The organism is Salipiger abyssi (assembly GCF_017311415.1).
In the GTDB taxonomy this organism is placed as follows: Bacteria; Pseudomonadota; Alphaproteobacteria; order Rhodobacterales; family Rhodobacteraceae; genus Salipiger; species Salipiger abyssi_A.
The window spans coordinates 1-57,671 of record NZ_JAEKIS010000015.1 but is presented as its reverse complement, the minus strand read 5'-3'; the positions used below and the strand labels follow the sequence as shown (position 1 = coordinate 57,671).

General features: G+C 65.8%; 45 protein-coding genes and 1 pseudogene (1 of these 46 running past the window's edge). 21 read left to right on the top strand and 25 right to left on the bottom strand.

Annotation, left to right across the window (positions count from 1 at the left end; genetic code table 11):
• From I6N89_RS18520 to I6N89_RS18485, 8 genes are all read right to left on the bottom strand, one after another.
• A protein-coding gene (locus I6N89_RS18520) for an aldehyde dehydrogenase family protein (protein ID WP_207020000.1) crosses the window boundary here: on the bottom strand, nucleotides 1-1,394 show its 5' portion. The gene continues 19 nt to the left of window position 1, outside the view; the window shows 1,394 of its 1,413 coding nt (coding positions 1-1,394); it begins with the start codon at nucleotides 1,392-1,394; the stop codon falls past the left edge of the window.
• Nucleotides 1,395-1,422: 28 nt separating this feature from the next.
• On the bottom strand, nucleotides 1,423-2,454 hold the full coding sequence (locus tag I6N89_RS18515; protein WP_207019999.1) for a zinc-dependent alcohol dehydrogenase family protein: 1,032 nt from the start codon (nucleotides 2,452-2,454) through the stop codon (nucleotides 1,423-1,425).
• 136 nt (nucleotides 2,455-2,590) lie between these two features.
• Nucleotides 2,591-4,093, bottom strand: coding sequence for a sugar ABC transporter ATP-binding protein (locus tag I6N89_RS18510; RefSeq protein WP_207019998.1), 1,503 nt, complete (start codon nucleotides 4,091-4,093; stop codon nucleotides 2,591-2,593).
• The gene (locus I6N89_RS18505) at nucleotides 4,093-5,193 is read right to left on the bottom strand and encodes a hypothetical protein (RefSeq protein ID WP_207019997.1); all 1,101 of its coding nucleotides are present in this window, start codon (nucleotides 5,191-5,193) and stop codon (nucleotides 4,093-4,095) included. Before I6N89_RS18505 ends, I6N89_RS18510 begins: the two co-directional genes overlap by 1 nt.
• Nucleotides 5,190-7,307 carry an ABC transporter permease gene (locus I6N89_RS18500; RefSeq protein ID WP_207019996.1) on the bottom strand — a complete coding sequence of 706 codons (2,118 nt, stop codon included), beginning with the start codon at nucleotides 7,305-7,307 and terminating at the stop codon, nucleotides 5,190-5,192. Before I6N89_RS18500 ends, I6N89_RS18505 begins: the two co-directional genes overlap by 4 nt.
• A 22-nt stretch (nucleotides 7,308-7,329) precedes the next feature.
• A complete protein-coding gene (locus tag I6N89_RS18495; protein WP_207019995.1) occupies nucleotides 7,330-8,337 on the bottom strand; it encodes a sugar ABC transporter substrate-binding protein in 1,008 nt (335 codons plus the stop codon).
• A 43-nt stretch (nucleotides 8,338-8,380) separates the two neighbouring features.
• Nucleotides 8,381-9,397 (bottom strand): ABC transporter permease, encoded by a 1,017-nt coding sequence (locus I6N89_RS18490; protein ID WP_207019994.1) that lies wholly within the window; start codon nucleotides 9,395-9,397, stop codon nucleotides 8,381-8,383.
• A gap of 42 nt (nucleotides 9,398-9,439) precedes the next feature.
• Nucleotides 9,440-10,315 carry an SDR family NAD(P)-dependent oxidoreductase gene (locus tag I6N89_RS18485; protein WP_207019993.1) on the bottom strand — a complete coding sequence of 292 codons (876 nt, stop codon included), beginning with the start codon at nucleotides 10,313-10,315 and terminating at the stop codon, nucleotides 9,440-9,442.
• Between the two features lie 291 nt (nucleotides 10,316-10,606).
• On the opposite strand from I6N89_RS18485, the gene I6N89_RS18480 reads away from it, so the two are divergent.
• Both I6N89_RS18480 and I6N89_RS18475 read left to right on the top strand, forming a co-directional pair.
• On the top strand, nucleotides 10,607-11,389 hold the full coding sequence (locus I6N89_RS18480; RefSeq protein ID WP_207019992.1) for an IclR family transcriptional regulator domain-containing protein: 783 nt from the start codon (nucleotides 10,607-10,609) through the stop codon (nucleotides 11,387-11,389).
• Nucleotides 11,390-11,574: 185 nt separating this feature from the next.
• Complete coding sequence (locus I6N89_RS18475) at nucleotides 11,575-12,312, top strand: GntR family transcriptional regulator (RefSeq protein WP_207019991.1); 738 nt, start codon at nucleotides 11,575-11,577, stop codon at nucleotides 12,310-12,312.
• A 10-nt stretch (nucleotides 12,313-12,322) separates the two neighbouring features.
• Here I6N89_RS18475 and I6N89_RS18470 read toward each other — a convergent pair whose 3' ends face one another.
• Together I6N89_RS18470 and I6N89_RS18465 are read right to left on the bottom strand one after the other, a co-directional pair.
• A complete protein-coding gene (locus I6N89_RS18470; RefSeq protein ID WP_207019990.1) occupies nucleotides 12,323-13,687 on the bottom strand; it encodes an MmgE/PrpD family protein in 1,365 nt (454 codons plus the stop codon).
• Between the two features lie 6 nt (nucleotides 13,688-13,693).
• A complete protein-coding gene (locus tag I6N89_RS18465) occupies nucleotides 13,694-14,434 on the bottom strand; it encodes a lactate utilization protein (RefSeq protein ID WP_207019989.1) in 741 nt (246 codons plus the stop codon).
• 386 nt (nucleotides 14,435-14,820) lie between these two features.
• On the opposite strand from I6N89_RS18465, the gene I6N89_RS18460 reads away from it, so the two are divergent.
• The 3 genes from I6N89_RS18460 to I6N89_RS18450 all read left to right on the top strand — a co-directional run bounded on the left by I6N89_RS18460 (nucleotide 14,821) and on the right by I6N89_RS18450 (nucleotide 17,543).
• On the top strand, nucleotides 14,821-15,819 hold the full coding sequence (locus I6N89_RS18460) for an ABC transporter substrate-binding protein (protein ID WP_207019988.1): 999 nt from the start codon (nucleotides 14,821-14,823) through the stop codon (nucleotides 15,817-15,819).
• 133 nt (nucleotides 15,820-15,952) lie between these two features.
• Entirely contained in the window at nucleotides 15,953-16,774 is an 822-nt protein-coding gene (locus I6N89_RS18455; RefSeq protein ID WP_207019987.1) for an ABC transporter ATP-binding protein, read from the top strand.
• 1 nt (nucleotide 16,775) lies between these two features.
• Complete coding sequence (locus I6N89_RS18450; protein WP_207019986.1) at nucleotides 16,776-17,543, top strand: ABC transporter permease; 768 nt, start codon at nucleotides 16,776-16,778, stop codon at nucleotides 17,541-17,543.
• Between the two features lie 594 nt (nucleotides 17,544-18,137).
• Here the strand turns inward: I6N89_RS18450 and I6N89_RS18445 are convergent.
• The 3 genes from I6N89_RS18445 to I6N89_RS18435 all read right to left on the bottom strand — a co-directional run bounded on the left by I6N89_RS18445 (nucleotide 18,138) and on the right by I6N89_RS18435 (nucleotide 20,930).
• Nucleotides 18,138-19,226, bottom strand: coding sequence for a ParB/RepB/Spo0J family partition protein (locus tag I6N89_RS18445; RefSeq protein WP_207019985.1), 1,089 nt, complete (start codon nucleotides 19,224-19,226; stop codon nucleotides 18,138-18,140).
• On the bottom strand, nucleotides 19,223-20,527 hold the full coding sequence (locus tag I6N89_RS18440; RefSeq protein WP_207019984.1) for an AAA family ATPase: 1,305 nt from the start codon (nucleotides 20,525-20,527) through the stop codon (nucleotides 19,223-19,225). Before I6N89_RS18440 ends, I6N89_RS18445 begins: the two co-directional genes overlap by 4 nt.
• Nucleotides 20,528-20,675: 148 nt before the next feature.
• Nucleotides 20,676-20,930 (bottom strand): hypothetical protein, encoded by a 255-nt coding sequence (locus I6N89_RS18435; RefSeq protein WP_207019983.1) that lies wholly within the window; start codon nucleotides 20,928-20,930, stop codon nucleotides 20,676-20,678.
• Between the two features lie 149 nt (nucleotides 20,931-21,079).
• Between I6N89_RS18435 and I6N89_RS18430 the strand changes: the two genes are divergently transcribed.
• Nucleotides 21,080-21,766, top strand: coding sequence for a hypothetical protein (locus I6N89_RS18430; protein WP_207019982.1), 687 nt, complete (start codon nucleotides 21,080-21,082; stop codon nucleotides 21,764-21,766).
• A gap of 22 nt (nucleotides 21,767-21,788) precedes the next feature.
• On the opposite strand, the gene I6N89_RS18425 is transcribed toward I6N89_RS18430, so the two are convergent.
• The 7 genes from I6N89_RS18425 to I6N89_RS18395 form a co-directional block, all read right to left on the bottom strand.
• A complete protein-coding gene (locus I6N89_RS18425; protein WP_207019981.1) occupies nucleotides 21,789-22,430 on the bottom strand; it encodes a Crp/Fnr family transcriptional regulator in 642 nt (213 codons plus the stop codon).
• A gap of 26 nt (nucleotides 22,431-22,456) precedes the next feature.
• A complete protein-coding gene (locus I6N89_RS18420) occupies nucleotides 22,457-23,470 on the bottom strand; it encodes a hypothetical protein (RefSeq protein ID WP_207019980.1) in 1,014 nt (337 codons plus the stop codon).
• Complete coding sequence (locus I6N89_RS18415) at nucleotides 23,467-23,982, bottom strand: (2Fe-2S)-binding protein (RefSeq protein WP_207019979.1); 516 nt, start codon at nucleotides 23,980-23,982, stop codon at nucleotides 23,467-23,469. The genes I6N89_RS18420 and I6N89_RS18415 overlap by 4 nt, the downstream gene beginning before the upstream one ends.
• A complete protein-coding gene (locus tag I6N89_RS18410; protein ID WP_207019978.1) occupies nucleotides 23,979-26,810 on the bottom strand; it encodes a xanthine dehydrogenase family protein molybdopterin-binding subunit in 2,832 nt (943 codons plus the stop codon). Before I6N89_RS18410 ends, I6N89_RS18415 begins: the two co-directional genes overlap by 4 nt.
• Nucleotides 26,811-26,922: 112 nt before the next feature.
• A complete protein-coding gene (locus I6N89_RS18405) occupies nucleotides 26,923-27,942 on the bottom strand; it encodes a hypothetical protein (protein WP_207019977.1) in 1,020 nt (339 codons plus the stop codon).
• A 21-nt stretch (nucleotides 27,943-27,963) separates the two neighbouring features.
• Nucleotides 27,964-28,512 carry a hypothetical protein gene (locus I6N89_RS18400; protein WP_207019976.1) on the bottom strand — a complete coding sequence of 183 codons (549 nt, stop codon included), beginning with the start codon at nucleotides 28,510-28,512 and terminating at the stop codon, nucleotides 27,964-27,966.
• Nucleotides 28,513-28,542: 30 nt separating this feature from the next.
• Entirely contained in the window at nucleotides 28,543-35,640 is a 7,098-nt protein-coding gene (locus I6N89_RS18395) for a LamG-like jellyroll fold domain-containing protein (RefSeq protein WP_207019975.1), read from the bottom strand.
• A gap of 886 nt (nucleotides 35,641-36,526) precedes the next feature.
• Here I6N89_RS18395 and dctP point away from each other — a divergent pair.
• The 7 genes from dctP (at nucleotide 36,527) to I6N89_RS18360 (ending at nucleotide 43,785) form a co-directional block, all read left to right on the top strand.
• On the top strand, nucleotides 36,527-37,669 hold the full coding sequence (dctP, locus tag I6N89_RS18390) for a TRAP transporter substrate-binding protein DctP (protein WP_207019974.1): 1,143 nt from the start codon (nucleotides 36,527-36,529) through the stop codon (nucleotides 37,667-37,669).
• A 62-nt stretch (nucleotides 37,670-37,731) separates the two neighbouring features.
• Nucleotides 37,732-38,301, top strand: coding sequence for a TRAP transporter small permease (locus tag I6N89_RS18385; protein WP_207019973.1), 570 nt, complete (start codon nucleotides 37,732-37,734; stop codon nucleotides 38,299-38,301).
• Entirely contained in the window at nucleotides 38,298-39,605 is a 1,308-nt protein-coding gene (locus I6N89_RS18380) for a TRAP transporter large permease (protein WP_207019972.1), read from the top strand. The genes I6N89_RS18385 and I6N89_RS18380 overlap by 4 nt, the downstream gene beginning before the upstream one ends.
• A gap of 44 nt (nucleotides 39,606-39,649) precedes the next feature.
• On the top strand, nucleotides 39,650-41,137 hold the full coding sequence (locus I6N89_RS18375) for an aldehyde dehydrogenase (RefSeq protein ID WP_207019971.1): 1,488 nt from the start codon (nucleotides 39,650-39,652) through the stop codon (nucleotides 41,135-41,137).
• A 60-nt stretch (nucleotides 41,138-41,197) separates the two neighbouring features.
• On the top strand, nucleotides 41,198-42,295 hold the full coding sequence (locus tag I6N89_RS18370; RefSeq protein WP_207019970.1) for an alcohol dehydrogenase catalytic domain-containing protein: 1,098 nt from the start codon (nucleotides 41,198-41,200) through the stop codon (nucleotides 42,293-42,295).
• 48 nt (nucleotides 42,296-42,343) lie between these two features.
• Nucleotides 42,344-43,312 carry a LysR substrate-binding domain-containing protein gene (locus I6N89_RS18365; RefSeq protein WP_207019969.1) on the top strand — a complete coding sequence of 323 codons (969 nt, stop codon included), beginning with the start codon at nucleotides 42,344-42,346 and terminating at the stop codon, nucleotides 43,310-43,312.
• A gap of 122 nt (nucleotides 43,313-43,434) precedes the next feature.
• Complete coding sequence (locus I6N89_RS18360) at nucleotides 43,435-43,785, top strand: H-type lectin domain-containing protein (RefSeq protein WP_207019968.1); 351 nt, start codon at nucleotides 43,435-43,437, stop codon at nucleotides 43,783-43,785.
• An 87-nt stretch (nucleotides 43,786-43,872) separates the two neighbouring features.
• On the opposite strand, the gene I6N89_RS18355 is transcribed toward I6N89_RS18360, so the two are convergent.
• The gene (locus I6N89_RS18355; protein ID WP_207019967.1) at nucleotides 43,873-44,883 is read right to left on the bottom strand and encodes a ribose-phosphate pyrophosphokinase; all 1,011 of its coding nucleotides are present in this window, start codon (nucleotides 44,881-44,883) and stop codon (nucleotides 43,873-43,875) included.
• A 102-nt stretch (nucleotides 44,884-44,985) separates the two neighbouring features.
• On the opposite strand from I6N89_RS18355, the gene I6N89_RS18350 reads away from it, so the two are divergent.
• Nucleotides 44,986-45,585 (top strand): 2-hydroxychromene-2-carboxylate isomerase, encoded by a 600-nt coding sequence (locus I6N89_RS18350; RefSeq protein WP_207019966.1) that lies wholly within the window; start codon nucleotides 44,986-44,988, stop codon nucleotides 45,583-45,585.
• Between the two features lie 19 nt (nucleotides 45,586-45,604).
• Here I6N89_RS18350 and I6N89_RS18345 read toward each other — a convergent pair whose 3' ends face one another.
• The 3 genes from I6N89_RS18345 to I6N89_RS18335 all read right to left on the bottom strand — a co-directional run bounded on the left by I6N89_RS18345 (nucleotide 45,605) and on the right by I6N89_RS18335 (nucleotide 49,526).
• Nucleotides 45,605-46,954, bottom strand: coding sequence for an MmgE/PrpD family protein (locus I6N89_RS18345; protein ID WP_207019965.1), 1,350 nt, complete (start codon nucleotides 46,952-46,954; stop codon nucleotides 45,605-45,607).
• 10 nt (nucleotides 46,955-46,964) lie between these two features.
• Nucleotides 46,965-48,347: an MmgE/PrpD family protein gene (locus tag I6N89_RS18340; RefSeq protein ID WP_207019964.1), complete on the bottom strand. Its 1,383-nt coding sequence runs from the start codon at nucleotides 48,345-48,347 to the stop codon at nucleotides 46,965-46,967.
• A gap of 132 nt (nucleotides 48,348-48,479) precedes the next feature.
• A complete protein-coding gene (locus tag I6N89_RS18335; protein WP_207019963.1) occupies nucleotides 48,480-49,526 on the bottom strand; it encodes an AbrB family transcriptional regulator in 1,047 nt (348 codons plus the stop codon).
• Nucleotides 49,527-49,846: 320 nt separating this feature from the next.
• On the opposite strand from I6N89_RS18335, the gene I6N89_RS18330 reads away from it, so the two are divergent.
• From I6N89_RS18330 to I6N89_RS18305, 6 genes are all read left to right on the top strand, one after another.
• Nucleotides 49,847-51,079 carry an acyl-CoA dehydrogenase family protein gene (locus I6N89_RS18330; RefSeq protein WP_207019962.1) on the top strand — a complete coding sequence of 411 codons (1,233 nt, stop codon included), beginning with the start codon at nucleotides 49,847-49,849 and terminating at the stop codon, nucleotides 51,077-51,079.
• Nucleotides 51,080-51,142: 63 nt separating this feature from the next.
• Nucleotides 51,143-52,756 (top strand): GMC family oxidoreductase, encoded by a 1,614-nt coding sequence (locus I6N89_RS18325; protein ID WP_328805902.1) that lies wholly within the window; start codon nucleotides 51,143-51,145, stop codon nucleotides 52,754-52,756.
• Nucleotides 52,757-52,843: 87 nt separating this feature from the next.
• Nucleotides 52,844-53,659 carry an SDR family oxidoreductase gene (locus I6N89_RS18320; protein WP_207019961.1) on the top strand — a complete coding sequence of 272 codons (816 nt, stop codon included), beginning with the start codon at nucleotides 52,844-52,846 and terminating at the stop codon, nucleotides 53,657-53,659.
• Nucleotides 53,656-54,498, top strand: a complete 843-nt coding sequence (locus I6N89_RS18315) for an enoyl-CoA hydratase/isomerase family protein (RefSeq protein WP_207019960.1) — start codon at nucleotides 53,656-53,658, stop codon at nucleotides 54,496-54,498. Before I6N89_RS18320 ends, I6N89_RS18315 begins: the two co-directional genes overlap by 4 nt.
• Nucleotides 54,499-54,512: 14 nt before the next feature.
• The gene (locus tag I6N89_RS18310; protein WP_207019959.1) at nucleotides 54,513-55,403 is read left to right on the top strand and encodes an NAD(P)-dependent oxidoreductase; all 891 of its coding nucleotides are present in this window, start codon (nucleotides 54,513-54,515) and stop codon (nucleotides 55,401-55,403) included.
• A gap of 10 nt (nucleotides 55,404-55,413) precedes the next feature.
• The gene (locus tag I6N89_RS18305) at nucleotides 55,414-56,295 is read left to right on the top strand and encodes an NAD(P)-dependent oxidoreductase (RefSeq protein ID WP_207019958.1); all 882 of its coding nucleotides are present in this window, start codon (nucleotides 55,414-55,416) and stop codon (nucleotides 56,293-56,295) included.
• A 41-nt stretch (nucleotides 56,296-56,336) separates the two neighbouring features.
• Here the strand turns inward: I6N89_RS18305 and I6N89_RS18300 are convergent, their stop codons facing one another.
• Nucleotides 56,337-57,359, bottom strand: a complete 1,023-nt coding sequence (locus I6N89_RS18300; RefSeq protein WP_207019957.1) for a cyclase family protein — start codon at nucleotides 57,357-57,359, stop codon at nucleotides 56,337-56,339.
• 181 nt (nucleotides 57,360-57,540) lie between these two features.
• Between I6N89_RS18300 and I6N89_RS18295 the strand changes: the two are divergent.
• Nucleotides 57,541-57,671: pseudogene (locus I6N89_RS18295) on the top strand (electron transfer flavoprotein subunit beta/FixA family protein); the annotation flags it as partial.

Sequence of the window (57,671 nt, the reverse complement as noted above, 5' to 3'; positions counted from 1 at the left end):
TTGACCTCGAGATATTCCTCCATCCCGTAGGCGCCCATCTCGCGGCCATTGCCGGATTTCTTGTAACCGCCCATCGGCGCCGCCGTATTCGCCGCCGCACCGTCATAGAACACCCGGCCCGCGCGGATCTTGCGGCAGACATCGAGCGCGCGCTCGCGGTCCTTGCCGAAGACATAGCCGCCCAGCCCGTAGCTGGTGTCATTGGCGATGGCGATGGCCTCTTCCACGGTCTTGTAGGTGATGACCGAGGTGACCATGCCAAAGATCTCTTCATTGGCGATGGTGTTCTCGGTGGTCACCGAAAAGATCGTCGGCTGGATATAGAACCCCTTGTCGAGCCCCTCGGGGCGGCCCGGACCGCCGCAGACCAGCCGCGCGCCCTCGTCGATGGCCGACTGGATATAGCCCTGGATGCGCTCGTATTGCGCGCGGTTCACCACCGGGCCATGGGTCGTCTCCGGGTCGTTGGGATCGCCGACCTTCAGCGTCGCCACCGCATCGGCGAGATAGCCCAGCACCTCTTCGAGATGATCCTCCTGCACCAGGATCCGCGTCGGCGAATGGCAGGACTGGCCGCTATTGGAATAGCCACGCTTGACGTTGTAATCCGCCGCCGCCTTCAGATCGGCATCGGGCAGGATGATATTGGCCGATTTGCCGCCCAGCTCCTGCGCCACGCGCTTGACCGAGGGCGCCGCCGCCGCCGCCACCAGAACGCCCGCGCGGGTCGAGCCGGTGAAGGAGACCACGTCGATATCCTCATGCGCCGAGATCGCGTTGCCGACGCCGGGCCCGTCGCCGTTCACCAGGTTGAAGGCCCCGGCGGGCACACCCGCCTCGTCCACCACCTCGGCCAGCAGCAGCGAGCTGACGGGGGTGAATTCCGAGGGTTTCAGCACCACCGGGCAACCGGCGGCAAAGGCCGAGGAGAGCTTGTTGCAGGCAAGCTGCACCGGCCAGTTCCACGGCGTGATGAGCCCGGCCACGCCGATGGGCTCGTGGCGGATGATATTGATGCCCTCCTGCACCTCGAACTCGTAATCCCTGAGCGAGGTCACCGCCTGTTTCATCGAGGCGAGCCCCGCGCCGACCTGCGCCCGGAGCGAGACCGGCGCGCCCATCTCTTCGGTGAGCGCCGCCATGATGTCGTCTTCGCGCTTCTGATAGACCGCGATGATGGTCTCCAGCAGCTCGATCCGCTCCGCCTTGGTCATCTCGCTGAAGCTCGGGAACACCCGGCGCGCGGCGGCGACCGCGCGGTCGACATCCGCCGGCGAGCCGAGCGCCACGGTGGCATAGACCTCTTCGGTCGCCGGGTTCACCAGCTCGAAGGGGCGGCTCTCGATCGGGTCGACCCAGGCGCCGTCGATATAGAATTTTCCGTAATGTCTCATGTCGTCTCCTGATCCTTCCTGGCGTGCGTCAGTCGAAGACGAACACGCCCTTGCCGATCTTTTGCTGGTCGAACAGCTCATAGGCCTCATGGGCCTGATCGAGCCGGAATTCATGGGTAAAGAGCTTTTCCAGGTCGATGCCGCGCTGCACCACCCATTGGGCGCAATCGTCCATCATATTCTTGGAGAAGGTCAGCGAGCCCAGCACGGTTTTCTGAAGCTGGATGATCTCCTGCGTGCTGAAGGAGATATCGCCATAGGCGCCGACCATGCAGGCAGTGCCCCAGCGCTTGACGCACTGAATGGCCTGCCGCCGCGCATCCGGGTTGGAGCTGCATTCGATGGATTTCGTCGCGCCCTCGCCGCGCACGGTCAGCGCGCGGATCGCCTCGACCGGGTCTTCCTTGAGCGGGTTAACCACGAAATCGGCGCCGAAACTCTTCGCCATCTGCAAGCGTTCCTCGCCGATATCCAGCGCGATCACCCGCGCGCCGAACTCCTTGGCAAAGATCGTCGCGGCAAGCCCCACCGGCCCCTGCCCGAAAATCGCAACCGTGTCGTCGCCGCAGAGATCCACGCGCTTGACCGCCCCATAGGCGGTGCCCGCCCCGCAGGAAATCGCCGCCCCGGCCTTGAAGGACAGCCCGTCCGGCATCTGGATCGCCGTATGCGCCGGCACCTTCATGAACTGCGCATGCGCGCCGTGGCCGTTCGGCCCGCCATAGATCACCTTGGCGTTGGGGCAAAGCTGGGTCCAGCCGGATCGGCAATACTGGCACACCCGGCATCCGTCGTAATGGTGGATCATCACCCGGTCGCCGACGCTCGCCTCCTGCGGATGCACCGCCTCGCCCACCGCCGAGACCACGCCGCAGGGCTCGTGCCCCTCGATAAAGATCTTGTCCTCGGTCCGCCGGCAGGGCTCGCGCAGGTGGTGCAGGTCGGTGCCGCACATGCCCGAGGCCTTCATGGTGATGACGATCTCGTCCGGCCCCGGCTCGGGATCGGGAAACTCCCGGATCTCCAGCTCGCCCTGCCCCAAAATGACAACGCCCTTCATGCGACACTCCTCCGGTCGTTGGGCCGCCCCGCGAACATGCGATTGCGGCCCTGAATTTCACCAAACCGCCCCTTTGGGGCGGGCTTGTCGGTCAAGACGCAAAATACATGCCAAAGTCATACATATCCGCAGAGGGTCAATGCACCGCCGCGTACATGATGCTTTGCTCGGTCGCCTCCGCTGCGCTCATCTCCTCCACGATCTGCCCCTGACGCGCGACAAGGATACGGTCCGACAGCGACAGGATCTCCGGCAAATAGGACGAGATCAACACCACCGCGATCCCCTCATCCGCCAGCTTGTTGATCAGGGTGTGAATCTCCACGATGGAGCCCACATCCACCCCGCGCGTCGGCTCGTCGAACACCACCAGACGCGGTTTCTGCACCAGCGATTTGGCAATCACCACCTTCTGCTGGTTGCCGCCCGACAGCTCGATCACCTTGGAGGACGGGTTGATCGCGCGAATGTCCAGCGCCTTGGTCCACTCCTCCGCCAGATCCTGCGCCTGCGACATCGACACGACCGAGGCCGGGTTCGAGCCCGCCGCCAGCTTGCCCACCATGATATTGTCGCGGATCGACATGGTTTCGAAGAACCCGTCGAGCTTGCGGTCCTCGGTGACATAGACGATGCCGTCGCGCATCGCCGGGCGCGGCACGCGGTAGCGCACGGGCTTGCCGTTCAGCCGCACCTCGCCGCCGTGAAAGACATTCCGCTTCAGCGCGCCGCAGACGATCTTCATCGTTTCGGTCCGGCCCGAGCCGATCAGCCCGAACATGCCCGTGACCTGCCCGTCATAGATCGAAAAGGACGAATTGCGCACCACCTTGCCCATCGACAGGTTGTCGACGCTGAGGATCTTGCTGCGCGAGGTGCGGATCGGCAGCTCCACCCCCTTGCGCGCGCCATACAGCTCGTCCGACAGCCCGCGCCCCACCATGGCCTGAATCACCGTGTCGCGGGTGAAGTCGGACACCGCGCCCTCGGCCACCTTCTGGCCGTCGCGCAGCACCGTCAGCCGGTCGGAATGGGTCAGCGCCTCTTCCAGCGCGTGGGTGATAAAGAGGATCGAGGCGCCCTTCTCCTTCAGCCGTTTCACCAGCCCGAAGAAATGGTGTTTCTCCTCGGGCGTCAGCGTTGCCGTGGGCTCGTCGAAGATGATGACCTTGGCGTCATGATGCGTGGCGCGCGCCACCTCGACCATCTGCCGCTGCGCCGCCCCCAGCGAACTGACCAGCGCCGTCGGCTCGACGTCGAAATTCATCGACAGCAGATAGGTCTGGGCGCGGATATTGAGCCCGCGCAGCCGGTTGAGGAATTTCTCCTCACCCAGATAGATGTTCTGCGCCACGGTCATGGAGCCCACGAGGTTGGTCTCCTGAAACACCATGGCGATGCCCTGCTTGAGCGCGTCCGAGGGCGAGGAAAACGTGACCGGCCTGCCGTCGAGATAGATCTCGCCGGCGCTGAGCTGATGCACGCCCGCGAGCGATTTCATCAGCGTCGATTTGCCCGCGCCGTTCTCGCCGAGGATCGCATGCACCTCGCCGCGACCGAGCTTCAGGTCGATGTCGCGAATGGCATAGACGCCGCGGAAATCCTTGGTGGCGCCCTTCAGCTCCAGAACCGTATCCATCAGACGACCTCCCCGGTGATCGTGACCTCGTCCATCAGCAAGAGCTCCCCCGGCCCCTTCGCCGCGACCGCCAGCCGCCCGCCATGTTCGCAGACCGAGGTGACGCCGTGGCGGGTGCCATCGGCGCGGCTGTGCCAGCTCGCCACCGGCTGGAAGTCGGCGTCGAGCCGCACCACCAGCCCGTAGGACCAGACCGGCGCCCAGGGTTTCAGGAGGCCCATCTGTTTCACCGCGCCGCCCTGCAACGGCTCGCGGTAACTGTCGCCCGAGCTGAGCGCCGGGGCGATCCAGAACTCCGGCGCCACCTGCGCGGTCATGTCCTGACGGAACCGGGTTTCGCGCAGCACGAATTCCACAAGCTGGTTGCGCGGCGCAAAGACCGCCATCCAGTAGCCGGAGCCGTGAGCGGGCGCGAGCCGCGCCGGGTAGCCAGGGAGATTGGCCAGAACCGGCGTGACCGCGCCCGCCCCGCTCTTGCCCAGCCGCACGAGGCGGTGCCGCCAGGCTTCGCTGACCACGATCCCGTCGCCATCAGCCGCCAGCCCATAGGGGAAGCCCATCCCCCAGGCCAGACAGTCTTCGGACCCGGAACCGAGATCCACGCGCCAGACACTGCCGCTCTGCCCCAGCGCCATCAGGTCGCGTTTCCATTCGGTGCAGGCATGCTGCTCTGACCCCACCGCCACGATCAGCGTATCGGGGCCGGCAAACAGCGCCGCCGTGGGGCAGATGAGCTTTGCCCCGCCCAGGGCCTCGATGCGCCGACCGTCATGCGCGCCGCCGCGCAGCACGATGCCCGCCCCGTCGAGCCCGACAGCCAGCGCCCCGGCGCCGTCGCTCGCCAGACAGGCGATATCGGCCTCGAAGCTGGCGATTTCTTCAGCGGTGCCCCCGGCGGCGCGCATCAGCCGCGCGCCGGAGGAGAAGCCAAGGGCACCGCCCAGGTCGACGAGGTTGTCCACCCCGTCGGCATTCAGAAACAGCTCGGCATGATCGAGCGCGTGGTTGGGCTGGAGCGGCCCGTCCATCACCGGCACCGAGGTGCTGTGCGCGCCGCGCCCGAGAAACGCGTCGATGCGGTTGCGAAAGGCTGCGATCATTGCTTCGCCCCCCAGTAATCCACCGGGCTCGACCAGGTCGGATCGGCGCCGGGGATCTTCCAGCGACCAACGCGGTTGTTGCTGACCCCGCCGATGACAAGATGACCCTCATGCTCCTTGCAGGAGGTGACCATCGGGTGATTGACCCCGCCCTTGTCCCAGAGCGATTCCAGCACCTCGCCGGTCGCGCTGATCTTGATGATGCAGCCGGTGTTGATGTTGGGATAGATCCAGTTCGCCGGCGCGATCCGCCGAGTCATCCGGCGGCGCAGGCCGGGCCGCGTCATCATCATGTCGAGCGCCGGGCCGCGCATGCCGACAAGGCAGACCCAGTAATTGCCGTCACTGGCGCGGTTGATATTGTCGGGATAGCCCGGCAGCCCGTCGAGCACGATCTCCACCTGACCCTTCTTCTTGCCGTCATACCAGTAGCGGCAGATGCGGCAGGCCCAGGTCTCGTTGAAGAGCAGAGACTCGCCGTCCGGCAGGCAGACGATCCCGTTGGGGAAGATGCGGTTCTTCAGCACCGTCTTTGTCGACTTGTCGCGCGGGTCGTAACAGATGATCCGCCCGTTGCCGCGGCTCTCGATCATGTCCACCGGCCAGTCATGCACCGTGTAGCGGATCGACGCCTCGGAAAAGAACACCCGCCCGTCCGGCGCGATGTCCAGATCGTCGGCCAGCCGGATCCGGCTGTCGTCGATCACCGAGGTCAGGCTGCGGCTGGTCTCATCCGTCAGCTTCACCACCTCGCGCTCGGGCGTCACCATATAGAGCCCCATGCCGCCGACGCAGACCACGAGGTTATCGTCCTTGTCGAAGTTCATCCCGAAGGTGCCGCCGCCGATATGGGCGAAAATCTCGTGCCGGGTGAAATCGGGGGCCAGCCAGCGGTGAATCTCGCCATGGCGCGAGCCGGAATAGATATTGCCGGCGCGGTCCACCGCCACATCCTCGGGGCCTTCGACCTCGCCCAGACCGATGGTCTGCACATCGCGCAGCTTGTCGTTGACCGCATATACCGGGTTCTCGGCGGCGTTCACGCTCTCGGTCAGCTTGATATAGGCAGGCGAGACATACGAGCTGTCGATGAGCTTCTGCCGGTTCTTGACCCAGCGCACATCCAGCCACACCGCAAGCAGCAGCACCACACCGAGGATCAGCGCCGAGACGGTGCCGATGACGCCCAGTTGCAGCAGCCCGTTGGTCAGGATCAGCACGATCACCGACCCGATCAGCGCCTTGGCCACCGAGCCGCGCCCGCCGCCCAGCGTCGTGCCGCCGAGGATCACCGCCGTCAGCACCGAGATCTCCATGCCCAGCCCGGTATCGGTGCCCACGCTGGTCAGCCGCGCGGCAAAGAGCGTCGCGGCGGCGGCCACCATCATGCCGCAGAACACGTAAGTCAGGCAGACCACCAGCCGCACATTGATGCCGGCGTTATGCGCCGAGCGCCGCGCCCCGCCCACGGCGGCGATGTGCCAGCCGGGCCGCGAGCGCGACAGCACCACATGCCAGATCAGCGCGATCAGCGCCGAGAGGAAGAACGCATAGGGCAGCCCGAGGAAGGAGCCGAAACCCAGCTCGTCCCAGACCACCGAGTCCGGCATGCCCAGCACGATCTGGGTGGCGAATTTCGGCAGCACCATCTCGTAGATGGAGCGGAACATGACCAGCGTCACGAGGGTGGTCAGGAAGGCCCGCAGCCGCAGATAGCCGATCAGCACGCCGTTGATCGCGCCGCAGACCGCGCCCACGCCCAGCGTGATCCCCACCGCCACCGGCAGCGGCAGGTTGTAGACGTTGAGCGCGGTCAGCACCGTCATCGCGCAGAGCGCAAAGACCGAGCCGATCGACAGGTCGATCCCGCCGGAGATCATCACCAGCGTCAGCGCGATGGCCAGCAGCCCGAACTCGGCGATCTGACCGGCTAGGTCATACATGCCGAAGGCGGTGAACATGCCGGGATTGACGCTGCCGAACACGGCCAGCGTGAGCAGCAGCGCAATGAACGGGATCGCGTTGTCGGTCCAGCGCTTCGACAGCACCTCCCCGACCACATGGTCGGGCAGGAAACGATAGCGAAGCTGAACGAGGGTGTCGGCGGCGGACATGCGGGCCTTCCTTTCGCCAGTCTTACTGGTCTTCGTCGACGGTGAAGCAGGAGGCCGGAGTCAGGCTGTCCTTGGTCACCACGTAGTTCGGGCCGTAATAGACGATCTTCTCCGAGCCGGCCTCGCGCCCGCTTTGCAGCATCGAGGCGACCAGCGTGTTCAGCGCCTGGCCCTGCATGCGCGCGTCGTATTCGATGAACATGTCAAAGCTGCCATCGGCCACCCGGTCGCAGGAGGTCTGGGCGCCGCCGCCCGAAGAGACGACAAAGACCTGTTCGGCCATGCCCGCCTCCTTCACCGCGGCGCCGATGCCCGCATCCTGCCCGTCCCAGATGCCAAAGACGGCACAAAGATCGGGGTTCTGTTGCAGCACCGACGAGGTGATCGCGCGCGCCTTGCTGGGGTCGTAGCCGGCGGATTGCTCCGAGACGATCTCGATGCCGCCGCCGGCTTCCTCCAGCGCGGCGCGGAAGCCGCTCATCTGGAAGAGGTCGACCGGCGCGGTGGGCACGCCGGTCACCACGGCCACCTTGTTCGACGATGCACCATCGGCGCTGCAACGCGCGGCAATGGCCTCGCCGGCGGTGTGGCCGACGCCATACCAGTCGGCGCCGACATAGGCGTCGGACTGGGTCAGGGATTCCATATTCAGCTGAATGATCTTGATGCCCGCCTTGGTGGCGCGCTGGATCAGCCGCGCATAGGCCTGCACATCGGGGTTTTGCAGCACGATCAGATCGGGCTTTTCACCAATCGCCTGGGTCAGCGCCCGCGCGCCGGCCTCGGCGCTCCAGTTCGGATCGCGCACATCGACCGTATAGCCCAGCTCATCCGCCTGCCGTTGCAGGAAGGCGTTCCAGGTCAACACCAGATCGGTGGTCATGCTCATCGGGATATAGACGACGCGCTTGCCCTCGACCGCGCTCAGATAGCTGTCGCGCGAGGCGTTGCTCAGCTCCTGCTGGGCGGCCACGCCGCCGGCGACGGATGCCAGCGCCAGCGCGCCGGCCATGAGATGTTTGAGTTTCATTCCTTACCTCCCGTTGAATGAAAAAACCCGCTTCCCCGCCGCGTCAGATATCGCCCTGCTGCGAGGTCTGTTCGTCGCGCGGATTGGCCACCGTGTCGGCGATGAGCGCCAGCAGCATCACCAGGCTCTTGATGAAGTTCTGCGCGGTCAGCGACAGGTTGAGGATCGTCATGCCGCTGAGCAGCGTGCCCACGAAGAGCGTGCCGACGATCACGTTGCGCACCCCGCCGCGCCCGCCGGACAGGCCGATGCCGCCCAGCACCACCACCAGCAGCACGTCATAGACCAGCGTCGTGTAGGCCAGCCGCGAGTTGATGCCCGAGTTCGAGCCGAGGATGACGATCCCCACCAGATAGGCCACCAGCGCCGTCATCATGTATTGCGCCACGGTGATCGGACGCACCGGCAGCCCGCTCAGCCGCGCCGCCGCCGGGTTGTCGCCCATGGCATAGATCGAGCGGCCGAACCGCGTGTACCGCAGGATCAGATGCATCACGAGCGCCACCGCCGCAAAGACGAGGATGGTGTTGGGAATGCCAAAGCTCGCGCCGAAACCCAGCTCGTTCAGCCAGGTCACGCCCTGCGGCGCATTGTGCGTGTCCTGCTTGAAGAGGAACGGATTGCCGATGCCGAAGATCACCGGCGCCATCGCCAGCGTGGTAAAGATCGGCGGGATCTCGGCAAAGGCGACGATCAGCCCGACGACCATCCCGAAACCCGCAACCAGCAGTCCGCCATAAAACAGCGCCTGCCCGAAGGGCATGCCGTCATTGGCCATCTTCACCGCCCAGACCACGCCGACGACCAGCGTCGAGACCATGGTCAGGTCGACCCCGCGCCCGATGACGACAAGGCTCATCCCCAGCGCCAGCATGCCCAGCACCGAAACGCTGCGCATCAGCGCGATGACATTGCCCGAGGTCAGGAAGTTCGGCAGCAGGATCGAGAACCCCACGAACATCAGCATCGTCAGCAGAAAGACGATGCCCTCCTGACTGAACCGCAGCGAAACGCCCTTTCGCTGCGATCCCCTCGCCTGCTCCCCGGCCTGCACACTCATTCCAGTCTCCTCCCTGTCAGCGCCCCCTGCCCTGCGCCCGCGTCAGAGCGGGCGATGCGTCGAAAAGGACAGCTCCTTCCAGCGCTCCAGCTCGTCGGTCACCTCCTCGATATCCTTGAGGATGGCGGCATGCGCATCGCGGCCCAGCGGCAGGCGGAAGGGCGGCTCCTCGGCATCGGCCACGGCACAGAGCGCCAGGCCGAAAAGCTCCGGATCGTTCGGCTGCTTGCCGTGACGCCGCGCGCTGTAATCGGCGACGGTCTCGGCGACGGGGGCGTAATCCTCGCCCAGCGTGTCGATGTTCTGATCCAGCGAGGCGCCGGCGAAATCGCTGCGGAAGCCGCCCGGCTCGATCACCGTCACGTTGATGCCCAGATGCTTGACCTCGCGCGAGAGCGATTCCGAGTAACCCTCGACGGCGAATTTCGTCGCCGCGTAAAAGCCGAAACCCGGCGTGCCGATGAAACCCGCATAGGAGGAGAGGTTGATCACATGGCCCGAGCGCTGCTTGCGCATGATCGGCAGCACCGCGCGGGTGATCTCGACCAGACCGAAGAAATTCACCTCGAAGAGCGGACGGTACTTGTCGGCGCCCGTGGCCTCGGCCAGCGCCACCAGCCCGTAGCCCGCGTTGTTCACCAGCACGTCGATGCGCCCGAAGGCCTCGACCGCCCGCGCCACCACCGTGCCGACCCTGGCCTGATCGCGGGCATCGAGATGAAAGGCGCGCAGCCGGTCGGGATAGTCCGCCGCCAGATCGTGGACACCGTCCGCCGCGAGGACAGTCACGACGACATTGTCCCCCCGCTCCAGCGCAGTGCGCGCCGTCTGAAAGCCCAGCCCCTTGTCGGCGCCGGTGATCAGCCAGGTTTTCTGCTTGCCTTCCGTCATCTCGCGAACGTCCTTCCCTTGTGTCATGGCCGCCTCCGGGCTTCCGGGGGCGCGCCGCTCGGGAAAAAGGATGCCGGCTCCTCCGGCGGCTCCTCTCCCAAGTTGTGAAATGCCACTTCGCAAAGCCCGTGCCAAGCGCGTCGGCTGCGGTTTCCACAGCGTCGTTTTTTCCGACGCGCGGCGCATCGCCCCCTGACACAAGGCTCTGACGCTTGCTTTATCGGCCATTCCGGGGCAGTGCAGAATTTCCGATAGCGGAGCGGCACGCCGGTTGCGGCCCCTCCGCAAGATCACACAAACCGGAACGAGGCTCTGGGAATGGCGTCTTACAGACAGGTTGTCGCCGTGGAACGCGCGCTTGCGGTGCTGCGCTCGGTCAGCCTGCGCAAGCTGGCGACAATCGCGATGATCCACGAGGATACCGGGATCGACAAGGCCACCATCGTCCGGCTGCTCGAGACGCTGATCACCGAGGGCTATGTCCACCGCACCGAGGACGGCCCGAGCTATGAGGTCACCCGCAAGGTGACCCAGCTCACCAACGGCTATGACCGCCATCGCGAGCTGGGCCGCGTCGGCGGTCTGGTGATGGAGAAATACCGCAAGACGATCACCTGGCCGATGACCTTCGCCGCCTTCGATGGCGACGCGATGGTGATCGTCGAGGCGATCCGCAAGCCGCGCGGGCTGATCGTCAACCGGGTGCCGGGCTACCGCTTCCCGATGCTGACAACCTCCTCCGGGCTCGCCTATCTCTCCGCCGTCACCGATGCCGAACGCGACACCATCCTCGACCATCTCGCAAGCCAGCCCTCCCCCAGCATCTGGGACAGGCGCGCGCAGGACCGCGACGAGGTGCTGCGGGTGCTGGAGACGGTGCGCCAGCAGGGCTATGCCATCAGCGACCGGGCCTATTACAAGGAGCAGCATGACGGTGTGCTCTGGGGCGCCAGCGTGCCGATCCGAGGCCGCGAGGAGACCTATGGCGCCTTCGGGATCATGCTGCTGACCCACGTCCTCCAGCGCGGCGAGGGGCTCGACGAATACCTCCCCGTCATGCACGAGATCGCCGCCGAGGTCGCCGAGGCCATGGACAACTGAGCGGCCCGCGCAAGGGCCCCGGTCGCCGCAGCGCGCACCGACAGGGATAAAGACCATCAATATACCATAAAACCCAACGTCGCGTCTGTCCGGAGGCCTTGACCCCGCCAGGCCGATCCGCCACCAAGGGCGCTGCTTCCGGTCCGCCGGGATCGCGGTATTGGTAGCATCGGAAAAGACACAGTTTGGCCAGATCGACACCAGCGCATCGCAGGATCGCAGAAGAGATCCGACGCAGGATCATCGCCGAGGAATACGAGGGCGACTCCCTGCCGCCGGAGGTCAGGCTGGCCGAGGAATTCGGCGTCAGCCGCCCGACGATCCGCGTGGCGCTTCAGCATCTGGTGAATGACGGGCTGCTTGTGCGCCAGGCCGGCAGCGGCACCCGCATCCTGCGCGACGGGCGCAACGCCTACTGGGCCATCGGCTCGCTCACCGATCTGACCGGCGAATTCCGGCTCGACGAGGTGGTCACCATGTCCGCCCGCCCGATCCCCGCCTCCGAACGCCCGGACATGGCCGAGCTGCTCGGCATCGGCGCGGATCGCAACCTCTATCACATCCACCGCCTGCTCTCGAAGGACGGCTTCGCCTACGGCTATTCGCACATGTATTGCGACCCGTCCCTCGAAGAGAGCATCCCGCGCGAAGAGATCGGCAAATCCTTCTTCATCGACCTGGTGCTGCGCTACAGCCGGCAAATGGCGGTGCGGGTGCAGCAACGAACCGCCGCCATACTGCCCGATGACGAGGCGCGCGCGACGCTGGGCATCGACGAATACAGCCCCGTGCTGGTGTTGCGCCGGACCTATTTCGCCATCGACGACGCGCCGCTGGTGCATATCGACCTGACCTGCCGGGGCGACAAGTTCGAGCAGGTGATCAATCTGGTGCATTCCGGCTGGACACCGCCGGCGCGCTGAGCCTCGCGGCTCAGGCGATCTCCGCCAGACCCAGCGCCTCCACCCCGGTCTCCTCCAGCCGCCAGACCGCGTCCAGCAGCCCCTGCGCCCGCGCGGCCCCGATCACCGGCGTCGCGAGCCCGAGGTATTTCTCCGTCAGCTCCGCATCGCTCAGCGGCGCCTCCGGATCGCCCCGGCGCACCGAGAGCGCGTGTTCCACCGCGCGCCCGTCCGCGAGCACGAGGCGCACCCGCGCCGGGCGCCGCGACGGGAAGGCCGCCGACATCTCCGGATCGCCGCTCAGCGCGCAGCGCGCCATCAGCGCGCGCAGCTCCGGGCTCTGCACCCTCTCCGCCTCGAACGCGTCGATCCCCACCGATCCGTAGACCAGCGCATGGGCGATGACATAGGGCATGCTGAACTTGCATTCATAGGCGCTGCGCGGCGCAAAGCGTTCCGTGGCGTCCAGCGCCGCCTGATAGGTGGTGACCTCCACCGCCGCGACCTCCTCCGCCGCGATCCCGTACTCGGCCCGCAGCGCCAGCACCGCGTCGAGCACCGGGAAGAGATGCCCGCAGCAAGCATAGAGCTTGTGCGTCGGGCTGGCGATCACATAGCGCTCCCCCAGCCCCTCCCGCGCCCGGCTCCAGTCCGCCTCCCCGCCGGCCAGCGCGGCGGCAAAGCCCACCGGCCCGTCGAGGATCGCCATGGCACCGGTGACCCCGGCGGCGGCGGCCTGCGCCGCGCGCACCCCCACGGCGGCGGCGTGGCCGGCATGGATCGGCTTGGTCATGGTCTCCGCCCGGATCGCCTCCTGTAGCCCCGAGGCAAAGCTCGCCGCCGTGGCGATGGCATGGCCGATCTCTTCCGCCCGGCCCGGGCTCAGCAGCATCGCCGCCGCCGTCGCAGCGCCGAGACAGCCCAGCGTCCCGGTGGCGTGGAACAGCTTGCTGTGCGCGGGCTGCACCGCCGCCCCGACCCGTCCCGCCACCTCGTACCCCGCCGCCACGGCGCGCAGGAAAGCGGCACCCGAGGCGCCGCGATCCTCCGCCACCGCCAGGGCTGCGGCCACCGTCGGGCTGCCCGGGTGATACACCGCCTCGCGATAGATATCGTCGAGCTCGGCGGCATGCGAGGCGGTGCCGTTGACCCAGGCCGCCGAGGCCGCAAAGGCAGTGCTGCCGATGCCCACCAGCGCGCTGCGCCCCTGCCCCCGCTCATCCCCCAGCGCCGCCACGAGCTGCGGAGAAGGCGCGTAGCGCGTGCCGGGAAAGATCGCCGCCAGCCAGTCGATCACCGCGCGTTTCGCATGATGCATGAGCGCCGGATCCTGCCAGCGCGCATCTGCCGCGACAAAGCCCGCAAGCTCGCCCAGCACCCCCTCCCCTGCCGTCATGACAGCTCAGATTCCCAGGTTGTCGCCGATCAGGATCACGTTGATCCGGTCGGCCACGCGCGGCAGAGAATTTTCCAGAATGGCGGTATAGTTGCAGATCCGGCGCGGATGATCGCAATCGCTGCACACGCCGGTCTCGGCGCAGGGCAGCCCGCCATACCAGGGCCTGTTGTGCATATCGAGATGGCGCTTGACGTTGACCGGCGCGCAGAACTGCCGGATGCGCCGGAACGCGGCATCAAGATCGTCGACCAGCTTGTTCACGCCGGCCACCAGGATCACCTTGCGCGGCCCGAAAATCATCGGCGCCACCCGGTTGCCGCCGCCATCGGTGCTCATGATCTGCCCGCCGAGCGTGATCGCATTGGCCCCGGTCACATAGACATCGGCGCTGAACACATCGCGCTGAAGCTTGAAATAGAGCTCCTTGTTCTCGTCGTAATCGCCATGGATATTGTTGCCCTGCCCGTCCTTCTCCTGCGGATACATGATCTCGTTCGTGCCCCGCGCCCGCAGCGCCGGCAGAAACCCGAGCTGGTCGAGCGTCACCGAATCCGTGCGAAAGACCGACGCCGCATCGGGGATCAGATCGAGGATCGCCTGCAACGCCGCCGCCCTGGTCGGGGCGTATTGCGCCCGGAAATGCCGCCGCTCCATCGCCGCGATGGCAACCCTCGCGCGCTGCTCGAACACCCATCCGATCGGGTGCGACAGATCGGTTTCATCCACGTTCTGTGCCAGTGCCATAGCCATTTCCTCCTCGCGTAGGGCGCGCCCGTGTCACGGCGAGTGTCCGCCGCGCAGCGCCTTTGCCGCAAGTTGGATTTCCTGCCGCCTCGGGTCAGAAAATACGACCGGACTTATCGTTCAAGTTGGATAATATGTCTCCTCAGTGGCCGCACCGGAGCCATTTCGCATTGCGACAGACCCCGGGGCGCCGCAGAGGAGGAAACAACAGCACCACACGCGCATCGCCCCAAATGGCATGACATTTGCGTAGTGCGTGGCGGAGGACCATCACGAAGATCGCGGGCGGCCAAGGAGAGGCCGGCCCGGGCGGGGAAAGACCCGCATCCGGCATGCCGGATCTCGAGTCGTGTCCTCCGCAGCTGGCAAGAGAGGAGGAGACAATCTTGCATATTTTCAAAAAAGCCATCGCCGTTCTGGCGCTGACTGCGACGGCGGGGATCGCCCAGGCGCAGGAAAAAGTGAGCATCGCCCATTCCACGGAAAGCTTTGCCTTTCTGCCGTTCTTTACCGCGGTCGCCATGGGCACTTTCGAGGAAGCCGGCGTCGATCTGGAGGTGATCCGTACCGGCTCGGGCTCCAAGACCGTCGCGGCGGTGATCGGCGGCAGTGCCGATATCGGCATCGGTTCGGCCACCGGCGTGCTCTATTCGCGCAAGCAGGGGCTCGACAACGTGATGATCGGCGCCGTGCTGACCCAGTACAGCAGCAGCATCGTCTATTCCAAGGACTGGGCGGAAGAGCACAACCTGACGGCGGACTCCTCGCATGAGGACATGCTCGCCGCGATGAAAGGCATCAAGATCGGCACCTCCGGCCCCGGCGGCGGCGATCACATCATCCGCTATTTCGCCGAAGAGGCCGGGCTCGACCCGGACCGCGACATGACCATCGTCTATCTCGGCTCGGATATCGGCGTCTATCAGGCCTCGCTGCAACAGGGCCAGATCGACGGCATCGCGCTATCGGCCCCCACCCCGCAGATAGCTATCCGCGATCAGGGCGCGATCTTTGCCTTCAACACCGGCGCCGGCAAGGTCGCCTCGCTCGACGGCTATCTCTACATCGTCGCCAGCGCCAAGCGCGACTGGATCGAGGATCACCCCGAGGCGCTCGCAAAGGTGCAGGAGGCGCTGCAAATGGCGCTCGACATCCTGCACGACCCCGAGCAAAGCGACATCGCCCGCCAGCGTGTGCACGATGCCTATTACGCGCAGACCGAAGAGAGCCTGTTCAACGCGATCTGGGCCGAGGCGGTCGCCGGGATGCCCGAAAGCACCCAGATCACGCAGGAGCAGGTCGACCGCGTGGTGGCCTTCACCAACACCTTCGAAAAGGAAAACCCGATCGACGACGCGACCGTCGAAGGCGCCTTCCTGCAATAGGCCCCTCCCGGGTCCGGAAAGCCCCGGTGCGCCTCCCGCGCCCGTCCGGACCCGGCGACTTGCAGCCCCCCGAAAAGCCGCGCCCGTCCGGCCATCCCGCCGGGCGTGCCCCAGATGTCACAGGGAGAGAGACGTGACCAGATCCCCCGCCCTCGCCGCCGTGTCCGCGGCCCCGGACCCCGCCACGCGACCGGAAATCATCCGCTACGAGAATGTTGCCAAGGCCTTCGGCGCCCTGCAAGCCGTCACGGATATCAACCTCACCGTCCATGAAGGCGAGTTCATCACCCTTGTCGGCCCCTCAGGCTGCGGCAAGTCCACCCTGCTGAACATGGCCGCCGGGATCTTTGCCCCGACCTCCGGCGCGGTCTCCTATCGCGGCGAAAAGGTCTCTGCCTTCAACCGCAAGGTCGGCTACATGACGCAGAGCGACCATCTGCTGCACTGGCGCACGGTGGCCGGCAATATCGCGGTGCCGCTGGAGATCGCCGGCCTGTCGAAAAAACAGATCCGCGACCGGATCGAGGATCTGCTGGAACTCGTCGGCCTCAAGGGGTTCGGCGACAATTACCCCAACGAGCTCTCGGGCGGCATGCGCAAGCGCTGCGCCCTCGCCCGGCTGCTGGCCTACGACCCGGAAACGCTGCTCTTCGACGAGCCCTTCGCCGCGCTCGATGCGCAGTTGCGGCTCAAGATGCAGGTCGAGGTCCGGCGCATCGCGACGCAGCTCAGGAAATCCATCCTTTTCGTCACCCACGATCTCGACGAGGCGGTGGCGCTGGCCGACCGCTGCGCGATCTTCACCAGCCGCCCCGGCACGATCCGCGAGGTGCTGGACATTCCGCTGCCGCCCGACCGCGACCTGTTCCACCTGCGCCACAACCGCGATTACGTCGATCTCACCGCGCGGCTCTGGGACGAAATGGCCCCCGCGATCTCTGCCGAGGAGCATTGACATGAAACTCATCCTGGCACGGCTCGCCATCCTCGCCGGTATTCTCGGCTTCTGGGAATTCGCCTCCGGTCGGCTGATCGAGCCCTATCTCATCAGCAAGCCCTCGCTGATCTTCACCACCTTCTGGAACTGGGTGATGGACGGGCGGATCTTCTTTCACGCCGGCATCACGGCGATGGAGGCGGTCGCGGGCTTCCTGCTCGGTGCCGCCGTGGGCATGACGCTGGGTATCCTTCTGGGGCGCGCCGAGAAACTGGCCGAGCTGCTGAACCCGTTCATCATGGGGTTCTACAGCATCCCCAAGATCGCGCTGGCGCCGCTCTTCATCATCTGGTTCGGCATCGGGCTGGAGATGAAGGTGCTGCTCACCGCGACCATCGTGTTCTTTCTGGTGTTCCTCAACACCTATACCGGCGTGCGCAGCGTGAGCCCCGAGCTGGTGAATATCCTCAAGCTGATGGGCGCCAACGAACGCCATGTGCTGCGCAAGGTGGTGGTGCCCTCGGCCATCGTCTGGGTCTTTACCGGGCTGCGGCTCTCGGTGCCCTACGCGATGATCGGCGCCATCGTCGGCGAGATGATCGCGGCGAACCGGGGTCTGGGCTATCTGCTCTCGCATTCCTCGGCGCAGTTCAACACGGCGGGGGTGTTCGCGGCGCTGGTGGCGATCATCACGCTTTCGGTGCTGATGAACACCGGCGTCGGCGTGCTGGCGAAATACGCCATGCCCTGGGAAAAGGCGCAGAAGAACCGCGAGGTTTCGATCTGAGCGCACCTCTCTCAGGTGTTCGCGAAACGGGTCCGGCCCTGCCGGGCCCGTTTTCTTTTTGCCTTCGCGAGCGGTGGGCAGATTGCCCACCCTACAGCGTATGCCTGGGTAAGCCACGCCATCCCCTGCCCAAGGTTGGCGATCTGCCTTGTGAATCTTCTACTTTATCCCTGCCAAGCCCGCACAATTTCAACACTTCGCGCTTGCGTCACCAAATCGCCGCGCCGCCCAGTGTAGGGTGGGCAATCTGCCCACCGCTGCGCGAGCCCCCTGCCCTACCCGACAGAAACGACAAAACTTGGCGCCCGAATGCGCTACAAACGGAAAAATATTGCCCTTTCAAAGCATTAAACGCCGTATCTCTCACGCAGGACGAAGAAACACATCGCATTGCACCCTCGGTCCAACGACGAACACCGCATATAGATGCCGAAACGGGCCTCCACCACAATAGGTTGCGCTTCGCTCTATATACAGCATCCACATGGAACTCCTCGTCATCCTCCGTAAATCCATCAATGCTCCCCCTGCCCCAAACGCAAAAAAGGCGCGAGCCACCCGGCCCGCGCCTCCAAAACTCCGCTCAATCAGACCTCAGCTATCCAGCGCTGCCATAAACGCCGCCACCGCCGCCTCCAGCCGGTGCCGGTCGATGCTGGAAAAATCGCGCTCCATCTGCAACTCGACCTTGCCGTCCCGCGCAGCACATCGGACTGTCCCCGCGGGGACAGTGCAGCGCAGCACCGTCTTGGCGGCACTGTCCGCATCGCCCTGCCCCGTACGCCGCTCCGGCTTGCGCTCTGGCTTGGGCTCCGGTTCCGGACCCAGCGCCGCCTGAAGCCGCGCCAGCTCCGCCTCGGCATTGCCCTCGGGCGCCGCGTCCAGCGCCGCGCGCAGCCGCTCGGCAAAGCCGTCCTCCACCCCGATCTGCCGCACCAGATCGAGCCCAAGCTTGCGCGGAATCGCCTCCGGATGCCGCAACTGATCACCAATGGCATCGAGCAGCGTTGCGAAATGCCGGATATAGCTTCGCTTCTGCCGCCCTGCCGAGGCGTAGAGCAGCGCCACCGCCTCCTCGACATCCTCAGCCGCCGTGCCCGGGTCGCGCGCGAAGTTCAGCGCCAGCTGCGCCATCTCCGCAAAGGACACACCGCGCCGCACCAGGTTCTCGTCGACCATGCGGCGATAGAGCCCCTCCAGCGCCTCGCCCGAGGCCACCAGCCCCGCAGGTATCCGCGCAAAAGCCTCGTCGCCGGTCTCCGCGTAAAGCTCGCGGAATGCGGTCAGCCGGCGAAACCCCTGCACCAGCTCGAACCCGTCGCCATCCGGCTCCACCCGGATCGGGTTCGACAAGCCGATCTCGCGGATCGAGTCCTTCAGCTCGCCGATCTCCGGATCGGGCGCGAGGCTGCGGTCGCGGGTCAGCTTGTCGGTGCGGATCGCGTCGAGCGGCACCAGATCGGTGATCAGCCCGGCGCGTTTGAGCCGCACATGCTCATGCGCCAGCCGGTCGTTTTCCTCGCGGATCGCGCGCTCGGCGGCGGCGCGTTCGCGCAGCGCCTCGGCATTCTCGTTGATCGCCGAGGCCATCGGCCCGCGCCGCGCCCCCGAGGATTGCCCGCCGGTATAGGTGCCGTCGGCAGTGCCGGGAAAGTCGATGTCGAAACCGCGTTTCTTGCTCATGCCTCATCCTCCAGCTTGTCCCAGGCCGCCAGCGCGTGGCCGCGGAACTCCTCATAGGCCCGGTCGAAGGATGTGCGCGCGCGGCGCCAGGTCTCGCGCGTCATCTCCCGGTAATCGATCTCGTAGATCGAGCTCAGGAACCGGCCCGACTGCTCCACCGCGCGAGTCATCTCGATCGGGTGCTCGGTGACCCTATCCTCCCAAACCTTCTGAAAGGCTGAACGCATCGCCCGGTGCAGATCGTTGCCCGACTCGTAGCGCGTCAGCAGGAAGCGGATGTCGTAAAACACCTTCGGCAGATGCAGTGTCCCCGCGGGGACAGCGTCCTCGAACCCGCCGAGATCGGCCAGCGCCTCGGAGAGCTGCCCGATGAACGAGGTGGTGGAATCGTACTCCCAATAGCCCGGCCCGGAGGGGATATAGAGCATGTCGGCGGCAAAGACCGCGTTCATGCTCTGATAGCCGATGGCCGGCGGGCAATCGAAGATCACCATGTCATAGGCATCGACCGGCAGCGCATCGAGATAGCGCGACACGGCCGCAAAGAACGACCATTCGGGATTGAGATGCCGGTACTGCGCGCTGGCGAATTCGACAAAGGCGGCATTGGCGCAGGAGGGCACGAGGTCGATGGTGGGCCAGCTCGTCGGCTTGATGAAATCGGCGACGCGCAGGTCGCGCAGCCCCATGCCGGTGATCGCCTCTGGCAGGCGCCGCTGGGGCAGGGCAGAGCCGCTTTCGGCGCCGCGCACGGCCGCGTTCATGCGCTCGGTCTCGCGCACCAGATCGCGCGCCATGATGCCCCAGACCGTATACTCCTCGGTCACATCGCTCAGCCCCATGGAGTGGCTCAGCGTCGCCTGCGGATCGAAATCGACGCAAAGCACGCGGTAACCGTCGAGCGCTGCAGCATGGGCGAAATGCAGCGCCACGGTCGACTTGCCGGCGCCGCCCTTGAAATTGGCGATGGCGGTTCGGAAGGCGCGCTTACCGGCAGGGCGGTGCGGCATCAGGCTCTTGCGGTTCACCTTGAGCCGGCGGCGGATCTCGTTGATCTCCTCAAGCGCATACCAGCGCTGGCGACCGTCCTCTTCCACCAGCCCCTGAGGCAAAGTGGGGTCGGCGGCCATGCGGCCGCGCAGGGTCGACTGGTTCACCTTCAGGATCAGCTCCGCCACCTCCCAGCTCGAAAACCGGCGCAGGGTCTTGGTCATCTCCGGCGAAAAGGTCTGCTGCCGGATGAACCCCTGCATCTTGAGCGACTGGGTCTGCAACCTCGACAGGTCTTCATGTGTAAACATCTTGCCTCCTGTCCCCGCGGGGACGCTTTGCCTGGACGCCCCCGGGGACGGTACTCCGCCTTTCGTTCGAGCCAAACGCCGGCTCTGCGGGACGCAAATTTCTCACGCTTCCGTTTTTACGATGGATTTACATTCCGTGCAAAACGAATTATGCAAAACGAAAGAATTTAACGCCCTGCAAAACAAAGGCCACGACGGGCGGGCATGCCTGCCGTGCAAGCACCGCCACCGATTCGATAATCTCTTGATGTCGGGCGGAAATAATGAGGGACAGCGGATCGGCGCCCACCATATATTGGGGGACATTTTCAGCCCAATAGGGGACACCCAGACTGTCACCCAATACCTTAATACCGATTTTTTCTTTCTGATTTGAAATCGAAACAGGACGCTTTTCGCTCAAAGCTTGACAGAATCGTTCTTCCGGACGCTAATAGGCGAAGATCGGGAAAGAACGCTGAGAATGCAGCGCGCCGATCCCTAGGGCCGCGCAAGAGCCCGCATATTCGAGGCAGTCCCCGCGGGGACGGACAGTTGCAGGGGGCAGCGGGCATGCTTGCCACAAAACCGGCCAGGCGCAATGCCGCGGCTCTGAAATACGACCTGCTCACGGTCATGGGCGCCTATGCGCTGGCGCAGGAGAAAGGCCGTCAGCGGCTGGTCCTGCGGCTGATGACGCTGATCACCGCGCGCTACAACTGGGGCCGCGATCAGCTTGCCGTCGGGCAGCGCGAGATTGCCCGGCTCTGGCAGGTCGACGAACGCACCGTCAAGCGCGAGATGGCCAAGCTCCGCGCCATGGGCTGGCTCGAGGTCACGCGTCAGGGCGCTCGCGGCAGGGTCAGCGAATACAGTCTCTGTATCGCCCGGATTCTCGAAGACAGCCGCGACCGCTGGGCCGATGTCGGCCCCGATCTGGAGCAGCGGCTGAGCGGGCCGGAAGCGGCGCCGGAAAGCAAGGTCGTGCCACTGCCGGTGAAGGGCAGGGGGGAGGCGCCGGATCTCACGGGCGGCACCGAATGGGCGCTGGCCAGGGGCGTGCTGCATACCGAAGATCCCTCCCGCTACGCCGCCTGGGTCGCGGGGCTGGAACGGCGGGGGCGCGATGGCGGGCGGCTCTGTCTCACCGCGCCCTCGCGCTTTCACGCCAGCTATGTCGCCACCCATCTCACCGCCTGGCTGCTCGCGGCGGCGCAGGCGGTGGATGCGGATGTGGACGAGATCACGGTGGAATGGTGACACATGGGCGGGGCAGGGGGGCTCAGTGCACCGTCTGCCCGTTCACCCGCGTCAGCGCCTCGGGGCGCAGCACCCGCACCTCGCCCTTGCGAATGTCGATGATGCCCGCGTCGCGCAGCCGGCCCAGAGACTTGTTCATGGTCTGGCGCGAGCAGCCCACCATCTCGGCCAGACGGGCCTGACTCGCCCGGATGCGGTCGCTGCCTTGCGAGAGCTGCCGCAGCCGCAGGCCGATCTTTTCGTCCACCGTCAGATGCTGGTCGGTCGCCTTGGACTGGTTGTCGCGGGCGATGCGGGTGGTGAAGACCGCGGCGAGGTTGCGGATGAAGACCGGGTGTTTCAGGAACTCATACAGCAGCGGCGTCGGGCAGAAGAGCAGCGTGGTGACCGGCAGGGCGGTGCAGGTGGCGACGCAGGGCATGCCCGAGGTCGTCTCGATCTCGCCCACCACATCGCCGGGGCCGATATGGCAGATCACCGTCTGCTCGCCATGCTCGCCGGAATGCGCCACATCCACCCGGCCATGGGCCACGAGGAACATGCCCTGCGGCCGGTCGCCCTGGATCAGGATGCGCTCGGGGTCATGCACCACACGAACCGAGCACTGGTTCAGGAAGGACATCTTCTTTTCGGTCGGCAGATCCGCGAGGATCTTTGCCTTCATCAAATGTGGGTAGCTGACCGAATTCTTCATTTTGCGGAAAGACCGTCGAGATAAGATCGGATCGGTGTGAGCGCGCAGATCTCCTGCGTCGGATCGGCGCAGCAGGTTTGCACGGTGGTGCTCGCTTGCGCATAGATCACGTTCCAGGCGTCCTCCGTGCCGCCGAATTCCGGCGGCATGGCGTGGCTGAGCGGATAGGCGGCGGCCTCTGCATCGGCGCCGGCGGGGATTGCGAGCCCGGTCATCCAGGCGGCGAGCTGGCCGCAGGAGCCGGGCTTTTCCCTGCCCTGATCGGGCGGGCTCAGCAGACCGGAGCCGATGCGGTGGCACCCGGTGCAGGTGCTGTCGCGCATGTTCATCGCCTGCGTCGGCCAGGCGGCAAAGCCGAAGCCGGGATCGACATGGCCATAAGGGCCGAACGGGTTCACCGGCACATGCGCCCAGACCTGCCCGACAAAGGGCGAATACATGAACGGGTCGTTGTCGTGGCAATTGCCGCAGCCATCGGCGACTACGCTCTCGGGCGCCTCCCAGAAGCTGGCATCGACCGCTTCGGTGGGGGACGGCACGGCGACGCCGCTCACCGTCTTGCCGGGCGCCGCCTTGGCCTGAAACCAGCAGGTGGCGCCGCTGGCGGGGTTGTGGGCGATGACGTCGATCTCGTCATACTCGGTGCTGCCCTCGGCGCGATATTTCTTCTGCCGGCACATGACAGAGATCTGCGCGGTCTCGGTCGAGAGGTTCAGGATCCGCGAAAACGGCACGCATTGCCCGTCGGAGCCCGCACCATTGTCGAGCAGGGCAGGGCGGTCGCAGGTGGCGGGGGCGCGGTCGGTGACCGCCACGCCCTCGACGGTGACCGGCACGGTGACGCCCTCGGCACAGTCGAAAGACGGGATCGCGGCGATATCGGCGGCGCAGCTCTGGCCATAGACCTGCGAGGCGCTCTGCGCGGTGGCGGGTTTCGGGGCGCTCAGAAAGGTGATGGCCAGCGGCGTGACGGCGGCGAGCGCGAGGGCGGTGACAGCGAAACGGTTCACAGCTCGGCCCCTCCGGCATTGGCGGCGAGCGCCAGCGGCTTCAGCGCTTCGAAATAGCGGACGTAGCCGGTGCAGCGGCAGATATGCGAACCGATCGCTTCCATCATGGCGCCGTCGATCTCGCCCTCGGGGATCGGCTGGGCGCGCAGCCCGTCGAGAAAGATCCGCGCCGCCATCACGAAGCCGGGGGCGCAATAGCCGCACTGGAACGAGAAATTGTCGAGAAAGGCCTGCTGCACCGGGTCGGGCACACCGTCGTTCGCGACGGATTCGATGGTCGCGATCTCCGATCCGTCGAGCGTGCCGAGCGCGGTGGAGCAGCTGATCACCGGCGAGGGCGCGGGGTTGGGCGGTTTGCTGACCTGCACGGTGCAGGCCCGGCAAACCCCTATGCCGCAACAGAATTTCGTGCCCGTGAGGTTCAGGTCGTCATGCAGGAAGTCGATGAGCCTGTCGCCCGAGCGGCTGTCGTCGAGCTGATAGGCGGTGCCGTTGACGGTGATGGCAATCATTGTCCCAAACCCTCCAGGATTTTCGCGGGCGTGATCGGCAGCGAGGTGAAGCGCTTGCCGGTGGCGTCGCGCAGGGCGTTCGAGATCGCCGGCGGCACCGAGCACATGACCGCCTCGGCGATGCCGCGCCCGGCGGGGGCGCCGCCCGGGGGCGGGGCGAGGGTGATGAGCTGCTGGCCGCGCGCGCCCGGCGTGTAATCGGTGCGCAGCGGCACGTCCTGCGCCCGGGCGAGGTGATAGCGGTTGAGGTTCCACATGCCGTTGGCGGGGCCCTCCATGCCGGGCGGCATGTCTTCGAGCAGCGTGTAGCTGATCGCCATGGCGACGCCGCCCTGGCTCTGGCCGGAGACAAGCTGAGGGACGTGGATCTGCCCGGCATTGAGAACGCTCAGAACGTTCTCGACCTGCACCGCGCCGCTGGAGGTGTCGACGGTCAGCCCGACGACATTGACGCAAGGCGCCCAGACATAGCGCGAATAGCGTTTGCTGGCACTGTCGGGGCCCACGGTGTCCTGCCGTGTGACCGGGACGGGGGCGGTGCCTGCGGGCGGGTAGAAGGCCAGCCCGTCCAGTTGCAGCGGCAGCAGGCCGCCGGGCGTGGGGAAACTGGCTTCGGCCCATGTGTTCTGGAAATAGCCATGGCCGAGCGCGCCGGCGGGCAGGTCGCTGCCATAGATGGTCTCGGCAAGCTGGGCGAGGGGCAGGGGGGTGCCGCCGCCGCCGGTGAGCACAAGCGCGCCGTCGCGCCAGGCGACCTCGGTGGGGGTAAGCGGCGGAGTGCCCCAGATCTGCGCGGCGGCGGGCAGGATTGCGGCCTGAAACAGCGCTTGTGCCGTCTGCCGCACGGTGTGGACCTGATGCAGCGCGGTGAGGCAGGCCGAGGAGGAGCCCACGGATTTCGCCGTCCAGTTCGGGTTGTCCCAGCGCCTACCCTCGGGGTCGCTGGTGGTGAGCCCGGTCATGCCGAAAAGCGTGTAGCAGCCCATATCCACCTGCGCCGCATTGGCGCCGAGGATCGGGCCGATCACGACGCCCAGCGTGGTGGCGGAGCCGTTGCCCATATCCACCGCGTCGGATTGCACGGTCAGGCTGCCGTCGCGGTTCAGCAGCACCGAGGCGACCATACCGTCGCCCGAGGTGCCATAGGCCTGCAAGGACAGCGCCAGCCCGGTGCCATAGGTCAGCCCGCGCGCCGCATAGTCCTGCCTGATCGTCTCGCGCTCGGCCCAGAGCGGATGCGTGCGGGTGATTTCCAGCATCTCGGCAAGGCTGAGCGGCTGCTCCACCGGGCCGCCGACCACGGTGGTGTCGCCCTCGGTCAGCAGGTTGGCGGCGCGCAGCTCCAGCGGATCCCAGCCCTGCGCGGCGGCGAGATCGTCGAGCGCGGTCTCGAAGGCGAAAAACGCCTGCGGCCCGCCAAAGCCACGCTGCGAGCCGCCGGAGACGTTCTGGGTGTGGACCGCCTCGGCATAGATATTCGCCATCGGGATCGTGTAGGAGCCGCCGGCACAAAGCGCGCCCAGCGAGGCGACATAGGGGCTGAGATTGCGCCGCCCGCCGCCGTCGAAGGTGAGCGTCATCTGCACCGATTGCAGCCGCATGTTTGGGTCGACGGCGAGCTCTCCGTTGAGGTCGGCGCCGTGGCGTTTCAGCCCGACGCGGAACTGGTCGAAGCGGTCATGCGCCAGCCGCACCGGGTTGCCGCCGGAATAGGCACCGGCAAGGGCCAGCATCAGCGAAAACGGCGAGCTGTCGCGCCCGCCGAACCCGCCGCCGGGATAGCAGCTTGTCAGGTTCACCGCCTTGAGCGGGAAGGGCGCGTCGGTGCTGTCATACATCGACAGGATATTGGCGATATCGCCGTCGGGCGACTGGGTGCCCAGCACCAGATGCATGGTGTCGAGCCCGCTGTCGATCCAGACGAGCCCGGCCTCGGGCTCCATGAACATCGGGTCCATGGCGCGCATCTCGGCGCTGAAGGGCTGGCGGATGAGGGCGGGGTCGCCGGCGAGCGTGTCGCTGATCCTCTCCTGCCACTGCGGCACCTGATCCATATAGGTGTCGGGATCGGCGGTGGCATAGCTGAACTGGTCGCGGTATTTCACATAGGTGGTCTTGGGCGTGAAAGCGGTGCCGAGCGGTGGGCCGTCCTGATTGCCGGCGCCGTAGCGCTGATAGGCGGCGTCGTTGAAGGCCATGGCGCGGCGCGCGGCACGGTAGCCGGCGAGGCTGTCGAAGAGCAGCAGCGCCACCGCCTGGCCGAGGAAATTGGGCACATTGCCCGGAACCACGATCAGGTCGAACAGCAACTCGTCGGGCAGGTTGAAACTGCCGACATCGCCGCCGCTGTTGCGGGCCTTGAGCCGTTGGGCGCGCTCCTCGGCGATGCGGTCGTCGATATGCAGGTCGCGGTTGAGATCGAGCTGCGGCGCGCGCATCGTCGGGCTGAGCTCGTTGCCCAGAACCACCCGCGTCGGCTGCGCCTCGGCGGGCAGGGAGGAGAGGTCGATCCCCTCGAAAGCCTGGGACGTCGTAAGGGCTGCGAGATAGAGCGCATACCATTGGGTGTCGGGCCAGCCCGGCATGTCGCGGGCGTTGAAATCGCGGGCATAGACCTTTTGGCCCGTCACCTTGGCCAGCCCGTCGATGCGCTGGCTGGCAACGCCCGGCACCGGCGAGCCGTCGGTGCCGATATCGGCTGGGCCAGGGGGTGCCGCCGGGGAGGGCAGCGGCACCCCCATCACCGTTAGCGCAACCGCGCTGCCGGTCGATGCGAGGAAGGTGCGTCGGGTGACCGCCGCGCCCACTGATCGTGATCGAAGCGTCATCTTGTCCCTCCTCGATGCAGCCGGTCGTCGGACCGGGCGCGAAATTACACAACCAAATAGAGTATTAATTCGAGTATTCACGCCTTTCAGTTGTGCGTCAAGTTCCCTGCGGTCAACTTGGCCCAACATCCGGCATGATTGTCTTTACCGAGCCGGCGGTGATGATCCTGACCGGTCCTCCGCGTGCGCTGACGCGGGCTTTGCCCGTCGCCGGATCGACGGCCTCCACCCCCAGCTCGTAGAGCGGATGGCTCTGGTCCATCACAACCTCGCTGCGGATTTCGATGGAGGGGATCGCATCCGGCGGGATACCGCTCCAGTCGCTGCCGAAGGTCATGGTGTAGTTGAACATCGTGACCCATTGCGCCGGGATGTAGAGATCGGTCCAGGCGTATTTGAAATTGTTGTCCTGGGTGTTGGAGTCGCTGTGCGACAGCGCCTTGCCGTCGAGCGGCGTGCCCGACGAGACGGTGTAGCTGCTGCCCTTGGGCATATTGGTGAACACCACCGCGAGATCGACCAGCGCGCCCTCGGCGCCCTGATCGAAGCGGGCCTTGGACACGACCTGCGGCACGTTGCCCCGGATCATCTGCACGTTGCGCTGCGCGATATTGGCGTTGGTCGAGAGCACTTCGGCCAGGCTGTTGATATTGTTGACGCCGGACACCGGGTTGCCGTGATCTGGGGTCGCCGCGACGGCGACCAGGCAATAGTGATCGGATACGTCCGGCGGCACCCAGGTGAAGGGATCGGTCGAGGCGCCGATGGCGCCGGGCTCGATCGAGAAGGGCGGGTTCATGTCGCCCAAAGAGGTGCGGAGCTGGTTCTCTTCCCAGAGATAGGGATAGAGCAGGATATTGGGCTCGGCGTAGAACAGGTTCCAGTGCCCGTCGAGCGTCGCCTCGGTGTAGTTCTTGCCGCGCACATAGAGGTAATTGGGCAACCCGATATAGAGCGAGTTGTCATAGCTGTTTCCGTAATTCGCCGGATCTTTCAGAAAGGCCGGATCCTCATAGGGCTCGGTGCCGGAAATCAGGATGTCGGGCGATTGCGACGAGGCGCTGCGCGGGGTGGTGCCGTCTTCGCCGCTGGTGCAGCGCACGACGATTCCGGGCCAGGTTTCTTGTGCCATGGGTGTGTCCTCCGTTGGATCTCAGCTGAGGGTGAGTTCGGTTTTTTCGAGCAGGGTCTTCTTGACCGGGCCGCCGCTGCCGCCCTCGATCTTCGACAGCGAGATGCTGATTTCCGAGCCGCGGCTCAGCTCGCCGGGCTTGGGGATCCAGAGCATCAGGTCGAGGGTGATGTCGGTGGGGTCGACATCGGTGGCGGCGGAGCCGATCAGGCTGTCGCCCGAGATGTCCCGGCGCGAGATCGACAGCGCCGAGAGCGAGCTGGCGACCTGGACCTGGGTCTCGACCGGGATGTCATTGTAGCGCAGTTCCAGATCGAGCTCGCCGAAGCTGACCGCGCTGGTGAAGAGCAGCGACAGCTTGACCGAGGGCGGGTCTTCGGCCTGTGGTTCGTTCACGATGGTCAGCGCGTCATAGCTCTTGCCGTCGCTGGTTTCCTTCTGCTCGATCTCGTAGCCCGAAAGGCCCGTGAGCGTGGTGTAGGAGACCACGGTTCCCACCGCGCCGCCAATGCTCATGGTCAGCCCGGAGCAGAGCCCGGTGATCACCATGCTGGTTTCATCTTTCAGCATAACATATTCCTCCTGTTGCGTTTTCTGGGGTTAACTTTCGGCGTAGGCCGCCGCCTCATAGGCCGAGAGCATGTAGTCGAGCAGGTCGACCCGAAGCTCGGCCAACTCGATGAATTCCTCCGATCCGTACTCCTGCGCCTTGGCATAGAAGCTCTCCCACCAGGGGATCAGATCCTTGAGCACGCCGGGGGTGGCGCGGCTGCCCAGCACCTGGTCGATGGCGGTGCCGATCTCGAGCGGGGTGGGGGAGGGGTTGGGGACGAACCGGTTGACGATGGCCATCAGCCAGTAATTCGACGGCACGTTCGCGGGCGGTGTGATCGTCGGGCTGGTGGTGTCGTCCCTGACCGGCTGGAACGGCGCGGGAACGCGGCTCACATAGGTGGTGCGGTAAAGGATGCGCCAGGGCTGCGTCGCATCGCCGAGCGCCTCGCGCATGGCGCTGGCCGCCGCCGTGGTGGCATTGTTGAGCCAGTTCGGATCGACCACCTGGTTCAGCGCGGTAAAGTTCTCCGCCGCCGGCGCCAGCAGGAAGGCCATGTAGCGATAGGCGTCGACCTTGCCGGGCGCGGGGGTTTTCTCATAGCCCTTGAAGAGCAATGTGCCGGTCTCGTCCGTTTCCATGATCGGGGCCGAGAGGAACTCGGTCGGCGACACGGTGCAGGCGAGGCTGAAGGCGTTGGACGCGCTGGCGGATTTGGTCGCTGTCATCGACCAGGTGTTGCCGAGCAGAACGTCGGCTTCGATATAGTAGCCGCCGAAGGGTGTGCCGATATCGGCGGAGGCCTCGATCCCGCCGGCGACGGTCAGCGAGCTGGCGCCGGTATAGGTCTCGGAATAGCTGTTGGCGACCGACTGCTCTTCCTTGCGCAGCCCGCCACCGGCGGACCACACGTAATTGTTGCACAGGCTCCGCTGGTTGGTCTGATCGCCGAAATTGAAGGCGGGGTTTTCGCCCAGCTCGTCCCTGACCCGCCCCAGCGAGCCGATGACGCGGTATTTGTCGGTGCTGAACTGATCGTAATAGGCGGCGAGCTGCTGCTCCTGCTTTTCGATCCGGCGTTTCAGCGCATAGGCTTCGACCGGCTTGAAATAGCTGCCGCGCTCGGCATTGGCATTGGGATAATCGGGGTCGTTGACCAGCCCCACCTTGCCGTCGAGCGTACCGTTCTTGACGTATTTCGGGTTGATCGGGAAGTCGATGATATTGGTGTCGACCGGGATCGTCTCGTTCGGGATGAGCTGGTAGCCCACCGGCGTCTGCGTGCCCTTGAGCGCCATCATGTAGAGATCCGCCGTGGCCGATTTCACGATCGCCGCGCCGAGGTTGTTCTGGATGTAGCGGCGCCCGACCGTGGGGTTGAGGATATTGTCCTCCGGCTCCCAGGTGCCCGAGGGCGTCAGCGAGGCGGTCAGCGCCTGGGTCTGCGAATGGCTCTGGCTGACGCCGTCGGTATGGCCGATATCGCCGCCGATCTTGAGCTTGGCGCCGATCTTGAGCTTGTTCTCCAGGGCTTCGGTCTCGGCCTCGGCGCCGACGCCGACCGAGGTGCCGGTCTTGGTGACCTGATAGAGCCCGCCCTTGATGTTGAACTCGCCCTTGAAGGTCGAGCCCTGGCTGGCGCTGAAGGACCAGGTCTTGGTTTCACTCTCGATATAGGCGACGGTGCTGGTGGTGGAGTAGAGCCGCGCCGGGCCGCCCATGTCGCCGGACCAGTAGGCCAGCGTCTGGTTCTCGCTGGGCAGCGGCGGGCCGCCCTCGATATAGCCGACGATGCTGGGCTTGCTCTGCACCTGCCCGACAAAGACCGTGTCGAGATCGCCGACCTTGTAGCCGGTCTGAAGCTCGGTATTGCCGACATCGGTGAAGTAGAAATACCCCCGCATCATCACCGAATAGACAGCGCCATAGGCATCTTTCTGGAGGCTGGCATATTCCACCACCGAGGGCTGCCCGGCGATTTGCGCGCTGTGGTAATCCACCGCGCCGCCAAGCGCGTTGACCACATATTCCGCCTCGTTCTGGATCGGCGCGGCGCCGGCGGACCAGACCGGCGGCCTGGCCTTGGGCAGCAGGCTGCCGTTATTGCCCTTGCCGGTCATGTCGTAGAGCACACCGCCCGAGCCGGCATCGACCATCCAGTAGGCGTTGAGCCCGTCTTCCTGCCCGCCGAGCGGAGTGTTGTTGCTCTCGGCGATCTGGGTGCCGGTGAGCCGGATCGAGAACAGACGGATGTCGTCGAACTGTCCGGTGAAGGGCAGGGTGAGGCTGCCCTCGGCCAGAGTGCCGCCGATGGTCATCTGGCTGTCGCCATAGCCGCCGAGATCGGCGGCGGTCTTGCGCTGCGGCAGGCTGGCGCCGCCATCGACCCAGATCTCGGCGCTGGCCACGTCCTGCCAGAGCGTCCAGAGCTGGTTGGAGCTCAGCACCATGTCGTTGTCGCCGACCGCATCCCTGGCGACGGTGCCGCTCTGTTCGTCGAAATCCCAGCTTGCGGTGAGCCCGTCGCGGCTGGCGGGCAGGGTGTGGAAGGCGTTGACCCGAGCGATCTCGGCGCTGTTGAGCGTCCGGCCCCAGACCCGCACATGCGAGACCTTGCCGATGAATTCGAAGGTCTGGGCGCCGCCGATGCCGAGATAAAAGGCGCTGTCCTCGTTCGAGATCGAGACCGGCTGGTCGAGATCCTCGACATTGTTTTCCGCCGCGAGCTGGCCGTCGACATAGATCGACGCCTTGACGAAGTATTTCTGCGCGACGAACTCGTTGCTGCCGCTGTCGTTGGGCACTGTGCCGCTGGTGAAATTCACCGCGATGTATGAGGTCTTGCCGGCCGCGATGGCCGCTCTCACCGAGTGGTCGAAATGGGTGGGGGGCTGCTGGTAGTCGCTGCTTTCCTGCGTCAGTTTCACGGTCAGCGAGACCTGCCCCAGCGTGGTCACGGCGAGCGAGTAGCTGCCGGGTTTTTCCAGGATGATCTGCTTGTTGTTGACCGTATCCGGGGCGACCCAGGCTTCGAGCGCGAAGGAGGGGCCGGGGTTGAAGGCGTCGCTATCTGCGACCTTGCCGGAATTGGCGCCGTCGAGCGCCAGCCCCCAGCCCTGTTTCGAACTGAGCGCCACATGGGTCCAGTCCTTGACGATGCGGTTGGAGACCAGCACGTAATCGTTGCGCCCGGCATAGGGCACGTCGAAGGCGCCGGCCGCGTCCCAGGAGGGGCTTGCGGGGTTGATGACCTTGGTGTCGTAATCCGGGCCGGAGGCGGCGGCGTTCATGATCTGCGTGCCCGCGCCCTCGGCGAGGTTCCAGCGGATGCCGAGCTGCGGGTCGTTGTCGGGGAAACCGTAGAGCACGCTCTCCCGCACCTCGTTGTCGGAGAGCGCGCGCTGCCAGAAGGCGACGCCGTTCAGCGTGGCCTGCATGCCGCCGCCGGTGTTCGAGCCCACCGTGAGCGCGCCCAGCGGATCGGAAAAGTCGTTCTCGGCCTCCACGGTGACCGGGGCGCCGTCGCCCACATAGAGCTTCAGCGCGACCTTGCCGCCGCCGATATCCTGGACCGAGAGTGTGATGCAGCTCCATGTCTGGGCGGGCAGGGTGCCGGTGGTGGTCACGGTGGCCTTGCCGCCGAGGAAGCTCAGCTCGGCCTTGCCGATCGGGGTCACCGAGAGGGTGAGGAAGGTGCCGCCGCCGCGCACCGCCGAGACCATGAACACCTGGCCGCTGGCCGTGTCGCTGGCCGGTTTGACATAGGTTTGCAGCGTCAGGTCGGGGCCGGTGAAGTTGAACGACGCGCCAAGATAGGTGTTGGCGTCGGTGATCAGCCCCGGCCCCTGCTGCGTGCCCATCATGTATTGCACCGGCAGGTCGGGGTGTTTCAGCGTGCCGGTCTCGTTATAGGTGAGCAGGCGCGAGGTCTCGCCCCGCGCGGAGGCGTCGGGCTTCAGCCAGCTCTCGACGGTCAGGTCGCTGTCGATGGCCAGTTGCAGCGCCGGGGGATAGCTCTTGTCGATGTCGAAGCCGACATAGCTGCCGGATCTGGCCTCGTTTTGCAGGCTGAACTGCGGCACGACGCGCATCCAGCCGCCGTTGATGCCGGGCATCAGCACCGGGGCCTTGCCATTGGTGTAGCTCGCCGTGTCCGAGAGCCGCCCGAGCCCGCCATTGGTCGGCGGATCGGCGATCACCGCGCCAAAGAGCCGCGAGCCGGTGACGCTGGTTCTGCCGCTGTCGGTGACAAGCTCGGCCTTCTGGATCGCGGCGGCCTCGGTCTTCTGCATCGGCGCGATGGTGGAGCTGTCGTAGTTCGGCCCCTGATAGAGCGCGCGCAGCAGCCCGGCATAGGCGAGCGGCGAGGTCCGCACGGCGTCGGCGTTCAGCACCGAGGCCGTCAGCCCGTTGGTCAGCGCATAGATCTGCGGGACGATCGCGTCGGTATAGCCCTCCGGATAGCTGTATTCCGGGTCGTCGCCGTTCAGCACCCGGGCAAAGGCGCTCTGGTCGCGCGGCACATCGGGCAGGGTGTAGCCCGCGATCTCGACATTGCAGCGGTCGCTTGCCGGACCGGAACTCACCGTGGCGGAGAAATCATTGAGCGCGTCGCGGACAAAGAGCAACACATGCGCCATGGCGTCGTCGGAGCGGGTCAGCGCCACCGGCAGGCCATAGGCGCGGGTGCCGGGGGTTTCCGCCGTGCTGTAATCGTAGCTGTCGGAGCGGCCCGAGAGCACATCGGTCACGCCGCGCGCGGTGCTGGGCATGTCGGGCCAGCGATGGGTGAGCGTAGCGTCCTCGGCCCATTTCGGCGGTGCCGAGGAGGTGAAGGTGAGCGTCGCGAGATCGGGTTTGCTGCCCTCTTCGACGGTGGCCGAGCCGAGGGTGAGGGGCAGCCCCGGCACCGAGGTGAAGAGGAAATAGCCGTCCTGCGCCTGGGTGGCGGCGAGCACCGAAAGCGTGGTGCCGGTGTAGTCGTAGAAGGGCCGCGACTGGTTCAGCACCGCCTGATCGTCTGGGTTGCCCGCGCCGGCGCCGTTCCAGATCCGCGAGAAGGGCTCGATGGCGCGGGGCAGGCCGGTCCAGACCTCGGTGCCGACGCCCTCGGGGCCGGTCACCGTCACGTCGCAAAGGAGCGGCGAGACCGCCGAGGCCGTCACCTCGATGGCGCTGTCGTTCATATAGGTGCCGACGCGGTGGGCGACGAAGTTCACAAAGCCGGTCTGCGAATTGTCGGGCGCGGTCAGCACAGTCGCGGAGACATGGCTCCAGTCCTCGCTGGGGATATTGCGGTATAGCGCGACATTCTCGCGGGCGAGCGCCAGCGGCGCGTTCTCGGACCAGTCGGTCGACCAGTCGGCGTAGAAGGTCGCGCGGGCGGAACGGGTGGAATATTGCGCCACCGAGAGCAGGTCGTCCTTGCCGCGGTAATAGAGATGCAGCAGCCCGTCCGAGCCGTCGATCAGGCAGGCGGGATCCTTGGGGGCGATGAAATCGGCGAGCCCCACATAGTAGCTGAGCCCCGACGCATCGACATAGAAGGCGCCATTGGTGTTGATGCTGACCGGTGCGGTGGAGGGTTCGGGCTTGGGTCCGTAGACCTCGGCGGTCAGCCCGTTGGAGATCATGTTGGGGGTGGTCGGCGGGGTGGCGCTGTAATCCACCGCATTGCTGGGCAGGTCGAGCACATCGGTGCCACCCACCGCGATGCGGATGCGGTTGAGCGCGCCCTCATAGCCGGCGCTGGCGCCGCCGATGGTGGTGACGGGCGCGCCGGTGGGCTCGGCCTCGGCGGTGCAGGCGGTGAGCGGCACCGGGTTGTCGTTGACCGTCAGGGTGAAGGGGTTGGCGCCCATGCCGGAATAGCCAACGGTGATCTCGGACCAGGTCTGCGGGAAAAGCACCTGATGCAGGCTGCGGCAGCTCACCGCGTTCGTGCCGTCGCCAAAGCCGATCTCCAGTTTGCCGCCATCGACCACTTTCACATAGGGCGCGGCGGTTTTGGGATCGGCGGCCGGATCGCCGCCAAGGATGGTGAGCCCGTCGCTCAGCATGCGGGGCGCGGCCATGAAATGCATCTCGTAGGGGCCGGCGATGGCCAGCGGGTTGTCGCCCTCGCCCGGCGTCAGATCCAGATAAGAGCCGGTGGTAAAGACCAGATCGAACTCGGCGGGCACGATCGCATCGGCGAGGATCGCGCCGTCGAGCGCCGCCATGGTCCCGGCATTGCCGATGGCGCTGTCGATGGTGACGGTCTCGGTCTCGTCGTTGAGCGTCACCGGCAGGGTCAGCATGACCCGCGAGGCGCGTTTCACACCGATGCTGGAGCCGTCCGACTGCACCACCTTTTCGTGTTTCACGAAGAGCGCGGCACGGGGCGGCCCGGCGAGGGAGAGCGGATCGGCTTCCTTTTCCGGCAGCACCGTGAAGCTGGAATCCGGCGCGATGCCGTAATTCTCACCGAGCGTCTTGCCGGTGATGTCGAAAAGCCCGTCGCTGCTGGGCGGGAAGTTGAAGAGGTTGATCGTCGCGCCGTCGGGCGCCAGTGTCCAGAATTGCCAGGCCAGGGTTTCCGAGCCGGTGACCGGCAGCAGCAGCACGTCGAAATTGCCATCGGCCACCGCATCGACCATGGACAGTTCGAGTGCCGGTTCCAGGAACGGCTTGCCGTCGGCGTCGAGATATTCCTGCGTGTCGGATTTATCGAGCGGCACGTCCTGCTTGTGGCTGCGCACAAAGCGCACCTCCCAGGCCGGGTTGAGCGTATAGCTCACCGTCTTCTGGTTCGAACCGCTGCCGGTCTTGAGCAGGCGGAAGCGGTTCACATAGAGCGTGCCGCGCGCCGATTGCTGCACGATGGAGATGTATTTCTGATCGGTCACCACCCGGAAGGGCGCGGTCGAGGGCTGCATGGTCTCGGCATCGGCCAGCACGGTGATCAGCCCCATGCCCACCTGCCGCACCTGATCGGGGAAGGTCAGTTTCGTGAACCCGGTCCAGTCGAGCGCGGCGCTGTCCGGATCGCTCCCGGGGCCGAGCACATTGAAATAGATATCCGGGCTGTCGCTGCTGGCGGCCCGGCCAAAGACGACGACGAGGCCCTGAAAATTGAGCGAAACGAGTTGATCGAATTGCAGCATGATGACCTCCCTGGGGCGACTGCATTTTTTGATTTGATGCAATCTTGGGTAGATCCGTTTTTTCGCTCAACGGCGTAGGTGCGCGGAGTGTCGGCGGTTTGACACATGCGGATTTCCGGGCGTCAGGGCGGGACGGCCTGCTGTATGTGGGCGGCTGCGCTGATAGATCAGGGGTTTCGGATGCCGTCGGGTCATCTCACGGGGCAGTGCGGCCAGCGCGCGGGGCGGAGATGGAAATCGCGGCAAGTGTCGCCAAGGCGACAGCAGGGATCGGGAGACCGGGGCAGGGGGGCAGAATCGGTCTGATATACGCCTTTGAAATAAGACCTTAACGTGCAGATATTGCTGTATAAAGGCGAAAATATGGCATTCGGATCACGGTCGGTGGGGGACGATGTGGGCGTATGGCGTGTGAAAGGAAACCCAGGCGCGTTGCGCTGTGCCGGGCACGGTGTTCCAGGCGCGGGAGGATGCGAGCGCGCGGATCCACCGATGCGCGGAGATCGAGCGGCTTGGCGCGCCTGATTGGCAAGTGGAGCCGGGCGGCAGCCCGGCGAGGTGTCGCCAGATCGAATGCCGCCTCTCCGGGGAGGGCGTCTTTCTCCATATGCAACTTTAAGGAGAATCTTTCACTGATGCTCCGCAGGACAGAGCCCCGCGCGAGCGCGGGGGCTTTGACGGCATATGGGGAGGGCATATAGGCGCAGGAAAATATGTAAAATATTTTAGTTATCCATGTCCTTACATTTGGCACGGCGATTGCATGCCGTCTGCGATACGGGCCTTCGGGCCGCGTGGCCGGCCCAAGCCCATGGACCGGCGCGGCAGAGGGCGCGATCCGCCGGAAAGAGGAGCCGGCGATCATACACAGGGAGGACAATCAAAGATGGAATTCTCGTTCAAACATGCATTGGCTGCGAGCGCGGTTGCGGCGCTGAGCGCCGCCGGCCCGGTCTCGGCCAAGGATCTCACCTATGCCATCGGGTTCCCGACCGGCAGCACACCGGTGATGACGCTGGAAAAGGTGGTGACCTATGCGCAGGAAACTCATGGGCTGAACATCAAGCTCTACCCGCTGTCGCTGCTCGATCTGCGCCAGACGCCGCAGGGCATCGCCGACCATATCGTCGATATGGGCTGGGCGACCTATCAGTACCAGCCGGCGGAATTCGCCAACAGCAACCTTGCCGCCGCGATGAACATGATGGCCACCGCCAACACCCCCGCCGATGTGGCGAGCTATGCCATGGCCGGGGCGGTGACCGAATATATCTCGCTGCACTGTCCGGAATGCACGGCGGAATTCGCCGGGCAGAACCAGGTCTATTTCGGCGGCCACTCGACCGGCGTGTATCTTACCCAATGTACGAAGCCTGTGGTGACCAAAGCGGATTTCGCCGGGATCAAGGTGCGCACCGCCGCGCCGAGCTGGGCCCGCTGGGCCGAGAATGTCGGCGCCACCAGCGTCACGATCTCTGCCAACGAGGCTTATGACGCGCTGTCGCAAGGCGTGGTGGATTGCGTGTTCTTCGCGCCGACCGAGCTGGTGAACTTCCAGCTCACCGACGTGGTGACCGACATGACCACCGGTGTGCCGGGCGGCGTGTTTCCCGGGGTGGGCGACATCAACACCAATCTCGACACCTGGCGCGGAATGACCGTCGAAGAGCGCGCGGCGCTGATCGACACCGCGTCGCATCTCGTGGCCGAGGGCACCTATGCCTATGTGCAGGCCTCCGAGGACGCAATGGGCGTGGCGCGCGAGAAGGGCATCGGCATCCATGAGGCAGCGCCGGACCTGCTTGAGGCCTCGGCGGCCTTTGTCGAGGGCGATCAGGCCACCATCGTCGAGGAGTTCGTCGACAAATACGGGCTCGACGATGCTGGCGAGAAGGCCAAGGTGATCGGCGATCTCATCACCAAGTGGAAAGAGCTGACCGCCGATGTGGAGTCGGGCGAGGCGCTTCAGGCGATCTACTGGGACGAGATCTATTCCAAGCTCGATCCCGAAACCTACGCCTTGCAGTGAGCGGACGCTGTGCCGCCCGGGGTCTCCGGGCGGTGCCTTTCCCCTGACCGAAGGAGAGCCTGATGTTAGCGCAGTTTGAGAAACTGGTCATGGGTCTGTCGCGCGCGGCGACCTTTGTCGGCGCCATCGTGATCGTGCTGATGATGGTGCATGTCACCGCCGATGTGGTGTCGAAATTCCTGTTCTCGAAACCGCTGCCCGGCACCATCGCGCTGGTTTCGAGCTATTACATGGTGGTGGTGACCTTCCTGTGTCTCTGCGTGGTCGAGGCCAAGAACGGCCATATCGACGTGGAGCTGGTGGCCGATCATCTGCCCGCGCGGATCCAGCGGGCGCTGACCGCCGTGGCGCTGGTGATCGCGCTGGTGGTGTTTTCCGCCTTCACCTGGAAGACGCTGATGGTGGCGAACGACAAATTCGCGGTCGGCGCCTTCGAGACCGAGCAGCGCGTCAAGATCATCACCTGGCCGTCCTATTACATCGTGCCCATCGGCACCGCGCTGATGGTGCTGATGGTGGCCGTCAAGCTGCTGGGACGGCGCTTCGACCTGAAACATCAAACCCTTGCCGAGACCTATGAGCGTGCCAACGCCGTCGAGGTGGAGGAAGAGCGGGAGCCGAAAGACAAATGACCCCTGCGGAAATCGGATATGCGGGCATCGCCATCCTGCTGGTGCTTATCCTGCTGCGCATCCCCATCGGGCTGTCGCTGATCCTGGTCTCGTTCTCGGGGCTGTGGATCCTTGTCGGCGAAAGCGCCGCCTGGGGCTCGCTGGGCCTCATCCCCTACAGTTTCGCCGCGCACTGGCAGCTCAGTTCGGTGCCGATGTTCGTGCTGATGGGGTTTGTCTGCTTCCATGCGGGGCTGACCAAGGGGCTGTTCGACGCGGCGCGGCTGTGGCTGGCCAAGCTGCCCGGCGGGCTGGCCATCGCCGGGGTCTTCGGCGCCACCGGCTTTGCCGCCGTCACCGGCTCGTCGCTGGCCTGTTCGGCGGCCATGGGGCGGATCGCCATCCCCGAGATGATGAAATCGCGCTACGACGCGGCGCTGGCCACCGGCTCGGTGGCGGCGGCGGGCACCATCGGGGCACTGATCCCGCCCTCGATCCTGCTGATCCTTTACGGCATCATCGCGCAGGTGCCGGTGGGCGCGCTGTTCCTCGGCGGGGTGGGCGTGGGGGTGCTGACCGCCGCCGCCTATGTCTCGGTCATCATGATCCGGGTGATCCTGAATCCCGATCTCGCGCCGCGCGCGCATGAGGATGCGGGCTGGGGCGAGCGGCTGCGCGCGCTGGCCGATATCTGGCCGGTGCTGCTCCTGATGATCGGCGTGTTCGGCGGGCTGTTCAGCGGGGTCTTTACCCCGACCGAAGCCGGCGCGGTGGGGGCCTCGCTTTCGGTGATCATCGCCTTCGTCAAGCGTACTCTGACATGGAAGCGCATGTGGGACTCGCTTTACGAGACGCTGATGGTCTCGGCCTCGATCTTCATCATCGCCATCGGGGCAAACATGCTGACGCGCTTTATCGCCTTCAGCGGCTCGGGCGATGCGCTGGCCGATCTGGTGAGCAATCTCGAAGCCAACCGCTATGTGCTGCTGCTGGGCATCACCGTGGTCTATCTGCTGCTCGGCATGTTCCTCGATCCGATCGGGGCGATGCTGCTGACGCTGCCGATCCTGCTGCCGATCCTCAAGGACACCGGCTATGATCTGCTGTGGTTCGGCGTGCTGCTGGCGAAATATCTCGAGATCGGGATGATCACCCCGCCCATCGGGCTGAACGTCTTTGTCCTGAAAGGCGTGGTCGGCGACAAGATCGCGCTCAGCACGATCTTTCGCGGCGTGCTGTGGTTCCTGCTGGCCGATCTCTTCATCGTTCTGGCGGTGATCGTCTTCCCCGAGATCATCACCTTCCTGCCCTCCCTGCTGAAATGACCCCGCCGCCGGAGCGGCGCGGATATCCGAAAAGGAGACCCGACATGAGCCTTCAAGATGTGATCGAACATCCCGGAAAATTCTATATCGGCGGCGCCTGGACCGAGCCGTCGAGCGGTGACGAGATCACCGTTCTGAACTCTGCCACCGAAGAGGTGTTCGAGGTGGTGGCCGAGGCGCAGGAGGCGGATGTGAACCGCGCCGTGGATGCCGCCCGGCAGGCCTTTGACAAGGGGCCGTGGCCGCGCATGAGCCATGAGGAGCGCGCCGGCTATCTGCGCGCGCTGGCCGATGAGCTCGACAAGCGGGCGGAGCGGCATGCGCGGATCTGGGTGACGGAATCCGGCGTGCTGCATTCCATCGCCGCGACGCGCATGGGCTCCATCGCCGCGACCTACCGCTATTACGCCGATCTGGCTTCCACCTTCCCGTTTCAGGAAAAGCACCCCTCGGCCTCGGGTGGCGAGCTGGCGCTGCTGGTGCGCGAGCCGGTGGGGGTGGTGGGCGCCATCGTCCCGTGGAACGGCACGCCGGGGCTGATCACCTCCAAGGTCGCGCCGGCGCTGCTGGCGGGCTGCTGCGTGGTGGTCAAGGCCTCGCCCGAGGCGCCGGGCTCGGCCTATATCCTCGCCGAAGCCGCAGAGGCGGCGGGGCTGCCCGAGGGGGTGGTCAATATCCTGACCGCCGACCGCGAGGTCTCGGAAAAGCTGGTGGCGCACCCGGGCGTGGACAAGATCGCCTTTACCGGCTCGACCATCGCGGGGCAGAAGATCGGCGCGATCTGCGGCGGGCGCATCGCGCGCCAGACGCTGGAGCTGGGCGGCAAGTCGCCGGCGCTGATCCTCGACGATTACGATATCGAGACGGCGGCCAAGGCGATCACCGAAAAGGCGACCTTCCTCACCGGGCAGGTCTGCGCCTCGCTAACCCGCATCGTGGTCTCGAAAGCCCGCCATGACGACATGGTGGAGGCGCTGAGCAGCCAGTTCGCCAGGGTCAATGTGGGCGATCCGTTCGACGCCGCCTGCCAGATGGGGCCGCTCGCCATGAGCCGCCAGCGCGACCGGGTGGAGGGCTATATCGCCAAGGGCCGCGAGGAGGGCGCAAAGCTCGCCGCTGGCGGCGGGCGCCCGGCGCATCTCAACCGCGGCTATTTCGTCGAGCCCACGGTCTTTGGCAATGTGCAGAACAGTTTCACCATTGCGCGCGAGGAGATCTTTGGCCCGGTGCTCTCGGTGATCCCGGCGGAGGATGAAAGCGCGATGATCGACATCGCCAACGACACCGATTTCGGGCTGAACGCCTCGGTCTTCACCAATGATTACGACCGCGCGTATTCCTTCGCGCGCGAGATCCGTTCCGGTACGGTGGGGCAGAACAGCTATCGCGCCGAGCTCGGGCTGGCCTTTGGCGGGTTCAAGCAGTCGGGGCTGGGCCGCGAGGGCGGCACCGAGGGGCTGCACCCCTATCTCGAAACCAAAGTGATTGTCCTGGACGGCATGCCGTCGAATGCGGGTCGTATCGCCGGCTGATCCGGGACCGGCCGGGCGCTGCTCCCACGCTCGGCCAACCAAGAGACAAGGGGACGTCGCATGAAAGTCAAAGCCGCGATTGCCACGGGCCAGCTCCAGCCGCTGGTGATCGACGAGGTCGATCTCGACGGCCCGCGCGAGGGCGAGGTGCTGATCGAGATAAAATCGGCGGGGCTCTGCCATACCGATCAGATGCTCATCGACGGCTCGCGCGACTGGCCGGATTACCCGGTGATCCTCGGCCATGAGGGCGCGGGGATCGTGCGCGAGGTGGGGCCGGGGGTGGACCGGCTGAAACCCGGCGATGCGGTCATTCCGCTGGCGATGCCGGAATGCGGCGAGTGCCCGCCCTGTCGCAGCGACAAGAGCAATCTCTGCGATCACTATTTCAAGCCGAACCCGCGCAAGCCGTTTTCGTGGAAGGGCAGGCCGGTCGCCTCCTTCATCAGCCTCGGGACATTTGCGCAGTTCGTTACCGTGCGGGCGTTTCAGGTGGCCAGGATCCGGGACGACGCGCCGCTGGATCAGGTCTGCTGCATGGGCTGCGCCGGCATCACCGGCATCGGCGCGGCGCTCAACACCGCAAAGGTCGCGCCGGGATCGTCGGTGGCGGTCTTCGGGCTGGGCGGCATCGGGCTCAATGTGATCGACGGCGCGCGGCTGGCCGGCGCTCGGACCATCATCGGCATCGACACCAACCCCGACAAGCAGGGCCCGGCGCGCAAGGCGGGGATGACGCATTTCCTCGACGCGCGCGACTATCGGGGCGACAGCGTGGTCGAGGCGATCCACAAGATCACCGGCGGCGGGGCGGATTACGCCTTTGAATGCGTCGGCCACCCGGTGCTGGCGCAGCAGGCGGTGGACAGCACGCGCATGGGCTGGGGCATGGCGGTGATGCTGGGCATCATGCCGGGGGCGGTGACCGACACGATCCCGATCCGGCCGCGCTCGGTGCAGGCGGGGCGCTGGGTGACGGGCTCTTATCTGGGCAATGTGAAATCGCTCTCGCAATTTCCGCAGCTCGTCGATTGGTATGTCGACGGCAAGCTGACGCAGGATAACCTGATCTCCCATCGAATCGGACTCGAGCAGATCAACGAGGGTTTCGATCTGCTGAAATCGGGACAGGCGCGGCGGGTTGTGATCGACTTCTGACCTGGGCGGCGTGTCCGGCCCGGCACGCTATTTGCGAGGGCCTCGCCCATGGAGCTGCGACATCTAAGATATTTCCTCGCCGCTGCGGAGGAGCTGCATTTCGGTCGCGCCGCCGAGACGCTCTGCGTGACGCGGCCGGCGGTGTCGCAGACGGTCTCGGATCTGGAGACCGAGCTGGGGGTGAAGCTGTTCTTTCGCCACGCGCAAAAGATCACCCTGACCTCGGCGGGCGAGGCGTTTCAGCGCGATCTGCGGATCCTGATGTCGGATCTGGGCCGCGCGGTCGAGACGACGCGGCGCATCGGCAGCGGCAAGACCGGCAATATCAATGTGGGCTATGGTAGCCTGAGCCTGCTGCACCCGGCCTTCCGCGCCACGGTCAAGAGCGTGCGCCGGCAGTATTCCGAGATCGACATCTCTCTGCACGAGATGCCGAGCAGTCGGCAAATTCCGGCGGTGCGCGCCGGTCGGCTGGATGCGGGCTTTGTCTATGTGCCCGAGGGCAGCGCCTGGCCGCCGGGAACGGTGTCGGATTTCATGGCGATCGACGATCTCGACTCGCTGGAGCTCGATCTGGGCGGGCTGGCGGTGGCGATGCCGTCGGACCACCCGCTTGCGGCGCAGGCGGCGGTGAGGCTTCAGGATCTCGCCAATGACGGGCTGATCGTGGTGCAACGTTCGAACGTGACGCCGCGGCTCACGCAGCTCGAAACCATGTGCCTGGCCGAAGGATTCAGCCCGAGAGTGATCCAGGAGGTCGGCAATATCGCGACGCAGGTCAATCTGATCTCGGTCGGGATGGGGATCGGCATCGTGGTGAACTCGCCGCGCATGAGCTATCCCGACAGCGTGCGCATCCTGCCGCTGATCGGGGTGGATCTGCCGGTGCGCTTCACCTTGGTCTGGCGGCGCGGCGCGATAGAGCCGACGCTGGCGACCTTCATCGAGCAGGTGAAGGACACGTTGGTAGAGGCCGAGGCGATGCGGATGGACCGCCCGGTCAGCGTGTTGTCCTGAGCGCGGACGGATCCGGATTTTCGCGGTGACGGCTGTCGCCTCGGCACGACGCCCGCACAGGCCGTTTTCTTTCCGCCGGAAATCCCCGATGATGCGCGAAAGACTATGCCGGAGAAAGACATATGCGGAAAATGCAGGCGTCGCAGGTCGGGATCGACCAGGGCAACGAGGAGCTGTTTTCGGATTTCGCCAATGGCGGCGATATGTGGACGGGCTCGGGCGCGCGGGAGCGGCGCAAACGGGTAACCTTTTCCGAGCCGTTCAGCGCGCCGCCCGCCGTGCATGCCGGATTGTCGCTATGGGACATGGATCAGGGCGCCAATGTGCGGGCCGATATCCAGACCGACAATGTCACCGAAACCTCTTTCGAGCTGGTGTTCCGCACCTGGTCGGACACGCGGGTCGCGCGGGTGCGCATGTCTTGGATCGCCATCGGCGAGATCAAGGGCGAGGACGACTGGGAGCTTTACTGATCCGCAGGGCGCAAAGGCGGCAGCGGACAAACGCAAAGGGCGGACCGCCTGGGTCCGCCCTCTCTTATAGCATGCCGGAAGGGCGTGTCAGAGGATGCCCTCATAGATCGGGCCGAGCGTGTCAGTCTCGAAGAGCGAGGACACCGAGGTGCCGTTCCAGATATTGAGGATCGCCTGCGCGAACATCGGCGCTGTGGGCACGATGCGGATATTCGGCGCCGCCGCCACTTCCTCGGTCGCCGCAATGCTGTCGGTGATCACCAGCGTTTTCATCACCGAGTTCTTGACCCGCTCGACCGCCGGGCCGGACAGCACGCCATGGGTGATATAGGCATGCACCTCGGTGGCGCCGTGGTCGAGCAGCACCTCGGCCGCCTTGCAGAGCGTGCCGGCGGTGTCGCAGATATCGTCGACGATGATGCATTTCTTGCCGGTCACGTCGCCGATCACCGTCATCTCGGCGATCTCGCCGGGCTTTTCGCGGCGCTTGTCGACGATCGAGAGCGGCACGTTGATCCGCTTGGCCAGTTCCCGCGCCCGCGACACGCCGCCGACATCGGGCGAGACCACCATGACGTCTTCAAGCTCGCCGGCGAAATGCTTCTGGATGTCGAGGGCAAAGACCGGTGAGGCGTAGAGGTTGTCCACCGGAATATCGAAGAAGCCCTGAATCTGCGCCGCGTGCAGATCCATCGTCAGCACCCGCTCGATGCCGGCCTCGTGGATCATGTTGGCGACCAGCTTGGCGGTGATCGGGGTGCGCGCCTTGGTGCGGCGGTCCTGACGGGCATAGCCGAAATAGGGCATCACCGCCGTCACCCGCGCCGCCGAGCTGCGCCGCAGCGCGTCGGCCATGATCAGCAGCTCCATGAGGTTGTCGTTCGCCGGGCGCGAGGTCGATTGCAGGATGAACATGTCTTCGCCGCGAACGTTCTCGTAGACTTCGACAAAGATTTCCTGATCGTTGAAACGCTCGACGCGCGCGTCCACCAGACCGACGGACATGCCGCGATAAAGCGACATGCGTTTTGCGATGGCACTGGCAAGCGGGCGGTTGGCGTTCCCCGCGATCAGTTTGGGTTCGACGACGGTGGGCATGTGAGCAGGGCTCCGGCAGCGATTTGACAGATTCGTGACGTTGCCGGTCGCTTAGCATGCGGGTAGCGTGGCGCAAAGACACTGGCCGCAGGCAAGGATGCAATGGCACAAATAGATTACTATTTCACAGTCCTCTCCCCTTACGCGTACCTCGCGGGGCTGCGGCTGGAAGAGATCGCGGCGCGTCACGGCGCGTCTATTACCTACAAACCGCTCGATATCATGGCGCTTTTCCCGCGCACCGGGGGGCTCGCGCCGAAGGACCGGCACCCGGCCCGGATGGAGTATCGCGCCCAGGAACTGCCGCGTCAGGCGAAAAAGGCCGGCATGCCGCTGAACCTGCGCCCGGCCTTCTGGCCGACCAATGCGGCGCCAGCCTCCTACGCGATCATTGCGGCGCAGGAAGCGGGCGGCGGCGATCTCGGCGGGCTGGTGCACAGTGTGCTGCGCGCGATCTGGTCCGAGGAAAAGGACATTGCCGAGGATGACGTGGTTCAGGACTGCCTGAAAGCGGCGGGGTTCGATCCGGGGCTGACCTTCAGCGGCATGCTTGCCGGGGCGGAGACCTATGCCGCCAATCTCGAGGATGCGGTGAACGCGGGCGTGTTCGGCTCTCCCTTCTATGTGCTGGATGACGGAGCGAAGTTCTGGGGCCAGGACCGGCTGGAAGATCTCGACCTGCATCTCGCGGGCAAGCTCTGATCCAGCCGCCGGCGAGGGATTAGGGGCAGAGCGCATCGACAAGCGGGGCCACCGAGGCCGCGCTTTCGAGCGCATCGACCAGAGCGATGACCTGTGCCGCCTGCGCGTCTTGCCCCGGCCGCGCAGGCCAGAGGTTGGCGAGCTTCTCGCCCAGCTCGTCCTGCGACAGCGGGTTGTCCGGGTGGCCCTTGGGTTGCAGCCGCTCAGCGCTAAGGGTCTGGCCGTCCGCGAGTGTCACGGTGATCCGCGTGTGGTTGCGCGCCGGGTAGGTGTCGCTCATCTCGGCGCTTTCCCGCACCTCGATCTTTGCCATGAAGGCGCGCAGCTCCGGATCGGCGATCCGCGCGGCGGCGTAATCGCCCGAGGTCAGCCGCCCGGTTGTCAGCGCCACGCCCACAGTGAAGGGCAGGCTGTGATCGGCGGTCTCGCGGGTTTCCGGCGTCCAGCGGGTGGGATCGCCGCCCATCATCTTCGCCGAGGCCTCATAGGTCTCGATCAGCACGGAGGCGACTTGCGCCGGGTCGACCTTTGCCGCCAGCTCGATTGCGGCGTCGATGGCGGACTGGCCGTGATAGCAGACCGGATAGGCCTTGAGCCGCGTCTCCAGCAGGCGCGGCGGCGCGGTTGGATCGTCGCGGAATGCCAGCGGTCGCAGCACGGTCGAGAGCCCTCCCTTGCCGTCGAACACCGCCGTCGGGCCGGTGACGCCCTCGCGGGCCAGAAGCGCGGCAAAGACGCCGTTTCGGGCACCGTTGGGACCGGCGCAGGCCTTCCAGTCCGACAGCGTGCCGCAGCGCACATTGTAGAGGTTGAGATTGGCGCCAACGGCCAGCGCAATCGCATTGCCCGTCGCACTCACATCCAGCCCCAGCAGCCGGCTCGCCCCGCCGGCGGCACCAAGCGCCGCGCCGGTCGACTGGTCGAGCCCCTGCGGCCCCAGCGCGGTGGCGTCGCAAAGCCCGCAATAAAGCTCATAGGCCGCGACGATGGCCCCGATCAGCGCGGCACCGGAGGCGCCTTCCGCCTCGGCCAGCGCGATCAGCGCCGGGATCATGTCGCTCGGGTGCCCGGCGGAGGCGCCGAGGAAGGTGTCGTTGAGATCGAGATAGCGCATCACCGTGCCATTGGCGAAGCCCGCCATCTCGACGGAGCTTTTCAGATCGGTGCCCCAGATCCGCGCGGTGGAGGTGCCGGAATAGCGCGCGCTGACGCCCCGGATGGTCTCGCAAAAGGGCTCCTCGAGGGCGCCCATGGCGCAGGCGATGGCATCCACGATGCGGCGCTTGGTCTGGGTCACGGTCTCTTCCGAAAGCGTGGCGAGATCCATGCGGGCGACGGTTTCGGCGAGGTGGAGAGTGGTGGCGTCCATGGCGTTCCCCTCAGCTCAGCGCGCGGATGACATCGGTGGCATCCTCCAGCGTTTCGAGATCGCGCACCATCTGCTGGGCGCGCTCGATGGCCTCGGGCGCAAGCGGTTTGCGGGAGAACGACGCCGCCTCGCGGAACTTCTCGATCAGGTAATCCCAGCCCATCGGGGCATCCTCCTCGCCGGGCACCTTGTCGCCGACGCGCGAGAGCACGCGCCCGTCATGCAGCGCCATCTCGATGCGGCCCTTCGGCAGATGCCCCGACCAGTTCGCCGCCGGGTCGGGTACCGGCACGACCTTTTGCGCGACCGCCAGTGCGGCGGGGTTCTTCAGCCCTTCCGTCGTGAAATCGGCCAGCCGCACGGTGCCGTTCGCCGCCGCCACGCCGATGGTGTAGGGGATCGAGAATTTCGCATCCGCCGGCAGTTTCGGCGCGCGGCGTGCCTCCAGCGGCAGGCAGAGCTTGTGCTGGAAATCGCCGACGAAGACGCGGATTTCCCTGATATCGTCGGGCGCTATCCCCTCGTCGCGCATCAGCCCGGCAGTGGCGTGGATGAAGGAATGGCTCACCCCGCAGGAGGGCCAGGCCTTGTAGAGCAGCGACTCGCCGGTGAATTCCGAGCCCAAGCCCGCCAGCATCGCCGCGCGGTCGTATTTGCCGTCGAAATAGGTGGCGAAGAACCCGGCCTTGCCTTCGAAGATCGTCGACGGCCCGATAATGCCGCGCCCGGCCATCTGCGCCGAGAGCGTGGCGGCCTTGCTGACAAAGCCCGCATACATGCCGCGTATGTCGCTGCCGGTGCCATAGGCCATTTCCAGCGTGCCGGCGCTCTGCATGCCCGCGATGCCGAAGGCGCTGACGATCTGCGCCTGGGACAGCCCCAGCACCCGCGCCGCCGAGGCCGCGCCGGAAAAGGCGCCGCAGACGGTGGTGAGGTGCCAGTCCTGCCGCCAGCCCACATTGCGGCGCAGGCGGAGGAAGATGTCCTGCCCGATGGCGGTGGCGGCGATCATCTCCTTGCCGGAGATGCCGCCGCGCGCTTCGGCCAGCGCGAAGCAGGGCGGAATGATCGAGGTGCTGGGGTGGTGGCCCTCCGGCGCGTGGTCGTCGAAATCCAGACAATGCGCCATCAGCCCGTTGGCGAAGGAGGCCATCAGCGCCGGGATGCGCGTGCCCCAGCCGAGCACCGTCGCCTCGCCCCGCCCGCCGCTTTCCATCGCGAGCTCCACTGCCGGCGCAACGGCGGGTTCCAGCGTGCTGGCGGCGACAATCACGCCCAGCGTGTCGAGGATGCTCTGCTTGGCGCGGTCGCGCGCCGCCTCGGGAATGTCCTCGTAGCGGGTGCCGGCGGTGAGCCGGGCGAAATCCTGCGAAATGTCTTGGGTGTCGGTCATGGACTCCTGCCGTTGGTCTCCGAGCGCGGCGCGCGACACCTTCCGCGTCGCGTCCGCGCTCTCAGGTCCGGCGCGGGCCCCGCCCCGGGTTTCAGCGGGAATGCCTGCAAAATCCGTGCCGAAGCCGGCCGCTCAGCGGTTTTCGTAGCGGTGCAGCCGGTCGATGATATGCGGAATGCTGGGCACCACGATAAAGATCCGCACCAGATGGAAGGCGGTGATCAGCGCCACGTCGATGCCGAGGAACTTGGCGGTGAGCGCCATTTCGGTCACCCCGCCGGGGGTGGAGGCCAGCACCAGGGTTTCCCAGCTCATCCCCGCCACCTGCGACAGCGCCGCCGCGATCAGCGCCGAGGCGACGATGAAAAGCAGGGTCGAGACCACGGAGGCCATCACCATCCGCCCGGCGGAGGTAAAGAGCGAGCGGCGGAAATTCGAGCCGAGCCAGGTGCCCAGCACCACCTGCGCCGCCCAGAGCACCAGCGAGGGGAAGGGCACCAGCTCCACCCCCGCCGCCGTCACGATGGAGCTGAGCGCAAGGGGCCCGAGGAAATAGGGGTTGGAGATGCGCAGCTTGAAAAACAGCCACATGCCCAGCATCGACAGCGCGGCGAGCGCCAGCAGGCTGGGGATGTGGAAGGTGGTGTTCATCTGCCGCGCGGTGCGGCCCAGCTCGCCGTCGATGAAGAAGATCGCGGTGGGGATCAGCACCACCACGGTCGAGATCCGCATGGTCTGTGACAGGATGATCGGCGCCGGCGGGAAGTTATAGCGCTCGGCGACCACCGCCGCCTCGACCGGGCTGGTGGGCAGGGTGGCGATCATCGCCGAGGTCAGAGGGATGCCGGCCATGCGCGACAGCACCAGCGCGATGGCGAAGCCCACGAAGATGATCATCAGCGCCATGCCGACGAGCAGCGGCGCCATTTGCAGAAGCTGTGCGAACACCGCCGGCGAGAAGGAGAGCCCGACCTGCGCGGCGACGACTCCTTGGCCGAAAGGGCGGGTTTGCACCGGGATGCGGATGTCGAAGCGTTCGGAAAAGGCCAGCGCGGCGGTGGCAACCAGCGGCCCGATCATCCACGGCAGCGGCAGGCCGAGCTTGTAGAAGGCGAACCCGCCCGCCGCGGCAATCGCATAGACGGGGAGAATTTTGAGCGGTCCTGGGATTTGCGGCATCGCAACCTTGATCTTCGAACACCCGCACGGGTTGCGCGGATGGTGTTGGGTCCGACCCCGGCAGTGCCGGGTGTCCCGGTCGGGGCGGGCCCGTTTCGCATAATGTGTTGGCGGGAAGGATGCAAATTCCGTGCCAGGTGGCATCGGGTATTGTATTTACAATTGATGTCGCGGTGCAGGCCATTTGGCACGGCAATTGCATGTCCCGGTGCCGAGCGGATCGGGGAGGCGCGGCTCGGATGTCAGGCGCGCGGGCCGGTCGAGATGACATCGCAAGCCGTGCGCCCGAGCGGCGTGGAGACAGCATAAGGAGAGCACGAATGGACGAGTTTCTGCCCGAGGAGATTCCGGCGATCCGCGACAGCGTCATCAAGTTCATGGAGACGCAGGTCAACCCGGTGATGGACGGCTATGAGGAACGTGGCGAGGCGCCGCGCGATCTGGTGCTGAAGGCGGGCGAGGCCGGGTTCTTTGGCGCGGTCTTTCCTGAATCCGTCGGCGGCACCGATCTGGGCTATCTCGCCGCCGTGGTTATCCAGGAAGAGGTGGCGCGCAACGATATCCGCTTTGCCGCCTGCCTCAACCAGCAGAGCTCGACCTGCCCGAACTTCATCTATTACGGCGGCACGCCCGAGCAGGTGATGAAATACGTGCCCGACCTGGTGGCGGGCAAGACCATCGGCATGATGTCCCTGACCGAGCCGGGCGGCGGCTCGGACGCGCTGGGGGCGATGAAGACCGTCGCGAAACGCGAGGGCGATGTCTACAAGATCAACGGCTCGAAGATGTGGGCCTCGCTCGCCAACGAGACCGATGTCGGCGTGCTGGTCTGCAAGACCGACCCCGATGCCGGCGCCAGGGGCGTGTCGGCCTTTATCGTGGAGCCGAAGAAATACCCCGGCTGGACCGCGCAGCCGGTGCCGATGATGGGGCTTTCCAAGGCCTTCCGCACCAATGCGCTCTTCCTCGACGATTTCACCGTGCCAGTGGAGAACCTGATCGGCAAGGAGGGCGACGGGTTCAAGATCGCCATGCGCGCGCTTCAGCCGGGCCGGGTGACGGTGGCGGCCAAGGCGCTGGGGATCGCGCGGGCGGCGTTCGACGAGGCGGTGAAATACGCCAATGAGCGGGTGATCAAGGGCAGCCCGATCGGCAAGTTCCAGATGATCCAGTCGGACATCGCCGACATGTCGGCGCAGATCGAGGCCAGCCGCACGCTGGTCTATCACGCCGCGCAATGTCTCGACGCCAACCTGCCGTCGAACCGCATCGCCTCCATCGCCAAGTATCACGCCTCGCTCACCGCGAAATTCGTGGCCGACAAGGCGCAGCAGATCTTTGGCGGCTACGGGCTCTCGACCGAATACAAGATTTCCTATCTCAAGGCCTATTCCGACATGTTCTACACCGGCGAGGGCACCGCCAATGTGCAGAAGATCGTGATCGCCGAGGACGCGCTCGGCTACAAGCTCGCCGACCGGCATCACGGCTCCAGCACCCTGCGCAATCCGCGCCTCAGCGACGTGGCGCGCGAGCTTCAGGGCGCCGAGTGAGCGAGACTCCCGTGCCGCCCGTGCCGGGCGGCACCACAGTAAAGATCGGGAAGGACAGGACTGGTGGCCGGCACTTACGACTATATCGTGATCGGATCGGGCTCGGCGGGGGGCGTTGTCGCCGCGCGGCTGGCCGAGAGCGGCAAATACAGGGTTCTCTGCCTGGAGGCAGGGACCAAGGAGAGCAGCTACATCTTTACCCAGCCACCCGCCGCGACGCCCTTCCTGATCGACAATCCCAAGGTGAACTGGCGCTACCGCTCGGAGCCCAACCCGGATCTGGGCGGGCGTCAGATCTATGTGCCGCGCGGCAAGATGCTGGGGGGGTCGAGCTCGATCAACGGCACGATCTACAATCGCGGCCAGCGCGTCGATTACGACACCTGGGCGCAGATGGGCTGCCGGGGCTGGGGCTATGACGATATCCTGCCCTATCTGAAAAAGCTCGAAACCACCGATATCGGCGAGGACAAATATCGCGGCCGCTCGGGGCCGATCCGGGTGACCGAGGCGAGCAAGATCACGCCCTTTTACGATCTCTTCATCTCGGCGGCCAAGGCGGCGGGGCTGCCTCACAACAAGGATTATAGCGGCGAGACGCAGGAAGGCGTCGCCATGGCGCAGCAGACCGTGCAGCGCGGCAAGCGCCACAGCACCGCCAACCGCTATCTCGAACCGGCGCGGCGCGCGGGCAAGCTGGACATCATCACCGGCGCCGAGGTGACCTCGCTGATCCTCGACGGCAAGCGCTGCACCGGCGTGCGCTTCATGCGCAACGGCCAGAACGAGGAGGTCTTTGCCAAGCGCGAGGTGATCGTCTCCTGCGGCGCGGCGAACTCGCCGAAGCTGCTGGAGCTGTCGGGCATCGGCAATCCGGATATCCTGACGGAACACGGCGTGACGCCGAGACACGAGCTGCCCGGCGTGGGCGAGAACCTGCGCGATCACTATGCCGCCATCCTGAAATGGCGCTTCAGCAAGCCGGGGATTTCGCTGTCGAAACGGGGCAGGGGGATCGGCCTGGTGAAGGAGGTGCTGCGCTACGGGCTGCTGCGCACCGGCTTCATTTCGCAGGGCATCGGCACGATGCGGGTCTTTATGAAATCGCGCCCGGAAAAGGACGTGCCCGATATCATGATGGTGGTCGCGCCCTTCCTGATCGAGCTGAAGACCGGCGAGGGCCGGCGGATGTCGAAGGAGGACGGGTTCTTCATGTATTCCCATCTTCAGCGCACCGAGAGCGCGGGGCAGATCCATATCCGCTCGTCCGATCCGCTGGACCCGCCGAAGATCGCCTTCCGCTTTCTGGAGACCGAGAACGACCGGCAGACCGCCATTCTCGCGGTGCGCCGCGCGCGCGAGATCATCGCCACCGAGCCCATGGCCTCGGCTGTCGGCGAGGAGCTGGCGCCGGGCAAGCAGGTGCAGAGCGACGAGGAGATCCTGAATTTCATCCGCGAGACCGGGCAGATCACCCATCACATGGTGGGCACCTGCCGCATGGGGCACGACCCGATGGCGGTGGTGGACGAGCGGCTGCGGGTGCACGGGATCGACGGGCTGCGTGTGGCGGACGCCTCGATCATGCCCACCGTGCCCTCGGGCAACACCAATATCCCCTGCATGATGGTCGGCGAGAAATGCGCCGCCATGGTGCTGGAGGATGCGGCGGCCTGAGCGCGTCCGGCGGTTGGCATTGCATTTGCATGGTCCCGCGCAATCCGCCGGGCTCGGGCCCCGGCGAAAGCACAAGGAGCAACGGATATGACCTTTACACCTGACGCGCTTGCGGGCCGGGTCGCGCTGATCACCGGCGGCGGCAGCGGCATCGGTTTCGGCATCGCCAGGGCCTTTGCGGCGGCGGGCGCCAAGCTGGTGCTGGCCAGCCGCAATGCCGAACGGCTCGAAGGCGCGGTGAGCCAGCTCAGGGAGATGGGCGCCGAGGCGATGGCCGTCACCTGCGACGTGCGCGACCCCGAGGCGGTCGCTGCGGCGGTGCAGGCCACGGTGGAGGCCTACGGCGGGCTCGACGTGATGATCGCCAACGCCGCCGGCAATTTCGTGGTGCCGGCTGCCGAGATGTCGGCCAATGCCTGGCGCACCGTGGTCGATATCGACCTCAATGGCACCTTCCACTGCGCCAAGGCCGCCTATCCGGCGCTCAAGGCCTCCTCCCATGGCGGGCGTTTCATCGCGATCTCGACCACCCGCGCGCTCGAAGGCTGGCCGGGCTGTGCGCATGCGGGCGCCGCCAAGGCGGGCATCATGTCCTTGATGCGGACACTTTGCGGCGAATGGGGCCGCGACGGCATCCGCTGCAACACCATCGCCCCCGGCGCCATTGGCGACACCGAGGGCGTGAAGCGGATCTATGAGGATGCGGGCCGCAAGGAGCTTGAGCTTTCCTCGATCCCGCTGGGTGAATTCGGCAAGACCGCCGATATCGCCAATGCCGCCGTGTTCCTCTGCTCGGATGCGGGCCAGTATATCACCGGCGCCGATATCGTCGTGGATGGCGGGCGCAACCGCTCGCGCTCCAGCACCGGCGTGGCCGTGCCCAAGACGGAGGCGGCGGAATGATCAAGGAATACCCCCATGTGGAGACCGAGCAGCGCGGGCCGGTCCTGATCATCCGGCTTGCCAATGAAAAGGCGAGCAACTCGCTGACGCGCGAGATGCGCATGTCGCTGCGCGACATCGTGCGCGAGATCGAGGACGATCACAGCGTGCGCGCGGTCTATCTCACCGCCAAGGGCAAGAATTTCTGCGCCGGCGGCGATCTGCGGATGCTGACCGATGCCAACGAGCCCTGGCCGGTGCATCGCCGCTTCCGTCACGCGGCCTCGCTGTTTCCGCCGCTGATGAAGCTCAACCGCCCCGTCGTCTGCGGCGTGCGTGGCGTGGCGATCGGTGGCGGCATGGGGCTGGCGCTGATGACCGATCTGGTGATCGTCGGCGAAAGCGCCAAGTTCAGCGCCGGGTTCTTCCGCCTCGGCGCGGTGCCGGACTGCCTGACGCTCTACACCCTGCCGCGCACCATCGGCCTCTCGCGGACGCGGAATTTCATCTACACGAACGGGTCGTGGAACGCGCAGGAGATCGTGGACAACGGTCTGGCGCTCAAGGTCGTGCCCGACGATCAGGTCGATGCCGAGGGTATCGCCATGGCCGAAAAGCTCGCCGCCGGCCCTGCCGAGGTGATGGGCGTGGCCAAGCAGCTCCTGCTCAAGAGCTTCGAGAGCAGCCTCGACGAGCTGATGGATTACGAGGGCTTCGGCCAGGTGCTGGCGATGAGCTCGGTAGAGTTCCGCGAGGGGCTCCAGGCGCTGGTGGAGAAACGCCCCTCCGACCCTATGGGGGCCGCGGCAGCGGTGCCTTATAACGACGGGCTGCCCTCTGCCGGGGGCGACAAGGGCTAGGCAAAGGGGCAGGCATGGGCATCGGCTATATCGGTCTGGGCAATATGGGGGCGCCGCTGGCGCGCCGTCTGCTGGCGGCGGGTCCGCTCACCGTCTATGACCGCAGCGCCGAGGCCTGCGCGGCGCTGACTGGCGCTGAGGTGGCGGAGTCTGCGGCGGCGCTGGCAGGGGCCTGTGACACGGTGCTGCTCTGCCTGCCCACGTCCCGGCATGTGGAAGGCCTGCTCTTTGGCGAGGATGGCATCTCCGGGGCGTTGCGGCCGGGGAGTATGGTGATCGACCAGACCTCGGGCGATCCGATCCTGTCGCGCAAGCTGGCGGCAAGGCTGGCGGAGCAGGGCGTCGAGATGATCGATGCGCCGGTCACCGGCGGGCCGGAAGGCGCCAATGCGGGCACGATTGCGATGCTGGTGGGCGGCACCGAGGCGCAGTTCGCGCGGGTGGCGCCGATCCTCGCCGCGATCAGCCCCAACGCGATCCATGCGGGCGATTTCGGCACCGGCTATGTCGCCAAGCTCGCCAACAACCTGATGTTCTCGGCGCAGCGGCTGATGACCTTCGAAGTGGTCGCCATGGCCGCCAAGAACGGGCTGAAGCCGGAAAAGGCGGTCGAGATCCTCAGCCGCGGCTCGGCGCGGAATTTCTTTCTCGAGCACACGATGGCGCCGCGGGTGCTGACCGGCAAGCTCGACTCGGGCTTTACCCTCGGCCTCGCGCACAAGGATGTGCGGCTGGCGACCGAGCTGGGCATCGCCTCGGATGTGACGATGATGTTCGGCAATCTGGTGCGCGAATTTTACACCATGTGCATCAACGAGATCGGCCGCGACGCCCAGGTGAACGAGGTGGCGCGGATCGTCGACCGGATGTCGGGCACGCAGGTGGTGCCGGATACCGGCGACTGAGGGGGAAGCCATGAAACTGGGCTATATCGGATTGGGCGCCATGGGCGGCGCACTGGCGCGGCGGCTCATGGAGTCCGGCCCGCTCACGGTGTTCGACCTGAATGCAGAGCTCTGCGCGGATTTTGCCGCCGAGGGCGCGGAGGTGGCCGAGAGTGCCGCCGCGATGGCTGTGGCCTGTGACGTCGTGCTGCTCTGCCTGCCGCGCTCGGCCAATGTGCGCGCGGCGATTTTTGGGCCGGACGGGCTGGCTGAGGGGCTCACGCCGGGCAAGCTGGTGATCGACCAGACCAGCGGCGATCCGTCCGAGACGCGCAATATGGCTGCGGAACTGGCGGAGCGCGGTGTCGAGATGCTGGACGCGCCGGTCTCGGGCGGTGCCAAGGGCGCGCTTGCCGGGACCATCGCCATGATGATCGGCGGCGCGGACGCGACCTATGCCCGCGCCGTGCCGGTCTTTGACCGGATCGGGCCGAACCATACGTTTTGCGGCCCCATCGGCTCGGGGCAGGTTCTGAAACTGGTGAACAACACGATCAGCACCTGCAACCGCTTCGCGATGCTCGAAGGGGTTGCGGTGGGGGTGAAGAACGGCATCGCCATGGAGACCATGGTGGAGGTGCTGAATGCCGGGGGCGCGCGCAGCAAATCGTCGGAGACGATGCTGCCTGCGCTGGCACGCGGGCTGCCACAGCCGCAATTCGCGCTGGCGCTGATGCTGAAGGATCTCAACCTCGCGACGCAGCTCGCCATGGACAGCGGCGCGCCGCTCCATTTCGGCCAGCTGGCGCGGGCGATGTTGCAGGCGGCCTCGAACGAGCTCGGGCCGGAGGCGAATATCGACGAGATCTCGAAGCTGGTGGAAGCGCAGGCGGGGATGCTGTTCCGCGACTAGCCGCCCGCTGCTGGCCGCCCCGTGCGGGACGGCCAAGGGGCTCAGACCGTTGCGATCGGCGTCACCGGCGAGCCTACCGCGCCGCGCAGCCGCAAGGGCGGGGCCGAGAGGAAAAACGCCGAGCGCCCATGCGCGCGCAGCCAGGCGGCCAGCTCCTCGAAATACCACAGCTCGCCAAGCTGGATGCCCAGCTTGAACAGGCAATGGTGGTGCAGCGGCAGCTTGGCATGCGGGTCGCAGACCGGATCGCGCGCCGGATAGGCCTCGACGGCGAAATTGTCGGCGGCAATCGCCGCGATGCCGCTGTCGGTGATCCAGTTCAGCAGCTTGTCGTCGCGCCCGTCGAGCCCGGCGCAGGAGCTGGCCAGCACCTCCGGATCGGGCTGTTTCTGCATCGACAGCACCAGCTCGCCGAAGCCGGTGTAAATGCACAGGAAATCGCCCGGCGCGATCTCCACATCCATGCCCTCCATGGCGCGCATCAGGTCGTCATAGCCGACATAGGCACGCTCGCGCCCATAGATCCGTGCCAGATCCACAAGCACCCCGCGCCCCTGCGCGCAGGCGGTGGCGAGGTTCTCGATCCCCAGCTTGTGCGCGCCCTTCTTCTCGCCCGCATCCTCCGGGCCGATCAGGTGCTCACCGCCGCGATAGCCGTTGTAATAGACGATCTCGTCCTCGCCATCGTCATCCGCATCGAACAGCGCGCCGACATGGCCGAGCGCGTCCCAATGGGTGGAATATTGCGTGTCGAGCGTCACGCCCTCGTCCGAGACCACGTCGCAGGCGCAGGGCGACATGCGCGCCAGGGCGAAGTTGAAATTATAGCCGTCGCCGCGGCGCGCATAGTGAAAGCGCGGCTCGTCGCGATGGGCGAGCAGCGCGTTGCCGCCTGGATAATCCAGCGGCAGCGACAGGCAGAAGCTCTCGCCGGTGCGGATCTCGCGCACCCCGCGCAGCCGCGCCTCCGGGTCGACCAGATTGATCCGCCCGAGCTGGTCCTCGGCGCCGAACTCGCCCCAGTTCGACCCGTCGGGCCGTTTCTTCCATCGCTGACCGCTCATAGGGGCCTCCTGTTTTCCATGCCTGCCGGTTCTGTCCGATCCACATGCAATTTCCGTGCCTTTCGCGCGGGGTGGCGGGCGGGTTGGCCCGGGAATTGCGTTTGTGAGGGCAGACAGCCAGCGCGCCGCCGACCGGGCCGTGTCGCCGCGCCAGTGGAAACGAAACCGCAAGGAGAACGCAATGAAGGTTCTGGTGCCCGTAAAGCGCGTGATCGACTACAACGTGAAGGTCCGCGTGAAAGCGGACGGATCGGGTGTCGATCTGGCGAATGTGAAGATGTCGATGAACCCGTTCGACGAGATCGCGGTGGA

Excerpts from the sequence above, each read along its gene's own strand:
- I6N89_RS18495 (WP_207019995.1), bottom strand. The coding sequence starts at position 8,337 with ATGAAACTCAAACATCTCATGGCCGGCGCGCTGGCGCTGGCATCCGTC.
- I6N89_RS18345 (WP_207019965.1), bottom strand. The coding sequence starts at position 46,954 with ATGGACGCCACCACTCTCCACCTCGCCGAAACCGTCGCCCGCATGGAT.
- I6N89_RS18360 (WP_207019968.1), top strand. The coding sequence starts at position 43,435 with ATGCGGAAAATGCAGGCGTCGCAGGTCGGGATCGACCAGGGCAACGAG.
- I6N89_RS18330 (WP_207019962.1), top strand. The coding sequence starts at position 49,847 with ATGGACGAGTTTCTGCCCGAGGAGATTCCGGCGATCCGCGACAGCGTC.
- I6N89_RS18395 (WP_207019975.1), bottom strand. The coding sequence starts at position 35,640 with ATGCTGCAATTCGATCAACTCGTTTCGCTCAATTTTCAGGGCCTCGTC.
- I6N89_RS18400 (WP_207019976.1), bottom strand. The coding sequence starts at position 28,512 with ATGCTGAAAGATGAAACCAGCATGGTGATCACCGGGCTCTGCTCCGGG.
- I6N89_RS18425 (WP_207019981.1), bottom strand. The coding sequence starts at position 22,430 with ATGAAGGCAAAGATCCTCGCGGATCTGCCGACCGAAAAGAAGATGTCC.
- I6N89_RS18440 (WP_207019984.1), bottom strand. The coding sequence starts at position 20,527 with ATGTTTACACATGAAGACCTGTCGAGGTTGCAGACCCAGTCGCTCAAG.
- I6N89_RS18385 (WP_207019973.1), top strand. The coding sequence starts at position 37,732 with ATGTTAGCGCAGTTTGAGAAACTGGTCATGGGTCTGTCGCGCGCGGCG.
- I6N89_RS18305 (WP_207019958.1), top strand. The coding sequence starts at position 55,414 with ATGAAACTGGGCTATATCGGATTGGGCGCCATGGGCGGCGCACTGGCG.
- I6N89_RS18320 (WP_207019961.1), top strand. The coding sequence starts at position 52,844 with ATGACCTTTACACCTGACGCGCTTGCGGGCCGGGTCGCGCTGATCACC.
- I6N89_RS18465 (WP_207019989.1), bottom strand. The coding sequence starts at position 14,434 with ATGGCACTGGCACAGAACGTGGATGAAACCGATCTGTCGCACCCGATC.
- I6N89_RS18415 (WP_207019979.1), bottom strand. The coding sequence starts at position 23,982 with ATGATTGCCATCACCGTCAACGGCACCGCCTATCAGCTCGACGACAGC.
- I6N89_RS18490 (WP_207019994.1), bottom strand. The coding sequence starts at position 9,397 with ATGAGTGTGCAGGCCGGGGAGCAGGCGAGGGGATCGCAGCGAAAGGGC.
- I6N89_RS18510 (WP_207019998.1), bottom strand. The coding sequence starts at position 4,093 with ATGGATACGGTTCTGGAGCTGAAGGGCGCCACCAAGGATTTCCGCGGC.
- I6N89_RS18505 (WP_207019997.1), bottom strand. The coding sequence starts at position 5,193 with ATGATCGCAGCCTTTCGCAACCGCATCGACGCGTTTCTCGGGCGCGGC.
- I6N89_RS18480 (WP_207019992.1), top strand. The coding sequence starts at position 10,607 with ATGGCGTCTTACAGACAGGTTGTCGCCGTGGAACGCGCGCTTGCGGTG.
- I6N89_RS18405 (WP_207019977.1), bottom strand. The coding sequence starts at position 27,942 with ATGGCACAAGAAACCTGGCCCGGAATCGTCGTGCGCTGCACCAGCGGC.
- I6N89_RS18515 (WP_207019999.1), bottom strand. The coding sequence starts at position 2,454 with ATGAAGGGCGTTGTCATTTTGGGGCAGGGCGAGCTGGAGATCCGGGAG.
- I6N89_RS18300 (WP_207019957.1), bottom strand. The coding sequence starts at position 57,359 with ATGAGCGGTCAGCGATGGAAGAAACGGCCCGACGGGTCGAACTGGGGC.
- I6N89_RS18375 (WP_207019971.1), top strand. The coding sequence starts at position 39,650 with ATGAGCCTTCAAGATGTGATCGAACATCCCGGAAAATTCTATATCGGC.
- I6N89_RS18380 (WP_207019972.1), top strand. The coding sequence starts at position 38,298 with ATGACCCCTGCGGAAATCGGATATGCGGGCATCGCCATCCTGCTGGTG.
- dctP (WP_207019974.1), top strand. The coding sequence starts at position 36,527 with ATGGAATTCTCGTTCAAACATGCATTGGCTGCGAGCGCGGTTGCGGCG.
- I6N89_RS18315 (WP_207019960.1), top strand. The coding sequence starts at position 53,656 with ATGATCAAGGAATACCCCCATGTGGAGACCGAGCAGCGCGGGCCGGTC.
- I6N89_RS18430 (WP_207019982.1), top strand. The coding sequence starts at position 21,080 with ATGCTTGCCACAAAACCGGCCAGGCGCAATGCCGCGGCTCTGAAATAC.
- I6N89_RS18350 (WP_207019966.1), top strand. The coding sequence starts at position 44,986 with ATGGCACAAATAGATTACTATTTCACAGTCCTCTCCCCTTACGCGTAC.
- I6N89_RS18370 (WP_207019970.1), top strand. The coding sequence starts at position 41,198 with ATGAAAGTCAAAGCCGCGATTGCCACGGGCCAGCTCCAGCCGCTGGTG.
- I6N89_RS18450 (WP_207019986.1), top strand. The coding sequence starts at position 16,776 with ATGAAACTCATCCTGGCACGGCTCGCCATCCTCGCCGGTATTCTCGGC.
- I6N89_RS18355 (WP_207019967.1), bottom strand. The coding sequence starts at position 44,883 with ATGCCCACCGTCGTCGAACCCAAACTGATCGCGGGGAACGCCAACCGC.
- I6N89_RS18500 (WP_207019996.1), bottom strand. The coding sequence starts at position 7,307 with ATGTCCGCCGCCGACACCCTCGTTCAGCTTCGCTATCGTTTCCTGCCC.
- I6N89_RS18445 (WP_207019985.1), bottom strand. The coding sequence starts at position 19,226 with ATGAGCAAGAAACGCGGTTTCGACATCGACTTTCCCGGCACTGCCGAC.
- I6N89_RS18470 (WP_207019990.1), bottom strand. The coding sequence starts at position 13,687 with ATGACGGCAGGGGAGGGGGTGCTGGGCGAGCTTGCGGGCTTTGTCGCG.
- I6N89_RS18485 (WP_207019993.1), bottom strand. The coding sequence starts at position 10,315 with ATGACACAAGGGAAGGACGTTCGCGAGATGACGGAAGGCAAGCAGAAA.
- I6N89_RS18340 (WP_207019964.1), bottom strand. The coding sequence starts at position 48,347 with ATGACCGACACCCAAGACATTTCGCAGGATTTCGCCCGGCTCACCGCC.
- I6N89_RS18410 (WP_207019978.1), bottom strand. The coding sequence starts at position 26,810 with ATGACGCTTCGATCACGATCAGTGGGCGCGGCGGTCACCCGACGCACC.
- I6N89_RS18310 (WP_207019959.1), top strand. The coding sequence starts at position 54,513 with ATGGGCATCGGCTATATCGGTCTGGGCAATATGGGGGCGCCGCTGGCG.
- I6N89_RS18335 (WP_207019963.1), bottom strand. The coding sequence starts at position 49,526 with ATGCCGCAAATCCCAGGACCGCTCAAAATTCTCCCCGTCTATGCGATT.
- I6N89_RS18365 (WP_207019969.1), top strand. The coding sequence starts at position 42,344 with ATGGAGCTGCGACATCTAAGATATTTCCTCGCCGCTGCGGAGGAGCTG.